At 60.7% G+C, this 55,309-nt stretch carries 57 protein-coding genes and 1 pseudogene (2 of these 58 only partly in view); 27 read left to right on the forward strand and 31 right to left on the reverse strand.

Annotation, left to right across the window (positions count from 1 at the left end; all coding sequences use genetic code 11):
* The 5 genes from QCBJ_RS06055 to QCBJ_RS06075 form a co-directional block, all read left to right on the forward strand.
* Positions 1–493, forward strand: partial view of a GntP family permease gene (locus tag QCBJ_RS06055; protein WP_046034062.1) — the end only. 899 nt of this gene lie to the left of the window's left edge; 493 of the gene's 1,392 nt are visible here — the last part of the coding sequence; the start codon falls outside the window, past its left edge; its stop codon occupies positions 491–493.
* Between the two features lie 7 nt (positions 494–500).
* A complete protein-coding gene (locus QCBJ_RS06060) occupies positions 501–1,274 on the forward strand; it encodes a 3-hydroxybutyrate dehydrogenase (protein ID WP_046034061.1) in 774 nt (257 codons plus the stop codon).
* 100 nt (positions 1,275–1,374) lie between these two features.
* A complete protein-coding gene (locus QCBJ_RS06065; RefSeq protein WP_102060310.1) occupies positions 1,375–3,333 on the forward strand; it encodes an acetoacetate--CoA ligase in 1,959 nt (652 codons plus the stop codon).
* Positions 3,334–3,468: 135 nt separating this feature from the next.
* Positions 3,469–5,964, forward strand: coding sequence for a PAS domain-containing sensor histidine kinase (locus QCBJ_RS06070; protein WP_012723825.1), 2,496 nt, complete (start codon positions 3,469–3,471; stop codon positions 5,962–5,964).
* 43 nt (positions 5,965–6,007) lie between these two features.
* Positions 6,008–6,283, forward strand: coding sequence for a peptidylprolyl isomerase (locus tag QCBJ_RS06075; protein WP_003174397.1), 276 nt, complete (start codon positions 6,008–6,010; stop codon positions 6,281–6,283).
* A 120-nt stretch (positions 6,284–6,403) separates the two neighbouring features.
* Here QCBJ_RS06075 and QCBJ_RS06080 read toward each other — a convergent pair whose 3' ends face one another.
* The 8 genes from QCBJ_RS06080 to QCBJ_RS06115 form a co-directional block, all read right to left on the reverse strand.
* Complete coding sequence (locus QCBJ_RS06080; RefSeq protein WP_102060311.1) at positions 6,404–7,312, reverse strand: sugar kinase; 909 nt, start codon at positions 7,310–7,312, stop codon at positions 6,404–6,406.
* A 117-nt stretch (positions 7,313–7,429) separates the two neighbouring features.
* A complete protein-coding gene (locus tag QCBJ_RS06085; protein ID WP_093545283.1) occupies positions 7,430–8,638 on the reverse strand; it encodes an amino acid deaminase in 1,209 nt (402 codons plus the stop codon).
* Positions 8,639–8,646: 8 nt separating this feature from the next.
* Entirely contained in the window at positions 8,647–9,411 is a 765-nt protein-coding gene (locus tag QCBJ_RS06090; protein ID WP_012723822.1) for an IclR family transcriptional regulator, read from the reverse strand.
* A 168-nt stretch (positions 9,412–9,579) separates the two neighbouring features.
* Positions 9,580–9,969 carry a RidA family protein gene (locus tag QCBJ_RS06095; protein ID WP_012723821.1) on the reverse strand — a complete coding sequence of 130 codons (390 nt, stop codon included), beginning with the start codon at positions 9,967–9,969 and terminating at the stop codon, positions 9,580–9,582.
* Positions 9,970–9,985: 16 nt separating this feature from the next.
* Positions 9,986–10,768 carry an amino acid ABC transporter ATP-binding protein gene (locus tag QCBJ_RS06100; protein WP_012723820.1) on the reverse strand — a complete coding sequence of 261 codons (783 nt, stop codon included), beginning with the start codon at positions 10,766–10,768 and terminating at the stop codon, positions 9,986–9,988.
* A complete protein-coding gene (locus QCBJ_RS06105; protein ID WP_012723819.1) occupies positions 10,765–11,427 on the reverse strand; it encodes an amino acid ABC transporter permease in 663 nt (220 codons plus the stop codon). Before QCBJ_RS06105 ends, QCBJ_RS06100 begins: the two co-directional genes overlap by 4 nt.
* An 11-nt stretch (positions 11,428–11,438) precedes the next feature.
* Positions 11,439–12,101: an amino acid ABC transporter permease gene (locus QCBJ_RS06110; protein WP_012723818.1), complete on the reverse strand. Its 663-nt coding sequence runs from the start codon at positions 12,099–12,101 to the stop codon at positions 11,439–11,441.
* A gap of 51 nt (positions 12,102–12,152) precedes the next feature.
* Positions 12,153–13,001, reverse strand: a complete 849-nt coding sequence (locus QCBJ_RS06115) for a transporter substrate-binding domain-containing protein (RefSeq protein WP_071493089.1) — start codon at positions 12,999–13,001, stop codon at positions 12,153–12,155.
* A 333-nt stretch (positions 13,002–13,334) separates the two neighbouring features.
* Here QCBJ_RS06115 and QCBJ_RS06120 point away from each other — a divergent pair, with 333 nt between their 5' ends.
* Together QCBJ_RS06120 and QCBJ_RS06125 are read left to right on the forward strand one after the other, a co-directional pair.
* Entirely contained in the window at positions 13,335–13,583 is a 249-nt protein-coding gene (locus QCBJ_RS06120; RefSeq protein WP_012723816.1) for a hypothetical protein, read from the forward strand.
* Positions 13,584–13,656: 73 nt separating this feature from the next.
* Positions 13,657–13,947: pseudogene (locus QCBJ_RS06125) on the forward strand (thioredoxin family protein); the annotation flags it as partial.
* Between the two features lie 22 nt (positions 13,948–13,969).
* Here QCBJ_RS06125 and QCBJ_RS06130 read toward each other — a convergent pair.
* The 3 genes from QCBJ_RS06130 to rpiB all read right to left on the reverse strand — a co-directional run bounded on the left by QCBJ_RS06130 (position 13,970) and on the right by rpiB (position 17,418).
* Positions 13,970–15,538 carry a TerC family protein gene (locus tag QCBJ_RS06130; protein ID WP_102060312.1) on the reverse strand — a complete coding sequence of 523 codons (1,569 nt, stop codon included), beginning with the start codon at positions 15,536–15,538 and terminating at the stop codon, positions 13,970–13,972.
* A gap of 374 nt (positions 15,539–15,912) precedes the next feature.
* Positions 15,913–16,893 carry a sugar-binding transcriptional regulator gene (locus QCBJ_RS06135; RefSeq protein WP_064053880.1) on the reverse strand — a complete coding sequence of 327 codons (981 nt, stop codon included), beginning with the start codon at positions 16,891–16,893 and terminating at the stop codon, positions 15,913–15,915.
* A gap of 63 nt (positions 16,894–16,956) precedes the next feature.
* The gene (gene rpiB, locus QCBJ_RS06140; protein WP_064053881.1) at positions 16,957–17,418 is read right to left on the reverse strand and encodes a ribose 5-phosphate isomerase B; all 462 of its coding nucleotides are present in this window, start codon (positions 17,416–17,418) and stop codon (positions 16,957–16,959) included.
* Between the two features lie 283 nt (positions 17,419–17,701).
* Here rpiB and QCBJ_RS06145 point away from each other — a divergent pair, with 283 nt between their 5' ends.
* From QCBJ_RS06145 to dhaL, 7 genes are all read left to right on the forward strand, one after another.
* Positions 17,702–19,189 carry a sugar ABC transporter ATP-binding protein gene (locus QCBJ_RS06145; RefSeq protein WP_102060313.1) on the forward strand — a complete coding sequence of 496 codons (1,488 nt, stop codon included), beginning with the start codon at positions 17,702–17,704 and terminating at the stop codon, positions 19,187–19,189.
* Positions 19,186–20,175: an ABC transporter permease gene (locus QCBJ_RS06150; RefSeq protein ID WP_102060314.1), complete on the forward strand. Its 990-nt coding sequence runs from the start codon at positions 19,186–19,188 to the stop codon at positions 20,173–20,175. Before QCBJ_RS06145 ends, QCBJ_RS06150 begins: the two co-directional genes overlap by 4 nt.
* A gap of 34 nt (positions 20,176–20,209) precedes the next feature.
* Positions 20,210–21,217, forward strand: coding sequence for a substrate-binding domain-containing protein (locus tag QCBJ_RS06155; protein ID WP_102060315.1), 1,008 nt, complete (start codon positions 20,210–20,212; stop codon positions 21,215–21,217).
* A gap of 145 nt (positions 21,218–21,362) precedes the next feature.
* Positions 21,363–22,118, forward strand: coding sequence for an SDR family oxidoreductase (locus QCBJ_RS06160; protein WP_102060316.1), 756 nt, complete (start codon positions 21,363–21,365; stop codon positions 22,116–22,118).
* Between the two features lie 26 nt (positions 22,119–22,144).
* Complete coding sequence (locus tag QCBJ_RS06165) at positions 22,145–23,260, forward strand: alcohol dehydrogenase catalytic domain-containing protein (protein ID WP_102060317.1); 1,116 nt, start codon at positions 22,145–22,147, stop codon at positions 23,258–23,260.
* Between the two features lie 61 nt (positions 23,261–23,321).
* Entirely contained in the window at positions 23,322–24,323 is a 1,002-nt protein-coding gene (locus tag QCBJ_RS06170) for a dihydroxyacetone kinase subunit DhaK (protein ID WP_102060318.1), read from the forward strand.
* 3 nt (positions 24,324–24,326) lie between these two features.
* Positions 24,327–24,971 (forward strand): dihydroxyacetone kinase subunit DhaL, encoded by a 645-nt coding sequence (gene dhaL, locus QCBJ_RS06175; RefSeq protein ID WP_102060319.1) that lies wholly within the window; start codon positions 24,327–24,329, stop codon positions 24,969–24,971.
* A gap of 210 nt (positions 24,972–25,181) precedes the next feature.
* On the opposite strand, the gene sohB is transcribed toward dhaL, so the two are convergent.
* Positions 25,182–26,207: a protease SohB gene (gene sohB, locus QCBJ_RS06185; protein ID WP_012723814.1), complete on the reverse strand. Its 1,026-nt coding sequence runs from the start codon at positions 26,205–26,207 to the stop codon at positions 25,182–25,184.
* Between the two features lie 195 nt (positions 26,208–26,402).
* Here sohB and QCBJ_RS06190 point away from each other — a divergent pair, with 195 nt between their 5' ends.
* Both QCBJ_RS06190 and QCBJ_RS06195 read left to right on the forward strand, forming a co-directional pair.
* A complete protein-coding gene (locus QCBJ_RS06190; RefSeq protein ID WP_012723813.1) occupies positions 26,403–27,113 on the forward strand; it encodes a histidine phosphatase family protein in 711 nt (236 codons plus the stop codon).
* A gap of 56 nt (positions 27,114–27,169) precedes the next feature.
* Entirely contained in the window at positions 27,170–27,484 is a 315-nt protein-coding gene (locus tag QCBJ_RS06195) for an SCP2 sterol-binding domain-containing protein (protein ID WP_093545272.1), read from the forward strand.
* A 57-nt stretch (positions 27,485–27,541) separates the two neighbouring features.
* On the opposite strand, the gene QCBJ_RS06200 is transcribed toward QCBJ_RS06195, so the two are convergent.
* From QCBJ_RS06200 to QCBJ_RS06215, 4 genes are read right to left on the reverse strand one after another with little or no spacing between them, the layout of a single operon-like run.
* Positions 27,542–28,030, reverse strand: coding sequence for a periplasmic heavy metal sensor (locus QCBJ_RS06200; protein ID WP_046034055.1), 489 nt, complete (start codon positions 28,028–28,030; stop codon positions 27,542–27,544).
* Positions 28,027–28,458, reverse strand: a complete 432-nt coding sequence (locus tag QCBJ_RS06205; protein ID WP_102060320.1) for a hypothetical protein — start codon at positions 28,456–28,458, stop codon at positions 28,027–28,029. Before QCBJ_RS06205 ends, QCBJ_RS06200 begins: the two co-directional genes overlap by 4 nt.
* Positions 28,455–29,033 carry an RNA polymerase sigma factor gene (locus QCBJ_RS06210; protein ID WP_012723809.1) on the reverse strand — a complete coding sequence of 193 codons (579 nt, stop codon included), beginning with the start codon at positions 29,031–29,033 and terminating at the stop codon, positions 28,455–28,457. Before QCBJ_RS06210 ends, QCBJ_RS06205 begins: the two co-directional genes overlap by 4 nt.
* A 20-nt stretch (positions 29,034–29,053) precedes the next feature.
* Positions 29,054–29,365, reverse strand: coding sequence for a YXWGXW repeat-containing protein (locus QCBJ_RS06215; RefSeq protein WP_102060321.1), 312 nt, complete (start codon positions 29,363–29,365; stop codon positions 29,054–29,056).
* 211 nt (positions 29,366–29,576) lie between these two features.
* On the opposite strand from QCBJ_RS06215, the gene QCBJ_RS30170 reads away from it, so the two are divergent.
* A complete protein-coding gene (locus QCBJ_RS30170) occupies positions 29,577–29,717 on the forward strand; it encodes a hypothetical protein (RefSeq protein WP_163825752.1) in 141 nt (46 codons plus the stop codon).
* On the opposite strand, the gene QCBJ_RS06220 is transcribed toward QCBJ_RS30170, so the two are convergent.
* Entirely contained in the window at positions 29,714–29,851 is a 138-nt protein-coding gene (locus QCBJ_RS06220) for a hypothetical protein (RefSeq protein ID WP_279615285.1), read from the reverse strand. The two genes, QCBJ_RS30170 and QCBJ_RS06220, sit on opposite strands and share 4 nt — an antisense overlap.
* Before the next feature lie 103 nt (positions 29,852–29,954).
* Between QCBJ_RS06220 and QCBJ_RS06225 the strand changes: the two genes are divergently transcribed.
* Positions 29,955–30,899 (forward strand): diguanylate cyclase, encoded by a 945-nt coding sequence (locus QCBJ_RS06225; RefSeq protein ID WP_043205241.1) that lies wholly within the window; start codon positions 29,955–29,957, stop codon positions 30,897–30,899.
* A gap of 266 nt (positions 30,900–31,165) precedes the next feature.
* Here QCBJ_RS06225 and QCBJ_RS06230 read toward each other — a convergent pair whose 3' ends face one another.
* The 5 genes from QCBJ_RS06230 to QCBJ_RS06250 form a co-directional block, all read right to left on the reverse strand.
* A complete protein-coding gene (locus QCBJ_RS06230; RefSeq protein WP_102060323.1) occupies positions 31,166–31,426 on the reverse strand; it encodes a hypothetical protein in 261 nt (86 codons plus the stop codon).
* A 4-nt stretch (positions 31,427–31,430) separates the two neighbouring features.
* Positions 31,431–31,877 carry a GNAT family N-acetyltransferase gene (locus tag QCBJ_RS06235; RefSeq protein WP_102060324.1) on the reverse strand — a complete coding sequence of 149 codons (447 nt, stop codon included), beginning with the start codon at positions 31,875–31,877 and terminating at the stop codon, positions 31,431–31,433.
* Positions 31,878–31,954: 77 nt separating this feature from the next.
* Positions 31,955–32,863 carry an AraC family transcriptional regulator gene (locus tag QCBJ_RS06240; protein WP_012723803.1) on the reverse strand — a complete coding sequence of 303 codons (909 nt, stop codon included), beginning with the start codon at positions 32,861–32,863 and terminating at the stop codon, positions 31,955–31,957.
* Between the two features lie 36 nt (positions 32,864–32,899).
* Complete coding sequence (locus QCBJ_RS06245) at positions 32,900–33,595, reverse strand: fumarylacetoacetate hydrolase family protein (protein WP_102060325.1); 696 nt, start codon at positions 33,593–33,595, stop codon at positions 32,900–32,902.
* 66 nt (positions 33,596–33,661) lie between these two features.
* Positions 33,662–34,714, reverse strand: coding sequence for an AbrB family transcriptional regulator (locus QCBJ_RS06250; RefSeq protein WP_102060326.1), 1,053 nt, complete (start codon positions 34,712–34,714; stop codon positions 33,662–33,664).
* A gap of 109 nt (positions 34,715–34,823) precedes the next feature.
* Between QCBJ_RS06250 and QCBJ_RS06255 the strand changes: the two genes are divergently transcribed.
* Complete coding sequence (locus QCBJ_RS06255) at positions 34,824–35,723, forward strand: LysR family transcriptional regulator (protein ID WP_102060327.1); 900 nt, start codon at positions 34,824–34,826, stop codon at positions 35,721–35,723.
* A 4-nt stretch (positions 35,724–35,727) separates the two neighbouring features.
* Here QCBJ_RS06255 and QCBJ_RS06260 read toward each other — a convergent pair whose 3' ends face one another.
* Positions 35,728–36,057, reverse strand: coding sequence for a hypothetical protein (locus QCBJ_RS06260; RefSeq protein WP_043206222.1), 330 nt, complete (start codon positions 36,055–36,057; stop codon positions 35,728–35,730).
* 91 nt (positions 36,058–36,148) lie between these two features.
* The gene (locus QCBJ_RS06265; RefSeq protein WP_102060328.1) at positions 36,149–38,650 is read right to left on the reverse strand and encodes a TonB-dependent siderophore receptor; all 2,502 of its coding nucleotides are present in this window, start codon (positions 38,648–38,650) and stop codon (positions 36,149–36,151) included.
* Positions 38,651–38,903: 253 nt separating this feature from the next.
* Here QCBJ_RS06265 and QCBJ_RS06270 point away from each other — a divergent pair, with 253 nt between their 5' ends.
* The 3 genes from QCBJ_RS06270 to QCBJ_RS06280 are packed head-to-tail and all read left to right on the forward strand — an operon-like array spanning position 38,904 to position 44,566.
* The gene (locus QCBJ_RS06270; protein WP_102060329.1) at positions 38,904–43,649 is read left to right on the forward strand and encodes an RHS repeat-associated core domain-containing protein; all 4,746 of its coding nucleotides are present in this window, start codon (positions 38,904–38,906) and stop codon (positions 43,647–43,649) included.
* A gap of 6 nt (positions 43,650–43,655) precedes the next feature.
* The gene (locus QCBJ_RS06275) at positions 43,656–44,015 is read left to right on the forward strand and encodes a hypothetical protein (RefSeq protein ID WP_102060330.1); all 360 of its coding nucleotides are present in this window, start codon (positions 43,656–43,658) and stop codon (positions 44,013–44,015) included.
* Positions 44,016–44,062: 47 nt separating this feature from the next.
* On the forward strand, positions 44,063–44,566 hold the full coding sequence (locus QCBJ_RS06280) for a hypothetical protein (protein ID WP_256581461.1): 504 nt from the start codon (positions 44,063–44,065) through the stop codon (positions 44,564–44,566).
* Here the strand turns inward: QCBJ_RS06280 and QCBJ_RS06285 are convergent.
* Entirely contained in the window at positions 44,509–44,946 is a 438-nt protein-coding gene (locus QCBJ_RS06285; protein ID WP_078048046.1) for a DUF3995 domain-containing protein, read from the reverse strand. The two genes, QCBJ_RS06280 and QCBJ_RS06285, sit on opposite strands and share 58 nt — an antisense overlap.
* Before the next feature lie 93 nt (positions 44,947–45,039).
* Between QCBJ_RS06285 and QCBJ_RS06290 the strand changes: the two genes are divergently transcribed.
* Both QCBJ_RS06290 and QCBJ_RS06295 read left to right on the forward strand, forming a co-directional pair.
* Positions 45,040–45,429, forward strand: coding sequence for a DUF2946 domain-containing protein (locus tag QCBJ_RS06290; RefSeq protein WP_102060331.1), 390 nt, complete (start codon positions 45,040–45,042; stop codon positions 45,427–45,429).
* A gap of 95 nt (positions 45,430–45,524) precedes the next feature.
* Positions 45,525–47,651, forward strand: a complete 2,127-nt coding sequence (locus QCBJ_RS06295) for a TonB-dependent siderophore receptor (protein ID WP_102060332.1) — start codon at positions 45,525–45,527, stop codon at positions 47,649–47,651.
* Positions 47,652–47,788: 137 nt separating this feature from the next.
* Here QCBJ_RS06295 and QCBJ_RS06300 read toward each other — a convergent pair whose 3' ends face one another.
* Together QCBJ_RS06300 and QCBJ_RS06305 are read right to left on the reverse strand one after the other, a co-directional pair.
* Complete coding sequence (locus QCBJ_RS06300; protein ID WP_093546928.1) at positions 47,789–48,805, reverse strand: ABC transporter substrate-binding protein; 1,017 nt, start codon at positions 48,803–48,805, stop codon at positions 47,789–47,791.
* Between the two features lie 133 nt (positions 48,806–48,938).
* Positions 48,939–49,388 carry a hypothetical protein gene (locus QCBJ_RS06305; protein WP_046034041.1) on the reverse strand — a complete coding sequence of 150 codons (450 nt, stop codon included), beginning with the start codon at positions 49,386–49,388 and terminating at the stop codon, positions 48,939–48,941.
* A gap of 417 nt (positions 49,389–49,805) precedes the next feature.
* On the opposite strand from QCBJ_RS06305, the gene QCBJ_RS06310 reads away from it, so the two are divergent.
* From QCBJ_RS06310 to QCBJ_RS06320, 3 genes are all read left to right on the forward strand, one after another.
* Positions 49,806–50,081: a hypothetical protein gene (locus QCBJ_RS06310; protein WP_012723790.1), complete on the forward strand. Its 276-nt coding sequence runs from the start codon at positions 49,806–49,808 to the stop codon at positions 50,079–50,081.
* 110 nt (positions 50,082–50,191) lie between these two features.
* Complete coding sequence (locus tag QCBJ_RS06315; protein ID WP_093546923.1) at positions 50,192–50,422, forward strand: hypothetical protein; 231 nt, start codon at positions 50,192–50,194, stop codon at positions 50,420–50,422.
* A 67-nt stretch (positions 50,423–50,489) separates the two neighbouring features.
* On the forward strand, positions 50,490–50,726 hold the full coding sequence (locus QCBJ_RS06320) for a DUF2789 domain-containing protein (RefSeq protein ID WP_043205235.1): 237 nt from the start codon (positions 50,490–50,492) through the stop codon (positions 50,724–50,726).
* 221 nt (positions 50,727–50,947) lie between these two features.
* On the opposite strand, the gene QCBJ_RS06325 is transcribed toward QCBJ_RS06320, so the two are convergent.
* The 4 genes from QCBJ_RS06325 to QCBJ_RS06340 all read right to left on the reverse strand — a co-directional run.
* Complete coding sequence (locus QCBJ_RS06325) at positions 50,948–52,624, reverse strand: methyl-accepting chemotaxis protein (RefSeq protein WP_370636188.1); 1,677 nt, start codon at positions 52,622–52,624, stop codon at positions 50,948–50,950.
* Between the two features lie 97 nt (positions 52,625–52,721).
* Positions 52,722–53,126: a TraR/DksA C4-type zinc finger protein gene (locus tag QCBJ_RS06330; RefSeq protein WP_003191666.1), complete on the reverse strand. Its 405-nt coding sequence runs from the start codon at positions 53,124–53,126 to the stop codon at positions 52,722–52,724.
* 420 nt (positions 53,127–53,546) lie between these two features.
* A complete protein-coding gene (locus QCBJ_RS06335; RefSeq protein ID WP_016975559.1) occupies positions 53,547–54,569 on the reverse strand; it encodes an ABC transporter permease in 1,023 nt (340 codons plus the stop codon).
* Between the two features lie 27 nt (positions 54,570–54,596).
* Positions 54,597–55,309: the end of a sugar ABC transporter ATP-binding protein gene (locus tag QCBJ_RS06340; RefSeq protein WP_102060333.1), read on the reverse strand. The gene runs 841 nt beyond the window's last position; only the last 713 of its 1,554 coding nucleotides appear in the window; the start codon falls outside the window, past its right edge; its stop codon occupies positions 54,597–54,599.

Raw genomic sequence — 55,309 nt, forward strand, 5'->3', positions numbered from 1 at the left:
GTCGGCGATCAAAAGCAAACTCGCCGAAGGCAGTAAAAGCGCGGTCAGCGGTGCGCTGCTGGCGGCGATGAACACCGCGTCGGAATACGGCTTTGGTGCGGTGATCGCCTCGCTGCCGGGCTTTCTGGTGCTGGCGGACTGGCTCAAGGGCATCCCCAACCCGCTGGTCAACGAGGCGATCACCGTGACCCTGCTGGCCGGTATCACCGGCTCTGCTTCCGGCGGTATGAGCATCGCCCTGGCGGCCATGTCCGAGAGCTTTATTTCGGCGGCCCATGCGGCCAATATCCCCCTTGAAGTGCTGCACCGCGTCGCGGCCATGGCCAGCGGCGGCATGGACACCCTGCCCCACAACGGCGCGGTGATCACGCTGCTGGCGGTCACCGGCCTGACCCACCGCGAAGCCTACAAGGACATTTTCGGCATCACGATCATCAAGACCCTCGCGGTGTTCGTGGTGATCGGTACTTTCTATGCCACCGGCATTGTGTGAGGTTTTCATGACGACATTGAACGGCAAGACCGCCCTGGTCACCGGTTCCACCAGCGGCATCGGCCTGGGCATCGCCCTGAGCCTGGCCAAGGCCGGCGCCAACCTGATCCTCAACGGCTTCGGCGATGCCAGTGCGGTCATCGCCCAGGTGCAGGCCTTCGGCGGCAAGGTCGGCCACCACCCGGCCGACGTCAGCGACCCGGCGCAGATCGCCGACATGATCGCTTACGCCGAGCGTGAGTTCGGCGGCGTGGACATCCTCGTCAACAACGCCGGCATCCAGCACGTGGCGGCGGTCGAAGACTTCCCCGCCGAGCGCTGGGATTCGATCATCGCGATCAACCTGTCGTCGGTGTTCCACAGCACGCGTTTGAGCCTGCCGGGGATGAAAGCCAAGGGCTGGGGGCGTATCGTCAACATCGCTTCGGTGCATGGCCAGGTCGGTTCGGTGGGCAAGGCAGCGTACGTGGCGGCCAAGCATGGCGTGATTGGCTTGACCAAAGTGGTCGGGCTGGAAACGGCCACCAGCAACGTCACCTGCAACGCGATTTGCCCGGGCTGGGTATTGACGCCGCTGGTGCAGAAACAGATCGATGATCGCGCCGCCAACGGCGTGGACCCGCAGCAGGCCCAGCATGATTTGCTCGCGGAGAAGCAGCCGTCGCTGGAGTTTGTAACGCCGCCGCAGTTGGGTGAACTGGTGCTCTTCCTGTGCAGCGAGGCCGGCAGTCAAGTGCGCGGCGCGGCGTGGAATATCGATGGAGGCTGGCTGGCCCAGTAACACCAGACACTGGAGTTCAAAATGTGGGAGGGGGCAAGCCCCCTCCCACATTTGAACTGTATTGTGTGGAAGACCTCGATAAGAACAAGAGACCTTGCTGATGTCCGACATTCTCTGGCAACCCTCCCCCGAACGCATCGCCAACACGCGGATGGACCAGTTCCGGCGCTTTATCAATGACCGCTACAGCGTGCAGCTCAGCGACTACCCGGCCCTGCACCAGTGGAGCATCGACCAGCGCCCGGACTTCTGGCGGGCGATCGTGGCGTTCTTCGACGTGCAGTTTCGCAGCCCGCCCAGCGCAGTGCTGATCGAAGACGCCGAGATGCCCAGCGCCCAGTGGTTTCCCGGCGCGACCCTGAACTTTGCCGAGCACCTGTTGCGCCGGCGCGATGATCACCCGGCCGTGGTGGCCATCAGCGAAGACGGCCAACGCGAGCAATTGACCTACGCCGAACTCGCCGCCCATGTCGCTGGCCTGCAAAAAAGCTTGCGGGCTGCCGGTGTCACTCAGGGCGACCGCGTCGCCGCGTGCATGCCCAACACCTGGCAAACCCTGGTGGGCATGCTTGCCACCACCAGCCTCGGGGCGATCTGGTCGTGTTCATCGCCGGACTTCGGCACCCAGGGTGTGATTGACCGATTCGGCCAGATCGAACCCAAGGTGCTAATCACCTGCGCGGGCTACCGCTATGCCGGTAAAGACATCGACCAGACCGCCAAGCTCAATGAAATCCTCGCGCGCCTGCCGTCCCTGGAGCAGTTGATCATTGTGCCGTACGCACGGCCCCAGGCACGGGTCGAGGACTATCAGACCCATGCCCGCGTCACGCGGTGGTCGGACTTCTACCGGCCTGGCGGCGAACCTGAGTTCGTCGCGGTGCCGTTCGATCATCCGCTTTATATTCTCTATTCCAGCGGCACCACCGGCGTGCCCAAGTGCATCATCCACGGCACCGGCGGCGTGCTGCTCACGCACCTCAAGGAACACGGCCTGCATGCGGACCTGTCCCGCGATGACTGCCTGTTCTACTACACCACCTGCGGCTGGATGATGTGGAACTGGCTGGTGTCGGTACTGGCCATCGGCGCCACGGCGGTGCTGTATGACGGCTCGCCGTTTCATCCGGGACCGGAGCGCCTGATTGACCTGATCGACGCGGAAAAGATCAGCGTGTTCGGCACCAGCCCCAAGTTTCTCGCCACGCTGGAAAAGGCCGGGTTGCAACCGCGCCTGAGCCATGACCTGGGCAGCCTCAAAGGGCTGATTTCGACCGGCTCGCCGCTGTCGCCGCAGAGCTACGACTACGTGTACCGCGAGATCAAGGGCGAGCTGTGCCTGTCATCCATGTCCGGTGGCACCGATATCGTTTCCTGCTTTGTGATCGGCAACCCAGTGTTGCCGGTGCGGCGCGGCGAAATGCAGTGCAAGAGCCTGGCAATGGCGATTGAAGTGTGGGACGACCAGGGCCAGCCGCTGGTCGGCGAAAAAGGCGAACTGGTGTGCACCCGGCACTTTCCGGCCATGCCCATCGGCTTGTGGAACGACCCGGAGCGCCAGAAGCTGCGCGCCTCGTATTTCAGCCAGTTCCCCGGTGTCTGGGCCCAGGGCGACTATGCCGAGCAACGCCCCAACGGCAGCCTGTTGATTCACGGGCGTTCCGACGCGGTGCTCAACCCCGGTGGCGTGCGCATCGGCACGGCAGAGATTTATCGCCAGGTGGAAAAAGTCCCGCAGGTGCAGGAGAGCCTGGCCATTGGCCAACGCTGGCAGGATGACGTACGGGTGGTGCTGTTCGTGCGCCTCAATGACGGTGTCGAGCTGGATGAAGCCCTTGAGCAGCAGATCCGCCAAGTGATCCGCGCCAACACCACACCCCGCCACGTACCGGCGAAGATCCTCGCTGTCACCGATATCCCCCGCACCATCAGCGGCAAGATCGTTGAACTGGCGGTGCGCAATGTGGTGCACGGCGAACCGGTGAAGAACACCGACGCCCTGGCCAACCCGCAAGCCCTGGAACAGTTTCGCGACCGGCCCGAACTGACTGAAAGGTGAAAGGTTTCAGCGCTGACGCACTCATTTGAAGACAATCCCCGAATGCATGCTATTTTTCGGGGGTAGTCACCCATTCCCGACTCACGGGATAATGGGTGTTGTCATCTTTCAAAGCGTTACGCTCAGGGTTTTTACATGAAGGCAACCTCCACCGGCAGCGAAGCCGCCGCAATGATTGCGCGGCTGGACTGGGCGCAAAGCCCCCTCGGTGAGGCCAATGAGTGGCCGCAAAGCCTGCGCACGGCCGTGGATATCGTCGTCCACTCGCCGATGCCGATGCTCCTGCTGTGGGGCGACCAACTGACGCAACTCTACAACGACGCCTTCGCCCAGTTGGCCGGCAACAAGCACCCCGACGCCATGGGCCAACCGGCGCACCAGACCTGGCCGGAGCTGGAAAGCTTTACCGCGCCGATCTACGATGCCGTGCTCAGTGGCCAGGTGCGTACCTTCAGCGAGCAGCGCTTCGTACTGCAACGCCATAATCGCGACACTGAGATCTGGCTGGACCTGACTTACAGCCCGATCCGCGACGAAAGCGGGTGTGTCGCCGGCATCCTGGTCACCGCCATCGAAACCAACGAACGCCGCAAGGCCCAGCACAACACCGAACAACGCTTGCAGCTTGCACTGGCGGCGACCGACGCGGTGGGCACCTGGGACTGGGATATCGGCGAGGACCACTTTATCGCCGACGCCCACTTCGCCTACCTGCACGGCGTCGACCCCAGCGAGGCTGGCAGGCTGCCGATCAGCGACTACCTGCAAGGCGTGCACCCCGAAGACCGGGGCATGGTGGCGCGCAGCATCAAGCATTGCATCACCTTCGGCACCGAGTACGCCGAAGAGTACCGCCTGTTGCAAGCCGACGGCCAGGTGCGCTGGGTGTTCGCCCGCGGACGTTGCTACAAGGATCACCAAGGCCGCCCGGCGCGCTTCCTCGGCGCCGCGCTGGACCTCACCGAGCGCAAACACACCGAGCAGGCGCTGCGCCAAAGCCAGACCGAGCTGCAACTGATCATCAACGCCATGCCGGTGCTGATCGGCTATGTCGACCATGAACAGCGTTTTCGCCTGAACAACAGTGCGTACCTGGAGTGGTACGGCATGACGCCCCAGGAGCTGTACGGCAAGACCATCCGCGAAGTGCTCGGTGACGAGGTGTATGCCGGGCGCGCGGACAAGATCGCCGCCGCGCTGAAGGGCAAGCCCTGCAGCTTCATGACCATCACACCGCACTGCGACGGGCGGCCACGCCATGCCTTGATGAAGTACCTGCCGCGCTTCAGCACTGACGGCTCGGTGAATGGTTTCTACATCTTTGTGATCGATGAGACCGAACGCAAACTCACCGAAGAAGCCCTGCGCCACCTTAACGAAAACCTTGAGGAACGGGTCGCCCAGCGCACCCAGGCACTGGCCGAGGCCAACCAACGCCTGCAAAACGAAATGTTCGAGCGCGAACGCGCCGAAGATGCCCTGCGCCATGCGCAGAAGATGGAAGCGGTGGGCCAGCTCACCGGCGGTATCGCCCACGACTTCAACAACATGCTCACCGGTATCATCGGCAGCCTGGACCTGATGCAGCGCTATATCGCCGCCGGGCGCAGCGATGACATCGGGCGCTTTACCGATGCCGCCGTGTCCTCGGCCCATCGTGCCGCCGCCCTGACCCACCGGTTACTGGCCTTCTCGCGGCGCCAGTCGTTGGACCTTCAACCGCTGAACCCGAACCAGTTGGTGGCCTCCCTGGAAGATTTATTCCGGCGGACCAAAGGTGCGCATATCACACTCAACGTGCAACTGGGCCACGACATCTGGCCGGTGAACACCGATGCCAGCCAACTGGAAAACGCCCTGCTCAACCTGGTGATCAACGCCCGTGACGCCATGCCCGATGGCGGCGAGATACTCATCGAAACCGCCAACAGCTACCTGGACGGCACCGACATCACCACCCTGGAACCGGTCAAGGCCGGCGACTACGTGATGCTCGGTGTGTGTGACAACGGTACCGGCATGGCGCCGAAAATCCTCGCCAAGGCGTTCGACCCCTTCTTCACCACCAAACCCATCGGCCAGGGCACCGGCCTGGGGCTGTCGATGATTTACGGGTTTGCCCAGCAGTCCGGTGGCCACGTGACGATTCAGAGTGAACCGGGCCAGGGCACCTGCGTGCGCCTGTACCTGCCGCGCCTGCACGGCACGTCGCTGGAAAGCAACCTGCCGCCTCACTCGGGCGAGGCGCCATTGGCGCTGGCGGGTGAGGCGGTCGTGGTGGTCGAGGACGACCCGGCGGTGCGCATGCTGGTGGTCAATGTACTCGATGAGCTGGGCTACACCGCACACCAGGCCGCCGATGCGCGTACCGCATTGCCGCTGTTGGAATCGGACTTGCGCGTGGACTTGCTGGTCACCGACGTCGGCCTGCCCGGCATGAACGGCCGACAACTGGCCGAGATCGCCCGCCAGCACCGGCCGGGCCTGCGCGTGCTGTTCATGACCGGTTACGCCGAGAAAGCCGCCGAGCGCCAGGGGTTCCTCGAGGACGGCATGGACATGGTCGCCAAGCCGTTTTCCATCGACCTGCTGGCGACCAAAATCCGCAGCATGATCAGCGTCGACCCATGAGTTCAGGCATAATCGCGCGCCGTCGCACACCTGGTAGAGATCAATGAAAGCCCAAGCCCGTCATATCCTGGTGAAAACCAGCGAAGAAGCCGAACAACTCAAGCAGCGTATCGCCAAGGGCGAGGCGTTTGATGTGCTGGCCAAGAAGTACTCCACCTGCCCGTCCGGCAAACGCGGCGGTGATTTGGGCGAAGTGCGGCCAGGGCAGATGGTGGGGGCGATTGATGCGGTGATCTTCAAGAAGCCGGTGAAGGTGGTTCACGGGCCGATCAAGAGCAAGTTTGGGTATCACTTGGTGCAGGTGTTTTACCGGGATTGAGGGGTTGGCGGCGGACCGCTATCGGGGGCAAGCCCCCTCCCACAAGTGACTGCATTCCTCCAGATGAAATGCGGTCAACTGTGGGAGGGGGCTTGCCCCCGATCCGCCGCAGGCGGCCATTCACCCCCTGGGAATCAGCGCCCCCGGCACCTGGATAACCCGGCTGGCCAACCGATGCCCGGCCAAAGCCGCCACCTCCGGAGTGCCGCCCTTAAACCGACTGGCCAGGTACGCCGCACTGAACGAATCCCCCGCCGCCGTCGTATCCACCACCTGTTCGACCTTGATCGCCGGCACCGCAAACCGCTCGCCTTTGCACCGGATCAGGCACGCATCCGCGCCACGTTTGAGCACCACTTCTTCAATCGCCGGGTACGCCGCGAACACTTGCTCACTGTCGGCGTAGCCAAACAACGCCCGCTCGTCATCCTCGGTCAGCAAGGCGATATCCACTTCTGCCAACACTGTGCGATACGCCGCGCGCGCCGCCTCGACACTGGCCCACAACCGCGGCCGGTAGTTGTTGTCGAACACCACCTTGCCGCCGCGCCGACGGGTTTCTATAAGGGTCTGCAGTAAACGCCCACGGCCAATTTCCCCCAGCACTGCCAGGGTGATGCCGCTGAAATACACCACGGCATAGTCCGGCAAGGCGGCCAGGATCGGTTCGGCGGCGGGCGTGGTGAAGCAGTCGCGTACGGCGGCTTCGTTGCGCCAGTAGAGGAATTTGCGCTCGCCGTTGGCGTCGGTCTGGATGCAGTACAAGCCTGGCAAACGTCCGGCCAGGCGCTGCACCATGCCCAGGCCGAGGCCTTCCTCCGTCCATTGCCGGCACATGGCATCGCTGAAACTGTCGTCGCCCAGGGCGGTGACGTAGTCGACGCTGCCGGTGTCGCCCAGTTCGCGACGCAGGTACACCGCGGTGTTCAGGGTGTCGCCGCCGAAGCTCTGGTGCAAGCTGCCGTCGGCGCGGTGTTGCAGTTCGATCATGCATTCGCCGATCAGGGCGATTCGGAGTTGGGTGTTCATAGTGATTGTCTCGGGCGTGGCTGATGGCCTCATCGGGGGCAAGCCCCCTCCCACCGTTTGATGTGTGAACCTATTCAATGGTGGGAGGGGGCATACCCGCGATAGGAACGGCGCGGTCTAGAAGCAGGTATGCAGAGACTCGATGACCTGCAACTGCTCATCCACCAGGCAGCCGACCTGCCACTTGTCAAAGGTCAGGCACGGGTGCGAAGTGCCGAACGAAATGATGTCGCCAATACGCAGTTCAACCCCAGGCGCTACGGTCATGAACGCGTGCTGGTCCATCACCGCCGTGACCTTGCACGCCCCCACGTCATCGCCTTGCGCCGGGAGAATCCCGGCCTTGTAGCGCTTGAGCGGCACCGGCAGGCCGGCATCGTAGGCAACGTCGCGCTTGCCCAGGGCGATCACCGCAAAGCCCGGCTCGGGCATCGATTGCACGTGGGCCCAGACCTCCAGGGCCGGGCGCAAGCCTTCGCTGAGGTCGCTGCGGCGGTCGAGCACGCAGCATTGCGCGTCTTTGTAGATGCCGTGGTCATGGGCCACGTAGCTGCCGGGGCGCAGCACGCTGAGGAAGCGACCCGCAGCGTTTTGCTCTTCGAACGACTCGGCGATCAGGTCATACCAGGCCGAACCCGAGGCCGTGATGATCGGCTTGGGCAAGTCGAAAGCGCCATTGTTCTGCAGGTCCACCGCCAGGCGCACCAGGCTGGCCGCGAAGTCGCGGATGCCGCTGATGGCGTGCTCGCCGTGGATCACACCTTCATAACCTTCGATACCGGTGAGGGCCAGGGACGGCTGCGCCTTGATCGACTTGGCCAAGTCGCGCACCTCCTGCTCGCTGCGGCACCCGCAACGGCCACCGACCACGCCGTATTCGATCATCACGTTCAGGCGCAAGCCACGGGCGGCAAAGAACAGGCCCAGGTCGGCAACGTTATCGGGGTGATCGACCATGCAGTGGAAGTCGAAATCCGGGTCGGCCAGCAGGTCGGCGATCAGCGCCATGTTCGGCGCGCCCACCAGTTGGTTGGCCATCAGCACACGGCGTACACCGCCGGCGTAGGCCGCGCGGGTCTGCACCGCGTTGGCCAGGGTGATGCCCCAGGCGCCTTGGGCGAGCTGGCGCTGGAACAGCGCCGGCATCATGCTGGTCTTGCCGTGGGGCGCGAGTTCCGCGCCGCTCTTGCTGACAAAGTCCTGCATCCAGCGGATGTTGTGTTCCAGGGCGTCGCGGTGCAGCACCAGGGCCGGCAGGCTGACATCGCGGACCAGGTGGGCACCGACGGCGGCGGCGCCTTTTTCAACAGCGTTGAGGGCAGACATGGAAACTCCTATTCGTTGATGCGCCGGGCCAGGTTGTTGGCGCTTTCGATCAACACCCGGCGATAGTCGTTGTAGTTTTTGCTGGCATCGGCGCGTGGGGCGACGATGCACAGGGTCGCAATGCTGATGCCTTGCGCGTCCCGCACTGGGGCGGCAAAGCAATGGGTAAAGGTGTCGGCCACGCTGTCGAAGGAAAAGAACCCATCGAGGGTGGCCTGGCGGATTTGTGCCAGGAAAGTCTCCAGCGGCAGGCGCTGGCCGTCCGGCAGGATGAAGTCATCGTGGTCGATCAGGTCGACGATCTGCTGGTCACTCAAGTGCCCCAGCAACAGGCGCCCGGACGCCGTCCACGGGATCGGTGCGTTTTCACCGATGTCCGAGGAAATGCGAAAATGCCGCTCGCCCTCGCGCATCAGCGCCACTGTGTATTTGCGCCCGTTGAGCAGGCACATCTGCGCGGTTTCGTGGGTCTGGCTGACGATCTCCTGCAAGGCATGGTCGGCCTCGCGGGTCAGGTCGAAATGACGCAAGTGCGCCTGGCCGAGAAAGTACAACTGACGGCCGAGGTAGACGTGGCCGTCCTTGCCCACCGTTTCCAGGATGCGTCGCTCCAGCAGGGATGCGACCAATTCGTAGACGGTGGACTTGGGGCTGCCGATGCCGCTGGCAATATCATTCGGGCGCAGGGGCTGGCCGATTTCCTTGAGAAAATCGAGGATATCGAATGCACGGTCCAGGCCTTTGGCGCGGCGTTTGATGGTGTCTTCGGTCATGGCAATTTCGGTCCGGTCGAAGTTGTTGGGTACGACACAATTCTACTGTGGGAGGGGGCTTGCCCCCGATGAGGGAGTGTCAGCACATGCATGTGTGACTGACTCACCGCCATCGGGGGCAAGCCCCCTCCCACATTGGATTTGCGGTGGGCTTGAGAGTGGGGGCATTTAGCCTTTTTTCTTGTAGGCCACGCAATCGATCTCCACCTTGCAATCAACCATCATGTTGGCCTGCACACAGGCGCGCGCCGGGGCGTGTTCCGGGGTGAAGTATTCGCCGAACACCTTGTTGAAACTCCAGAAGTCCCGTGGGTCTTCCAGCCACACACCAACGCGCACCACGTCTTTGAGCTCGTAGCCGGCTTCTTCAAGGATCGCCACCACGTTGCGCAGGGTCTGGCGGGTTTGCTCGATGATCCCGCCGGTGATGATTTCGCCGTCCACCGCAGGCACTTGGCCCGAGACGTACAACCAACCGTCCGCTTCCACGGCGCGGGCGAAGGGACGGGGCTGGCCGCCGCCGGCAGTACTGCCGGCACCGTAACGAGTGATGCTCATAAAACTATGCTCCTGATTAAAAACGAATGTTCTTGAGAAATTCCGCCAGGCGCGGCGATTGCGGGCGTTCGAAAATATCCTTCGAGGTGCCCTGCTCTTCAATGCGGCCCTGGTTCATGAAAACGATCTTGTCCGAGACTTCATAGGCAAAGCGCATCTCGTGGGTGACCAGCAACATGGTCATGCCCTCCTCCGCCAGGCCCTTGATCACGCTGAGCACTTCGCCCACCAGTTCCGGGTCGAGGGCCGAGGTGACTTCGTCAAACAGCATCAGGCTGGGGTTCATGGCAATCGCGCGGGCAATCGCCACGCGCTGTTGCTGGCCGCCGGACAGCTGGCCGGGAAAGTGGTTGCGGCGCTCCAAAAGTCCTACACGGTCCAGCCATTTTTCTGCCAATACCACTGCCTCGTCCTTAGGCATTTTCTTAACTTTCAATAAGCCCAAGGTGACGTTCTGTAACGCGGTCAAGTGCGGGAACAGGTTGAACTGCTGGAACGCCATGCCGGTCATCGCCCGGTGCTGGGCAATCACGCGCTCGGGGTGACGCACGCGCTTGCCGGCGATTTCGCTGTAGCCGATGGACTCCCCATCCAGGGTGATCTGCCCGCCCTGGAATTCTTCCAGCAGGTTGACGCAGCGCAACAGCGTGGTCTTGCCCGAGCCGCTGGACCCGATCAAGGTCACCACATTGCCGCGCTGCATGGACAGGTCGACGCCCTTGAGCACTTCGACCTCACCGTATTGTTTACGCAGGCCGCGGATGTTCAGCAGCGGTGGGTTGGTGTGAGGTTGGTTCATGGCAAGGCCACCCGCTTTTCAATGTAGCGCCCGAATAATTCGATGGCGTAGTTGATGACAAAGAACAGAAACCCGGCGAACAGGTAGAACTCCAGGGTCATGAAAGTGCGCGCGATCACTTGCTGGGTGCTCAACAGCAACTCGGCCACGCCGATCACCGAGAGCAAGGTCGAGGCCTTGACGATTTCCGTGGAAGAATTGACCCAGGTCGGCAGGATCTGGCGCAGCGCCTGGGGCAACAGCACGTAACCCAGGGACTGGTAGAACGTCAGGCCGATCGCCTTGCCCGCTTCCAGTTGCCCACGGGGAATGGCTTGCAGCGCACCGCGCACGATTTCCGACACGTGGGAGCCGCAGAACAGCGTCAGCCCGACCGCACCGGCCTGGAACGCGCTGATCTGCCAACCGAGCGCCGGCAGCATGTAGAAACACGCCAATACCAGCACAAACACCGGCGTGCCACGGATCAGGTCGACGTACAGGCGGAACGGCGCACGCATCCAGAATTTGCCGTAGGTGAGGACCAATCCGGCGACGATGCCGATCAGGGTGCCAAAGATAATCGCCAACGCTGACACATAAACGCTGGCTTGGAAGCCCGCCCAGAGGGTATCCCGGGCGATCCACAACTCATGCAACCAGCTGGGGGATTCGTACATGGAAACTTTCCTTAACGACGGATCGCCAGACGCTGTTCCAGGTAACGGAGCAGCATGGCAATCAGGTAACAGGCGGCCACGTAGAGCGCGGTCGTGACCAGCCAGGTTTCAATCACCCGGTAGCTTTCGACGTTGATCTTGCGGGCGTAATAGGTCAGCTCGGGCACCGCGATGGCGGCGGCGAGCGAGGTGTCCTTGAACAGCGAAATGAAGTTGTTCGACAGCGCGGGCAGCACGTTGCGCAGCATCACCGGCACGGTGATGTAGGCACGGATACGCCACTCACCCAAACCGATGGCCAGCCCGGCTTCACGCAAGCCCTTGGGAATGTTCAACAGCCCGGCGCGGAATACTTCGGTCAGGTAGGCACCGGCGTACAGCGACAAGGTGATGATGAACGACGGGATCTTGTCCAGGCGGATACCCAGGCTGGGCAAGGCGAAGTAGATCAACAGGATCAGCACGAGGATCGGCGTATTGCGGATCACCGTCACGTACACCGAGGCGAGCACGCGCAGCGCCTTGTGCCTGGACAGCATGGCAAACGCCATCATCAGGCCGATCACGCAGCCAATCGCAATCGACAGCAGCGCCAGCTCAAGGCCCAGGCCGAGCCCCGCCAGCAAGCTGGGGAAGTCGCGCCACACGGCGGCAAAGTTCAACTGATAGTTCATGGTCGGCAGTACCTGATTGGGGCGCCTTCAGCGACGCCCCAGGTTTTCGATTTACTTGAACTCAACCGGGAAACCGATCGCCGGCTCCGGCAGGTCCACACCGAACCATTGCTTGAACGAGGCCTTGTAGGTCGGGAACTCCACGCCGGTCATGGCTTCATGCAGCGCGGTGTTGACGAAGTTCAGCCAGTCCTGGTCGCCACGCTTGACGGCGCACGCGTAGGTCTGTGGGCTCCAGGCGTAGGCCGGGCTGCGGTAGCGGCCTGGGTTCTGCACCATCAGGTACTTGACCGAGGACTGGTCGGTGGCGGCGGCATCGGCGCGACCGGAGTTCACGGCCTGGTACATCAGGTCGACGCTGTCGTACTGGTCGACCTTGGCCTTGGGCAGCGCCTGGTGCACCAGCTCTTCGGCGTAGACGTTTTGCAGCACGGCCACGGTGACGCTGTCGCCGGCGGCCTGCAGGTCTTCGATCTCTTTGTACTTGCTGTTGTTCGGCAGCAGCAGGCCCACGCCTTCGCGGTAGTACGGCAGGGTGAAGGCCACCTGCTGCGCACGGCTGGCGGTGACGGTGATGAACTGGCAACTCATGTCGACCTTGTCGGTCAGCAGGTTGGGAATCCGCGCGTCGGAGGACTGCACCACGAACTCGACCTTGCTCGGGTCGTTGAACAAGCCCTTGGCCACAATGCGGCCGATGTCGATATCAAACCCCTGCAACTTGCCATCCGCTCCCTGGAAGTGCCACGGCGCATTGGTACTGCCTGTACCCACGATCAGGTGCCCACGCTTGAGCACATCATCGAGCTTGCTGTCCGCCGCCTGCACTACGCTGGCGAGGGAAGCCGATGCGGCGAAGAGAAAAACACACGCTTTAAACACGGAAGGTCGGTGATGCATGACAAGCACTCCAGGAGTTGTGTATTCCGCTATACCGGAACTTAGTATGTAACAACGGAATAGACAGCAGAAAGTGTGCCACACGCGGTAACAGAAAAATATGACGTCTTTAAATTCGTTATAAATCAGTCAGATGACTATTCATAAGCGGCAAGGCGTTACGCCAGCATCTGGAATCACATTGCTACCCAAGGCCCCACATGCCGGTGACAGGCCTCAATCGAGTGCGCCACAACCACCTTGCCGCGCACCGTTGCAGTGCGCAGGCAGCCTGGAAAAATCCCCACACTGGACTAGCCTTGGCACATCTCTGCCGACAAGGACCCCGCCCTGATGAAGCTCCGTCTCACCCTGGTTTTGCTCGCTTTCCTGACGGCCGGCAGCGCCTCGGCCAGCAACGACCGTCGCGAATGCAAAGAAGAACTGCGCAAGCTCAATGACGCCTTGAGCACCAACTACACCAGTCAGAACCACCATGGCTACCGCCAGGCGAAGGCCTCACGGGACAATCTGGAATACAAGAAATGTGCAAGCCAGGCACGCAAGGCGCGCGAACGCGTGGAGCGTAACGGCGACCTGTGAAGGTTGACAGTAGACGGGGGTGATATCCCAGCTTAGCGTTGGCCCAAACACCGCAGCCGACAGGGAGATCACCATGGGAATTGCCACAGACGTCATTGCCAGCAACGAGGAATATCAGTCAGTGCTGGCTGCGCACCCGACCGTTTTCATGTTGTTTGTTTCGCAGACGTGTCCGGGCTGCGCAATCGCTGCGGAGCTTTTCGAACCCATCGCCAAAAAATACAACCCGGCAGTGAAAAGCCTGGTGCTTGATACCGCCAAAACCCCCAGGCTCGAACAGGTGATTAGCACGCCCACACTGGTGGTGCACGCCAATGGCAAAATCAAGGAAACACTCAACGGGTTTGGCCCCAGGGAAACCCAGGAGCAAACACTCAACGAGCTATTCAGCCGCTATGCGCAGCAGCAGGCACCAGACGCACCTGCGTCACCCGGCGCTCCTCAACGGCCGCGACCGTCAGGCGCCAGCCCTCGTGCTCCAGGCTATCGCCCACCACTGGCAGGCGATCCAACAGGCTCATGACCAGCCCGGCCAGCGTCTGGTAATCCTCGGTCGCAACAGCCTTGAAGCCGGTGCGCTGACGCACCAAGTTAAGGTTCAAGGCGCCATTGGCACGGAAGCCATCGCCTTCCTCAACGATATCCGGCCCCTCGATCTCACTGGCATCCGGCAACTCACCGGCGATGGACTCGAGAATGTCGGTCATGCTCAGCACGCCCATGAAGTCACCGAATTCGTTGATCACGAACGCAATATGGGTCGACTCCTGGCGCATCTGCTCCAGCGCGTTGAGGATCGAAAAGCTCTCAAGCAGGTTGATCGCGCGGCGCGCCAGGTGCTCCAGGTTCGGCTCGTTGCCGGACAGGTATTCCTTGAGCAGTTCCTTCTTGTGCACAAAGCCAAGTGGCTCATCGACAGCCCCGTTGCGGATCAACGGCAGCCGCGAGTAGGACGAATGCATCAGTTTCAGGCGAATACTGTCGGGATCGTCCGCCAGATCGATGCAGTCAACCTTGGCCCGCGGCGTCATCAAGGTGCGAATCGGCCGTTCGGCCAGTTGCAGCACGCCGCTGATCATCACACGCTCGCGTCGATCAAACAGCGGGCCTTGGCTCGCGTCCGACTCGCCCAGCAGATCGGCAACCTCTTCATCCACCTCCTCCACCGCCAGGCTGCGGCCGCCGAGCAAACGCATCACCGCGTGGGCGGTGCGCTCACGCACCGGCAACACACCTTGCGCGGACTTCTTGCGGCGTGAACGGGCGATCTGGTTGAACACTTCGATCAGGATCGAGAAACCAATGGCCGCGTACAGGTAGCCTTTCGGAATATGGAAGCCCAGGCCTTCGGCGGTCAGGGCGAAACCGATCATCATCAAGAAGCCCAGGCACAGCATGATCACGGTGGGGTGTGCGTTGACGAAGCGGGTCAACGGCTTGCTCGCCACGATCATCAGGCCGATGGACACGATCACCGCGATCATCATCACCGCCAGCTCGTCCACCATGCCCACGGCCGTGATCACCGCGTCGAGGGAGAACACCGCGTCGAGCACCACGATCTGCGCCACGATCGGCCAGAACATCGCGTAGGCCACATGGCCTGTGCGCTGGGCCACGTGGCCTTCGAGGCGCTCATGCAATTCCATGGTGGCCTTGAACAGCAGGAACACACCACCAAACAGCATGATCAGGTCACGCCCGGAGAAGCTCTTGTCGAACACCTCGAACAGCGGCTGGGTCAGGGTCACCAACCAGGAAATACTCGCCAGCAGGCCCAAACGCATCAGCAACGCCAGGGACAAACCGATCAGACGCGCACGGTCGCGCTGCTCCGGTGGCAGTTTGTCCGCCAGGATCGCGATAAACACCAGGTTGTCGATGCCGAGCACCAGTTCCAGCACAATCAAGGTCAACAGGCCGAGCCAGGCCGTTGGATCCGCTAACCATTCCATTTATAGAGTCTCTTCAGTCAATGTTCAGAATGCCGGGCACGGCAAAGTGCGGTCAGTGGACCGGTACAAGGCTAGCAGTCGGAATACGGGGTGTTCGAAAGGCAGCAGCGACAGCGGATGTCTTGGGGAAAGACGACTGGGAGGCTCCGAGAGGGTGTTCATGCAAGTCCTGAAATAACAAAAGGACTTGAATCCTACATTCGAAACACAAATTTCCTAAAACGCAAAACTATTACAAAACCTGTACTTCAAGCACACCCAAAGCCCATGTGGGAGGGGGCTTGCCCCCGATAGCGGTATTTCAGTTACACCTAGGCTGGCTGATACACCGCATTCGCGAGCAAGCCGGCTCCCACATTTTAATCTGCGCCCTGTCAGGTTTTGCGCGTCGCGTCGTCAAGCGCCAAAATCGTATGGGCATTCGTCACCGTCGTGGCGAGCGTGTTGATCACCCCCGACCGCAACGCCCCCAGCGTCGCCGCCGCCTTGGTGTTCTCGCTGGCAATCGCCACCACATCCGGGATCCGAAACAACTCCTGTACCGTCAGGCCGATCACCCGCCCCTGAATGGCGTTGACCGCGGGCTGCCCGTGGATGTCGATAAAGTCGTACCCCATCATGTCACCCACGGTGCCGGACAACCGCGCCTGGGCGATTTCCTGGGGCGAGAACCAGCCCATGCGCACCATGTTGCTGTTTTCGCTCATGTCACCAATGCCAATCAACGCGATATCCGCCCGCCGCGCCCGGTCGAGAGTCGAACGCACCGTATCGTTATTGATCAACACGCCACGCAGTTCCGGGTTGGCCACCAGGGCCGGGGCGTACAGGCTTTCACTTTCACCGCCAAACCGCAGGGCCAGGCGCCGACAGATATGGTCGGGGTTCATGTATTCGCCAGCCTTGAGCGAACCGCCGATCGCGCAAACAAACGTGCAGTTGCGCGTCACCGGCAGGAACACGTTATCGGCCACCGCACCCACGTTGCGCCCCATGCCGACGGCGACGATCATGCCATCGCTCAATGTTTTGTTCAGGTAGTTGGCCACCAGGCTGGCGACGGCCGAACGCTGGGTATCGGGGTCGCTATGATCGACCGCGATCAACGCGCGATCCAGCTTGAAGCGCGTGACCAACGCCTGCTCCAGCTCGTTGTTCATGGCCGGATGCTGCAGCACGCGCACCTCGACAATACCCTCATCGCGCGCACGTTTGAGCAGGCGACTGACCTTTGCCCGCGACAGGTCGAAGCGCTTGGCAATGGCTTCCTGAGTGACGTTCTCGAGGTAATAGAGCATCGCCACTTCGGTCATCTGATCGATATCGCTGGCAATGCGCTGGGTACTGTCACTCATGGGGACGGGCTTCCGTTTCGGCGTCAAAGGCGCATTCTCCCGACTCTGGCCCCGTTTAGTCCACTACTGATGCCCATCGCGCTCGATCGCATTGATCCGGTCCACCTTGGCCCCGGAACGCGCGGCTTCGAACTCCGACTCCAGGAACGACTTGACGATGCTCTTGGCCAGCTCGGCGCCGATCACCCGCGCACCGATGGACAGGATCTGCGCATCGTTGCTCTTGCGTGCGCGCTCCGCCGAGTACGTGTCATGGGCCTGGGCCGCCCGGATGCCCAGCACCTTGTTAGCGGAAATGGCCATGCCGATCCCGGTGCCGCACACCAGCACGCCCAGTCGCTGCTGCCCGGCATTGATCGCCGTGGCCACGGCCAGGGCGATGTCCGGGTAAAGCACGGGCGCGGTGGAATGGGTGCCGAAGTCGGTCACTGGGTAGCCCAACGCCTCGATATGACGCTTCAACAGCTCTTTGAGCTCAAAACCCGCTTCATCGCATCCGATAGCCACCGGGAAAGGTGTGTTCATGGCGTCTGGCTCCGCTGCCGTGATCGTACTTACGACTGATCAAATGATCATTCAGTGAAATTCCGCTCAGACATTTCTCGGTCATACGCCCCTCTCTGTCAAGCTTGATTTAACTGACTCGTCAGTCAAACGCCTCTGTAAAGGCGTTATTGCCGACAAAGATGAGAATCGGCGCTTTTACATTAAAGAGATTGACTGATCAGAATTTCATTTGATACACATATGTGCACAGCGAAACATGACTCTGCGACCTAATAAGAATTCACAGCACGAGGACACGCCGATGGCCACGCCATTACTGCTCCAGGCTGAACACGTCGCCAAGGCTTACGCCGGGGTTCCTGCCCTGCGTGACGGCCGCCTCTCGTTGCGGGCCGGTAGCGTCCACGCCCTGTGCGGCGGCAACGGCGCAGGCAAATCGACATTCCTGAGTATCCTGATGGGCATCACCCCGCGTGATGCCGGGAGCATCCTGCTCAACGGCACAGCGGTGCAGTTCAACCGCCCGAGTGAAGCCTTGGCGGCGGGGATCGCGATGATCACCCAAGAGCTGGAATCCATCCCCTACATGACCGTCGCCGAAAATATCTGGCTGGGACGCGAACCACGTCGCGCCGGCTGCATTGTCGACACCAAGACCCTGAACCGCCGCACCCGCGAGTTGCTCGAAAGCCTGGAGTTCGAGGTCGACGCCACCCGCCCCATGCACCGCCTGAGCGTGGCGCAGATCCAACTGGTGGAAATCGCCAAGGCCTTCAGCCATGACTGCCAGGTGATGATCATGGACGAGCCCACTTCAGCCATCGGCGAGCGCGAAGCGGAAACCCTGTTCAAGGCCATCCGCCGCCTCACCGCCCGGGGCGCCGGTATCGTGTATGTGTCGCACCGCCTCAGCGAACTGGCGCAGATCGCCGATGACTACAGCATCTTTCGCGACGGCGCCTTTGTCGAAAGCGGGCGCATGGCCGATATCGACCGCAACCATCTGGTGCGCGGCATCGTCGGCCAAGAACTGACCCGCATCGACCACAAGGTCGGCCGCGAATGTGCCGCCGACACCTGCCTGCAGGTCGACAACCTGAGCCGCGCCGGCGAGTTCCACGACATCAGCCTGCAACTGCGCCAGGGTGAAATCCTCGGCATCTATGGCTTGATGGGCTCAGGGCGCAGCGAATTCCTCAACTGCATCTATGGCCTCACGGTGGCTGACTCCGGCAGCGTCACGCTGCAGGGCAAACCCATGCCGATCGGGCTGCCCAAGGCGACCATCAATGCCGGTATGTCGCTGGTCACCGAAGACCGGAAGGACAGCGGCCTGGTGCTGACCGACAGCATTCTTTCCAACATTGCGTTGTCAGCCTACAAGCGTCTGTCGAGTTGGTCGCTGATCAATGCGCGCAAGGAAACCCAACTGGCCCAGGACATGGTCAAGCGCCTGCAGATCAAGACCACTTCCCTGGCGTTGCCGGTGGCCTCCATGAGCGGCGGCAACCAGCAGAAAGTGGTGCTCGCCAAGTGCCTGTCCACCGAGCCGGTGTGCCTGCTGTGTGACGAACCCACCCGCGGTATCGATGAAGGCGCCAAGCAGGAGATCTACCACCTGCTCGACCAGTTCGTGCGTGCCGGTGGCGCCGCCATCGTGGTGTCGTCGGAAGCTCCGGAGTTGCTGCACCTGAGCGATCGCATCGCCGTATTCAAAGGCGGCCGGCTGGTGACCATCAGCACCGACACCGCCCTTTCCCAGGAAGCCTTGTTGAGTCTTGCCTCATGAATGCCAAAACACTGTCTACACCTGCCGCTGCCCCCATTGCTGCCGCGCCACGCAATCGCCTGCGCCTGTCTCTCGACCGTTTCGGCCTGCCGCTGGTGTTTATCCTGCTGTGCGTGGTGATGGCGTTCTCCAGCGAATACTTCATGACCTGGCGCAACTGGATGGACATCCTGCGCCAGACCTCCATCAACGGCATCCTCGCGGTGGGCATGACCTACGTGATCCTCACCAAGGGCATCGACTTGTCGGTGGGTTCGATCCTGGCCTTTGCCGGGTTGTGCAGCGCCATGGTCGCGACCCAGGGTTACGGCCTGCTGGCGGCGGTCAGCGCGGGGATGTTTGCCGGCGCGATGCTCGGCGTGGTCAATGGCTTCATGGTCGCCAACCTGTCGATCCCGCCGTTCGTGGCGACCCTGGGCATGCTCAGCATTGCGCGGGGCATGACCTTCATCCTCAACGACGGCAGCCCGATCACCGACCTGCCCGACGCGTACCTGGCCCTGGGCATCGGCAAGATCGGCCCGATCGGTGTGCCGATCATCATCTTTGCCGTGGTCGCGCTGATCTTCTGGATGGTGCTGCGCTACACCACCTACGGCCGCTATGTGTACGCGGTGGGCGGCAATGAAAAGAGCGCACGCACCTCAGGCATCGGCGTGCGCAAGGTGATGTTTTCGGTGTACGTGGTCTCGGGCCTGCTCGCCGGACTGGCCGGCGTGGTGCTGTCGGCACGCACTACCTCCGCCCTGCCCCAGGCCGGGGTTTCCTACGAACTGGACGCGATTGCCGCCGTGGTGATCGGCGGCACCAGCCTGTCGGGCGGTACCGGCAGCATTGTCGGCACGCTGTTTGGCGCACTGTTGATCGGCGTGATCAACAACGGGCTGAACCTGCTCGGCGTGTCCTCGTATTACCAGCAGGTCGCCAAGGGCCTGATCATCGTGTTCGCAGTACTGATCGACGTGTGGCGCAAGAAAAAACGCTAGAGAACGACCGATAACAATAACTGGAGTTCTATTTATGAAACTTGGTACCACCTTGGCCGCCGCGGCGGCCCTCTCCCTGCTCGCCAGCAGTATCGCAATGGCCGCCGATGGCAAGACCTATAAAATCGGCGCAGCCGTCTACGGCCTCAAAGGCCAGTTCATGCAGAACTGGGTCCGCGAGCTCAAGGAACACCCGGCGGTCAAGGACGGCACCGTGCAGCTGACCGTGTTCGACGGCAACTACGACGCCCTGACCCAGAATAACCAGATCGAAAACATGGTGACCCAGCACTACGACGCGATCCTGTTCGTGCCCATCGACACCAAGGCCGGTGTCGGCACGGTCAAGGCGGCTATGAGCAACGACGTGGTGGTCATTGCCTCCAATACCAAAGTTGCCGATGCCGCTGTGCCCTATGTGGGCAATGACGACGTGGAAGGCGGACGCCTCCAGGCTCAGGCCATGGTCGACAAGCTCAACGGCAAGGGCAACGTGGTGATCATCCAGGGGCCGATCGGCCAGTCGGCGCAGATCGACCGGGAAAAAGGCGAACTGGAAGTGCTGGGCAAACACCCAGGCATCAAGATCATCGAGAAAAAGACCGCCAACTGGGACCGCGCCCAGGCCCTGGCGCTGACCGAAGACTGGCTGAACGCTCACCCCAAAGGCATCAACGGCGTGATCGCGCAGAACGATGACATGGCCCTGGGCGCCGTGCAGGCCTTGAAGTCTCACGGGCTGACCTCCAAGGACGTGCCTGTCACCTCGATCGACGGCATGCCGGATGCAATCCAAGCGGCGAAGAAAGACGAGGTCACCACCTTCCTCCAGGACGCCCAGGCCCAATCCCAGGGCGCGCTGGACGTGGCGCTGCGGGCGCTGGCCGGCAAGGACTACACGCCGAAGTCGGTGATCTGGGAGCGCTATGCCAAGGACGTGAAATGGGGCGATGGCACCGCCAAGACCTACATCCTGCCGTGGGTGCCGATCACTAACGCCAACGCCGACGCCCTCTACAAACAAGTCAGCGGCGGTAAATAGATATTGACTTGAAATACGGTCAAGTGTGGGAGCCGGCTTGCCTGCGATGCATCAATCAGGTGTGACTGACACACCGAGGTGTCCGCATCGCAGGCACGCCCGCTTCCACATTGGATCTCCACCGTTTTCGAAAATGGAGTCATTCATGTCTGGATTCTGGAACCAAGCTTTCGACCTCAGCGGCCGTTGCGCGGTGATCACCGGCGGCGCCGCCGGGATCGGCCTGGCGTGCGCCACCCTGCTGGTGGATCGCGGCGCGCGCGTGGCCTTGCTGGACCGCGACCCAGCAGTCGTCGAAGTTGCCGCCAGCCTCGGCGCCGGAAACCTGGGAATCGCCGTCGACCTGAGCCAGATCACCCAGGTGCAACACACCATCGACACCGTGTTCGAACACTTCCAACGCCTGGATTACCTGATCAACAGCGCCGGCGTAGCGCTGTTGGACAAGGCCCTCGACGTCGACGAAAACGCCTGGGATACCACCTTGGACATCAATCTCAAGGCCAGTTTTTTCGTGGCCCAGGCCTGCGCCCGGCACATGCTCGCCAGTGGCAGCGGGCGGATCGTCAACCTTGCGTCCCAGGCCGCCGTGATCGGCCTGGACCGGCACGTCGCCTATTGCGCGAGCAAGGCGGCCATCGTCGGCATGACCAAGGTACTGGCCATGGAATGGGCGCCGCAGATCAACGTCAACGCCATCTCCCCGACCATCGTCGAAACGGCCCTGGGCAAAAAGGCCTGGGCCGGTGAAGTGGGTGAAAAGGCCAAATTGCAGATCCCGGCGGGCCGCTTTGCGCAACCGGAAGAAATCGCCGGGCTGGCGCTGTACCTGCTCAGCGATGCGGCGCAGATGATCACAGGCGCCAATATGGTGATCGACGGCGGCTACAGCATTCAGTAATTCATTTTTTGTCGTGAGGTTTTGTCATGTCCACCGTCACCGAACGCACACCTGAACAACTGTCCCCGGTCATCCCGAAAACCATGCAGGCCGTGGTCTGCCATGGCCCCGAAGATTACCGCCTGGAAACCGTCGACGTGCCCACGCCCGGTCCCGATGAAATCCTCACCAAAGTCGAGTTGTGCGGCATCTGCATGGGCGATATCAAGACCTATCGCGGCGCCCCTTCGTTCTGGGGTGACGCCGAGCAGCCGCGCTATGTGAAACCGCCGATGATTCCCGGCCATGAATTCGTCTGCCGCGTGGTCGCCCTCGGCCCCGGCGCAGAGAAACGCGGCGTGAAGGTCGGTGACCGGGTGATCTCCGAGCAGATCGTGCCGTGCTGGGGCTGTCGCTTCTGCAACCACGGCCAATACTGGATGTGCCAGAAGCATGACCTGTATGGCTTCCAGAACAATGTGCAGGGCGCCATGGCCCAGTACATGATCTTCACCAAGGAAGGCATCATCCATCAGGTGCCGGACTCGATCGCCCCGGACGAAGCGATCCTGATCGAACCGCTGGCGTGCTCGCTGCACGCTGCGGAACGCGCCAACGTGGACTTCGACGACGTGGTGGTGGTCGCCGGCGCCGGCACTCTGGGCCTCGGGATCATCGGCGCGGTGCGCATGCGCAACCCGAAAAAACTCATCGTGCTGGACATGAAGCCCGAACGCGCCGCCCTCGCCCTGCGCATGGGCGCCGACGAAGTGTGGAACCCGGCCGAGGTGGATGTGCTGGCGAAAATCCGCGAGATCACCGAGGGCTACGGCTGCGACATTTACATTGAGGCCACCGGGCACCACAAGGCGGTGAACCAGGGCCTGGCGATGCTGCGCAAGCTGGGGCGTTTCGTCGAGTTCAGCGTGTTCAATGACGAGGCGACGGTGGACTGGTCGATCATTGGCGACCGCAAGGAACTGGACGTGCTGGGCTCACACCTGGGGCCGTACATGTACCCACGTGCCATCGACTTCATCGGCAACCGCAAGATCGACATGCGCGACGTGGTGACCCATAAATTCGCCTTGGCGGACTTCAAGGAAGCCTTTGCGGTGATGGAGCGCGGCGACAAGTCGCTGAAGGTAGTCCTCGAACCTTAAGAACACACGCAGCTGACCATTGTTGCCCTTTAGAACAAGAACAGGAACAGGAACCCGCGTTATGAATCGAGTCATCAACGATCCGGACCACGTGGTCGAGGACATGCTGCGCGGTATTCTGGTCGCGCACCCCGAGTTGCGCCAATACGAGACCAACCCACGGGTCATCACCCAAGCCACGCCGCCTGCGCCCGGCCGTGTGGGCATTGTGACCGGCGGCGGTTCGGGCCATGAACCGGCCTTCCTCGGCTACGTCGGCCCAGGCCTGGTGGATGCCGTGGCCGTCGGCGAGATCTTTTCCTCACCCACCGCCAAGAGCTTCTTCGACGCCTTCCGCGCCGCCGACCAGGGCGCAGGCGTGGCCTGCCTCTACGGCAACTACGCCGGCGACAATATGAACGTGAAACTGGCGGTGAAAATGGCCGCCAGCAAAGACATGCGCATCCGCACGGTGGTCGCCAACGATGACGTCGCGTCCGCGCCCAAGGCCGAGAGTGCCAAGCGTCGTGGCGTGGCCGGGGAAATCTTCATGTGGAAGCTCGGCGGCGCCGCGGCCGCCCAGCACTACAACCTCGACGACGTGATTCGGGTCGCGCAAAAGACCGTCGACCACTGCCGCTCGATTGGTATCGGCCTGACGCCCTGCACCATCGCGGCGGTGGGCAAGCCGAACTTCCAGATCCCCGATGGCCAGATGGAGCTTGGCATCGGCCATCATGGCGAACCGGGCATTGAGGTGATCCCGATTGAGCCCGCCGCCGCCATGGCCGAACGCATGCTGGCGCCGATCCTGGCCGACCGCGACTTCAGCCAGGACGACAGCGTGGTGGTGCTGGTCTCGGGCCTCGGTGCCACGCCGATCATGGAGCTGTATATCTTCTATGCCGAGGTCGAAACACAGCTCAAGGCCAAAGGCTTGAAGATTCACCGCTGCTATGTCGGCAACTACTTTACGTCCCTGGAAATGATGGGCGTGACCCTGACCCTGCTCGGCCTCGACGCGGAGCTTACAACCCTGATCGACCAACCCTGCCGCTCCATCGGCATGACCCAGGCGGAGTGAACCATGAGCCAGCATTTTTCCACCCGTGACGGCAGCGCCATCGTCGCCGACCTGGTCAGCGTGATCGTGGCCAACCGTGAGTACCTCAGCGAGGTCGACGGCGCCATTGGCGATGGCGACCACGGCATCAACATGGCCAAGGGTTTCGCCCATTGCGGGCGCACGATCGAAGGCCGTCAGCTGACCTTGGCCGAAGCACTGGATGAGTTGACCCTCAGCTTGATGGAAGGTATCGGCGGCTCCATGGGCCCGCTCTATGGCAGCCTGTTTATCGGCATGGCCGATGAAGTGCGCGGCAGCGACAACATCGACGCCGCGACGTTTGCGCACTTGCTGCGCGGGGGCTTGACCTCGCTGCAGGACATTACCGAAGCGGGCGTCGGCGACAAGTGTCTGATGGACACCCTGATCCCGGCGGTGGAGGCGTTTGAGCAGGCACGGGCATCCGGCGCCTCCTTCAGTGATGCTCTGGAATCAATGAAACGCGCTGCGTCCCAGGGACGAGATTCAACGAAAGATCTGGTGGCGAAGATTGGTCGAGCCAGTCGGCTCGGCGAGCGGTCGCTGGGGGTGCTGGATGCGGGGGCGGTGTCGTGCTGCCTGATCCTGACGCGGTTGGCCGACTCGATACAGCCCAGGTTGGCGTAGCCGACTTCTTTTGAGCGTACAGAGCAACCTGTAGTGAGCGGGCTTGCCCCGCGCTGGGCTGCGAAGCGGCCCTAAACCCTACTACCGCGGTTTGTCTGAAAGCGCGCGGTGACTGGATGGGGGCTGCTTCGCAGCCCAGCGCGGGGCAAGCCCGCTCACTACAGTGGTAGCTATCGTTAGAAAGAGATCATCTGCATTCTGGCAATCGGATTACCAGAACCGTTGCTGGGTCAGCCGGCTCCACCACGTCAGCAATACCCGGTCTACCGAGCCACTGGCCGCCAGGCCTACGCGCTCCTGCAAGCTCTTGCGCTCGGCATAGTGCAGGTGGAAAACCTCGGCGGTCTTGGCCTTGGTGGCCAGGTATTCGTCGCTGGTTTGCAGCTCGTCGACCAGTTGCTTGTCGAGGGCTGCAACACCCAACCACACTTCCCCGGTCGCTACGTCATCGATGGCCAACTGCGGGCGGTAACGCGAGACGAAGTTCTTGAACAGCTGGTGAGTGATGTCCAGGTCTTCCTGGAACTTCTCGCGGCCTTTCTCGGTGTTTTCGCCAAACACCGTGAGGGTGCGTTTGTACTCGCCGGCCGTCAGGACTTCAAAGTCGATATCGTGCTTCTTCAGCAGGCGGTTGACGTTGGGCAACTGCGCCACCACGCCAATCGAGCCGAGGATGGCAAACGGGGCGCTGATGATCTTCTCGCCGATGCACGCCATCATGTAGCCGCCGCTGGCCGCGACCTTGTCGATGCACACGGTCAAGGGCACACCGGCCTGACGGATACGCGCCAGTTGCGACGAGGCCAAGCCATAGCTGTGGACCATGCCGCCGCCGCTTTCCAGGCGCAGCACCACTTCGTCCTTGGGCGTGGCCAGGCTCAGTAAGGCGGTAATTTCATGACGCAGGCTCTCGGTGGCCGAGGCCTTGATATCGCCGTCGAAATCCAGCACAAACACCCGAGGCTTGGCGTCGGCTTTGTGCTTGCCCTTCTTCTTTTCGGCTTTGCCTTCGGACTTGCGCAGGGCCTTGAGCTGGTCCTTGTCGAGCAGGCTCGACTCCAGGCGCTCACGCAGGCCCTTGTAGAAATCATTGAGTTTGCTGACCTGCAATTGGCCGGCGGACTTGCGACGGCCCTTGCTGCGCAGCGCGGCAAAGCTGATCAATACCACCAGAATAGCGACCACCAGGGTGACGGTCTTCGCCAGAAAGCTCGCGTATTCGGCCAAAAAATCCATAGTTCTCCTTACAAGTGCGGTGCGCCGGGCGCGGATTGCCCCAGCATACCGACGGCATCGCGTTCGGGCCAGTGATCAAACAGCCAGCAACCCAGCGCTCTAACGCGCTTTTAAAACAAGCGTATGTTTTTTCATTGACAGCTCGCAGGCATCCTCATAACCTCGCCTGACTTTCAACGTACCGGGAAAACGGACGTGGGCAGCATCTATCTGATTCGACATGGCCAGGCCTCCTTCGGTGCAGACGACTACGACGTCCTGTCGCCCGTCGGCGTGGAGCAGGCGCAAGTGCTCGGTCGCCACCTGGCGGACATGGGCCTGGTCTTCGACCGCTGCGTGGCCGGCGACCTGCGCCGCCAGCAGCACACCGCCACCGCCGCCTTCGATCAGTACCACGCCCTCGGCCTGCCGGTGCCGGCCCTGGAAACCGATAGCGCGTTCAACGAATTCGATGCAGAAGCGATCATCCGCGCCCTGCTGCCCGACCTGCTCAGCACCGAACCCGAGGCCCTGGAGATCCTGCGCAATGCCGCGCAGAACCGCAGCGAATTCCAGCGCATCTTCGCCCTGATCATTGACCGCTGGCTGGCCGGCACCTATGACCCACCTGGGTTGGAGAGCTGGTTGGGCTTTGTGGAGCGCGTCCAAGGTGGCCTGCAACGCATTCTGGAAGCGGCGGACAACTCGCAGAAGATCGCAGTGTTCACCTCCGGTGGCACCATCACCGCCCTGCTCCACCTGATTACCCGAATGCCCGCGGCCCAGGCCTTCGAACTGAACTGGCAAATTGTTAACACCTCGCTCAACCAGCTGAAATTCCGTGGTCGCGAGGTGGCACTGGCTTCCTTCAACAGTCATACCCACTTGCAACTGTTGAAGGCGCCGCAGCTCATCACGTTCCGATGAACTGCGGCCAACCGTGACCCCAAGGTCACTGGACTCCACCCTAAAGGATCGAAACCATGACTGACGTAGCCAAAGCTGTAGAAGCAATGAAAGCCAAATTCAACCCAAGCGCTGCCGAAGGCTTGGACCTGGTGTTCGGTTTCCGTATCGACGACACCAAGAACTTTTCTCTGGTCGTCAAAGACAAGACCTGTGAACTGCACGAAGGCGAGAACCCGGACGCCCAAGTGACCCTGGTCATGGACAGCGCAACCCTGGAAGGCATCGTCGACGGCTCCACCGACGGCATGCAGGCCTTCATGGGCGGCAAGCTGCGCACCGAAGGCGACATGATGCTGGCGATGAAGCTGAGCGAGCTGTTCCCTTCCTGATTCACGGGCCACCCTGAATCCTGATCCCGCCCTTACAGGCGGGATTTTTTTTGCCCGTCATCTCGAATTCAACACCGGCTTATTGAGCTTTTCTCCAGGTTTACCCTGCCCGCGCAAGTACAACGCCTCCACCAGTTTCTGCCGTTCATCCTGGGGCAAGGTGCTGGCGAACTGCGCCAAGGTCGTGTCCACCAACGCACGAAGTGCCATATCCGCTTCGCGGGCCTTGGCCAATTCGGTGACCAGCACGTCTCGGTCCAGCGTCGGCGCTTCCAGTTGCTTGATCACCCCCAGGCGCGCCGCACGCCCGGCCATGATCAACGGCTGGCTGTCAGCACTGTTGTGGCGCAACAGTTGGCGCAACTCCCTGCGCCGCTCCGGCGGCAACTTGATCATGGCCTGACGCAAGCCATGCTGGTTGACCACCATGTCGGCAGGCTTGGCGCCGGCCATCCAGTGGTACAGGCCACCGCCCACCCCGCCGATCAAAAACACATTGAGCAAGACCGAAACAAGCAACCACGGTTTCAGGGATTGGGCGGTCATTGCTCGGTTTCCTCGGCGTTGACGGTAAAGATGACTTGCGCATCACCCTGATCGAAGACGCTGGGCAGCACCTCGGAGGACAGCATCGGCAGCGGCACGCTCATGGACGCCACCAGCATGCCGGTGACGACCCCGGCGATGCCCACGCCCACCAGGCCCGCAGGTGACAGCCAAGCCGCATAGCGCGACCAGAACGACACACGGCGCGGCGCTGACTGACGGATCTGCCGGGCCAGGGCCGGGTCAGCCAATACCGCTTGATGGCTGTCCAGTTGGGCGTCCAGCCAGCCCGCCTGTTCCAGGGCTTCGCGGGCGCTGGGATTCGCGCTGTCGAGCAGCGCCTGGGCCGCGTCTTGCTCGGCCGCAGGCCAACGCTGTAAGTCGGCCCCATAGGCGTCGGCCAGATAAGCAAATCGTTCGGGTGTCATGATGTTCCCCTTCCTGGGCGGGCAAGCCCGGGTGTGTCGGCAAGTTGACTGCGCAACTGGCGTCGGGCCCGCGACAGCAGGCTCTCCAGTGCCTCGACGCTGATATTCATCAGGGCCGCGGCGTCGATGTTCGACAGCTCCTGGTAGTACTGCAACACAATGGCTTCGCGCTGACGCTCGGGCAATGCGGCCAGGGCAGCGGCCATGCGGGCGTTGCGCTCAGTGGTCTCCAGCTGTTCATCCAGCGGCGGCGCGCTGTCTGCAAGCGCCAGCGTGTCCGCCTCGGCCAGCGGGCGCTCCTTGCGCCGACGCAAACGGTCATGGCACAGGTTGAGCGCCACCCGGTGCAACCAGGTGTCGAAGCGCGCTTCGCCACTGCGCCAACTGGCCGCATGACGCCAGATGCGCAGGAAGCTTTCCTGGGCCACGTCCCTGGCTTCGTCGGCATCCCCCAGGATCCGGCCGGCAAGCGCCAGCAGACGCGGCAGTTTGCGCGTCACCATTTCGTTGACGGCCGCAGGTTCGTTGTTCCCGATACGCGCCAGCAGTTCAACGTCCGGATCAGTGTCTTTCAATCGGGCAGTTCTCTAAGACTTCAGCGGATCCAATGCCCTTCACGCCAGTACCAGTTGGGGCCATGCGCTTCCCAATGGCCCGGTTCCCAACGCGCATTGCGCATGACCGGCTGCCAGTGCCCCGGCACCCAAGCGTAACCGCGCCCTTCCCAGCGCCAGTGCCCACGGTCCCAGGCGTAACCCGGACGCTCCACGGGGATCACTTCCACGCGTGCCGGCGGCGGCGCCTGGCGGATGATGATGTCGGTCTGGGCAAACACCGGGGTGCTGATACACGCGGCGAGGGCCAGCGGAGCAAGCAAGGCAAAACGCAATTTGGCCAGGGGTCTCATGGCAACTCCTTCATGCAACGCGCGAAAGTGCAGGTCGCTGATGGGTTGAACGGCGGGTACGAAATAATCCGTCGCACAACGCGCGGATTATTGACGGGCAGTATTGCCCAGAGGATGGCGGGGCTTGATGAAATGTTTGAAAGCTTCGCGACGGATTTATGCAGGTGGCAGCGTTGAAGGATTAACGCTGATCAACCCGAGAGGAAACACCATGTACCGCCGACTTTCCATGCTGGTTGCCGCATTGCTGATCGTCAGCCTCAGCGGCTGTGTGATCGTGCCGGAACACCGCCATTGCTGCTGGCGTTATTACGGCGCGCTCGACACGCCGTCCCACACCGTCAACGGCTAGCTGACCGCCGCAAACCCACGGCGCCCGGCCTTGATCTCGGTGCGCAACTCGCCAATCAGGTTTGAGATGGAACGGATGCTGTCCAAACCCTTGGGGGACACGCCCGTCAGCAACAGCTCGACCCGACCGGACACCGGTTCAAAGATACCTCCCGTCTGCTGCGTCGGTGAGCACTTGACTCCACGCGCCGATCAAAAGACGCTCTTGGCTTTTGGCCATCATTGTGAGCAGCCCACCATGAGCATCGACCCTCCGAGCCAGCCCGACAGCGATGTGTACAAGACCTTGCTGGAGTCGACCAAGGCCATCCCCTGGCGCATCGATTGGCAGACGATGACCTTCAGCTACATCGGCCCGCAGATCGAGACATTACTCGGCTGGACCCCGCAAAGCTGGGTCAGCGTGGACGATTGGGTCGAGCGCATGCACCCGGACGACCGCGAATACGTGGTGAATTTCTGCGTATCGCAATCTCGCGCCGGGGTGGACCATGAGGCGGATTACCGGGCGCTGACCGTGAACGGCGACTACGTGTGGATTCGTGACGTGGTGCATGTGGTGCGTAAGGACGGTGAGGTCGAGGCGCTGATCGGTTTTATGTTCGATATCAGTGAGCGCAAGAAAACCGAAGAGCACTTGGTGCGCCTGCAAAAACAACTCGAGGAATATTCCTACCAGGATGGCCTGACCGGCATCGCCAACCGGCGCATGTTCGATACCGTGCTGGAACGGGAATGGGCCAGCGCCCAACGCAGCCAGCTACCCCTGTCGTTGATCATTCTGGATATCGATTTTTTCAAGCAGTACAACGACCACTACGGCCACATCAAGGGCGATGAGTGCTTGCGCCACGTCGCGCACACCCTGTCCAAGGCAGCCAACCGGCCACGGGATTTCATTGCGCGTATCGGCGGCGAAGAATTTGTGTGGCTGCTGCCGGAAACCGATGCCGCGTCGGCCAGGCAAGTCGCGCAACGCTGCCTGCATCTGATCCGCCAGCAGCAGATCGAGCATGGTTTTTCGGCGGTCTCGAACCTGCTGACCTTGAGCCTCGGCGTCGGCACTCGCCTGGTAAAACCTGAGAGTCCGATGCTGGTGTTTGTCGAAGAGGTCGACAAGTTGCTGTACCAGGCCAAACGTAACGGGCGGATGCGTGCGGAGTTCAGCAACGCGGAAGTTTGACGTCGAGGCCAAATTTCAGGCAAAAAAAATCCCAAGTAGCTGATGGAAACTTGGGATTTAAAAATGCATAAACCGTGGGAGGTGAACGCCCGGCTATAGTACCGACTGTAAAAAGCCGTAACAAGATTATTTTATTCCTTTCGTCGGATTAAAAGCGCCGTAAGTCGTTCAATAACCACACCTTTTTTAAGGTACCCAGGCATATAAGTGCCACTTTTTGGTGCAACTAGCGCCTATATTTCCACTTATAAAAAAGGGTTATTGGATTAACGCGGTGTGGCACTTTTCGGTGTGTGCCCGATCAACTGCTCGCATGTGTCTCGGGTTTCAAGAGTATTAGACAACACCAAACGCGCCACACTTTCCACCTGCCTGCACAGTGCCAGGCGCTCATTGGCGGCTTCCCGTTCGCGGTCCACGTCGGCGTTGAGCCGGACGAAATAGATACCCAGCAACACCGCGACGCAGAGTACTGCGACGATGAAGTAGCGAAAGCTATTGGAGGACGGCAGCTCGGGTGCGTTCATGAGCTTACGGCGCCCTGCTCTTCTCGTAACGTACGTCGTCGCCCTCGACCTGCCCCGTCACCGCCCAGCCGAGGCGCCGATAAAACCCGTTGGCACGGACGTGGTCGCGCCCGTCGGTAATCAAAAACAGCGTGGCATGGTGTTCAAACAACGCGGCTTCGGCCACCGCCATGAGTTGACGTCCCAGGCCCAGGTTCTCGTGGGTCGGCAACACGAACAGCGCAAATACCTCGCCCGTGGCCAGGTCGACCATGCTGAAGGCGGCCGGCTGGCCATTCACTTCAGCGATCCATGCGCAGGGCGCGGCGCGGATGCTATCGGCCAGCCCCTGCGGGGTAATGCCCAAACCGGCCATCTGCGCGACGCTCAAGTGGTTTTGCACCACTGAAGTACGAATAGTGAACAGCGTATCGACATCGTCCTGTGTCGCCGCCCGGATCGTTGCTTGCATACTGGCCTCCCTGATGAAGGTCGCAATTGTATGCAAATACAAACACAGCGATTGTCGTGGATTTGTAAACCTGTGGCCTACACCGCATCCCCCTGCTGTTGGCGACGAAACTGCCCCGGCGCCAACCCATGGGCCTTACGGAAACAACGGGAAAAATACGCCTCATCGGTAAACCCGCAACGGTGCGCGATGGGGCCAATCAGTTGCGCACTGTTGAGCAACAACGTGCGCGCCAACTGCATGCGCCGGTCGAGCACCAGGTGCGAGAAAGGTTTACCGGTTTCCTTGCGCAACAGGTGGGTGAGGTAGTTGGGTGACAGGAACGCAGCGGCGGCCGTGTCGGTCAGGTTGAGGGTCGGCTCATGCAGGTGCTCGCGAATGTACCCCTGCACACGCGCCAATGCATCCTTGCGCCCACGTCGCGTGGCATTGTTGGCGGCCAGGGCTTGCAAGGGCTCGGCGTACTGCTCACACACCAGGCCGACCAGTTGAAACAGGTAGCCCTTGAGGCGCTCGCGCGCGCCGAAGGTACGGTGAGCGTCGAGCTCGCGCATGTGCGTGAGCCAGGTTTGCACATGAGTGAAGGCCGCATCATCGAGGATGAAGTCCAGCTGTTCCTGGAAGCGAAACGGCGACAACTCGGGGGCCTGGCCGATGGGGATGTCTTCCAGGTCCAGGGGATCGCAAGTCAGTTGCGGCAGGAAAAACGCCTGGCTGAAGTTGATCAGCATGAACTCGCCGTCCTCGGGATGGGGAATCACATGCAACCGGTGAGGCAGGATAAACGCCAGCGCCTTGCGCGGAAACGGCCGCACCGCGCCGCCGATGTGCTGCACGGTGTCGCCGCCCAGGTTGATCTGGATCTGGAAATACTCATGGCGATGAGGATGGGTGAGCGCCGCCCTCGCGCGTTTGTCGCGGATGTAAAAGTCGGGGCGGTCGCTGCGCTGTTCCATGCCGTAAGTGGTGACGCGGGTGCCTGGCATAAGGGTCTCTCGGGTGGCCTGGGCCCCACTTTAGCCTCAACGTTGGCGGAGGGTGAAACGTAACTCGCCGATGCCGTCGATGCCGGCGGTGACCACATCGCCTGGCTGCAACGCGCCAACGCCGGCGGGCGTGCCGGTGAAGATCAGGTCGCCGGCCTTGAGCGCGACAGCGTGGGAGGCATGGCTGATCACTTCACTGACAGACCAGATCTGGTCAGCCAGATCGCCCACCTGGCGTTGTTCGCCATTGACCTGGAGCCAGATTCTGCCGCTGGACGGGTGCCCTACCGCACTCACCGGTTGCAGTGCGGTGCTTGGCGCGGACTCATCAAACGCCTTGGCCCATTCCCACGGACGCGAGAGCTTTTTCGCCTGAGCTTGCAGGTCGCGACGGGTCAGGTCGATGCCGACACCGTACCCCCAGATGTGGGAAAACGCCTGTTCCGGGCTGATGTTCACGCCATCTTTGCCGATGGCCACCACCAGTTCCACTTCGTGGTGCAGGTCGGCGGTCAGCGGCGGATAAGCGATCACGCCTTCGGCCGGCACCACGGCGTCCGCCGGTTTCATGAAGAAGAATGGCGGCTCACGGTCCGGGTCATGCCCCATCTCACGCGCGTGCTCGCTGTAGTTGCGGCCCACACAGAACACCCGGCGCAGCGGGAAGCGCGCCGCACTGCCCTGTACCGCGAGGGATGGGGTTGGGGTGGGTGTCAATACGTAGTCAGTCATCGCCTGTTCCTCTTCATTTACCTGACCCCAGTATGGCGAGGAGCGCCAAGGCGAAGTTGGACAGGCTTACGCAGATTTTGCACTGACCGGTGCTTGCACCTGCTTCTCCGGGTTCAGCAGGCGATAGAGTGGCAAGCACGCCGCCTGGATCAGCAGCATGCGGATCACCTGCATCGCCGTCACCAGCGTCACGGCCAGGCCCAGGGCCTCGGCGGTGAGGCTCATTTCCGGTGCGCTGCCGGGCATCATGCCCAGGGCCAGCGACAACCACGGCATGCCCAACCCGGCGCCGAGCGCCCAGGCAGCCAACGCTGTGGTGATCACCGAAGCGGTCAATAACAGCAGCACCTTGGCCAGCAGACCCGGCGCACGACGGAAGAAACTGCGGTCAAACACGACGCCCAATGCACAGCCGATCAGCAACTGCCCGCTGCCGCTGAGCCAGCCCGGCATGCTCATCGACAAGTTATTGCAGCCCACCCCCACCGCGCAGATCAGGAACGGCCCGAACGTCCACGGGTTGGGCAGCTTGCATTGCTTGAAACCCAGGGCCGCCAGCCAGCCCATCGCCAGGATGAAGATCAGCCATGGCCAGATCACCGGCAATGGCGCAGGCGCAGCCACCGCGGGCAGGCCGAAGGTGGCAACGGCAGGAACCGTCAGCAGGATCAACAGCAACCGGATGCTGTGGGCGGCCGCGATGAATGCAGTATCCGCCTGCCGTTGGCGACCCAGGTGCACCATCTCGCTGGAATTGGCGGGCATCAAGGCGAAGAACGCCGTGCTGAAGGGCACGCCCCAGCGATGCAGGATCAGCACCGAACAGAACGCCAGCAACAGCGTCAGCAACACGGCCGTGACGATCAGCCCAAGGTGGGCCGCCACCTGCTGCATCACCGGCAACGCGAAATGACAGCCGATGGCGACCGCCACGATGAGTTGCCCGACGTGGCGCCCATGGGGAATCTCCGGCACCCGGCCACCGGCGCAGCGAGTCAGCATCACGGCCACCAGCGAGCCAATCACCCACGGCAATGGCCACCCCGCCCAACTGGCAAGGCTACCGCCCAGGGCGCCGACGATCAGGGTGACAAGCCAATAGGCGCGAAAGTTGGGCATCGTGTGGCACTCGGCATGGAGAAGAATGCCGACAGGTTATAGACTTGCCCTCATCACAGAAAATATCCATTTGTGAAGCCACTCATCACACTTTGTTATGCGAGCCCGTATGAACCTGAAAGCGTTGGAGTACTGCGTCGAAATCGCCCGTCAAGGCAGCTTCACCAAGGCGGCCCAGGCGTTGCACGTGGCACAACCGGCGCTGAGCATGGCGGTGAGTCGCCTGGAAGAGGAGCTGGGCGTAGCCCTGTTCAACCGTGCCACGCGGCAGATCAGCGTGACGGCCGAGGGGCAATTGTTCCTGGCGCGTGCCGAGGCGTGCCTTGAAGGGTTGGCCGGTGCCCGGCGTGAATTGCAGGACCTGACCCAGTTGCACAGCGGCGAGATCCGCGTCGGCGTGCCGCCGATGTATGGCATCCGTCATATTCCCGAATTGCTGATGCAATTTCGCGCCCGCTACCCCGGCATCGCCATGCATGTGGTGGAAGGCAGCGCCGATGACATCAGCAATCGCCTGGCCACGCGGGACATCGATGTGGCGCTACTGGAGTCGCGGCGGGTCGATCCGGATTGGGAGTCGGTGTTGCTCGGCAGTGACGAAATGGTGTTGTGCATGCATGCGCAGCACCCACTGGCGGCAGCGTCGTCCATCCCGGCCGCGCGCTTGCAGGACGAGCCGATGCTGGTGTTCGACAACACCTTCCTGCAGCGCCATCTGCTGGACGCCTTTTGCAGCGCGGCTCGGGTTCGGTTCAGCATTGCCCTGGAGAGTAATTTCGTGCCGCTGGTGATTACCGCCACCCGCAGCGGAATGGGCATATCCACCCTGCTGCGTTCAGTGCAGGAGCAGGAACCCGGGCTCGCGGGTGTTTCTTTCGAGCCCGCGCAGTTCATGCACTTCAACCTGTGCTGGCGCGCCAACGAGTACCTGTCCCAGGCCAATCAGCGATTTATTGAAACGGCAAAGGCGTATTTCCAGGACGATGAGCGCTCACCGTTGTCGGGCTAAGTGGTCACTTACGCGCGACTTTATAGCGCACGCAATCCTGGTAGAAGCCCTGGCGAATCGCCTCAGGCTTGAGCCGCGAGCGGCTGTCGTAGGTTTGTTCGGTGATGCCCATGGCCATCATGCGCATCCACGATTTATTGAATTTCATGGATTGGATCTTCTGCCGCGCCGCATACAGCGACACCCCGGACAACTTGAGCTCCTGGGCCCTGGCGGCGGTGCCGGCGCCCCAACTGCACATGTACTTGTCACCTTCGCGCAGCTCCCGTGCCTGCACGGCAGCCGCGCCGCCGGCCAGGGAGCAGGCGATCAGCATGATTCCAACAGTGCGCATTTGCATCCCCACCTAACCACCTGAAAATAAAAGCGATTCTGGCGAGGATTTTGTTACAAGGGGGCCATTAAAGTGCCTTATTTGCCCCTCATCACCATTGGTAAGTCGCACTTGCCTGCACGGTGCGCTGCGAGCCATACCAGCACCACGAGTAGGAATAGCAGGACGCGACATACTCTTTATTCGCCAGGTTGGTGGCGTTGAGGGCCAAACGCAGGTTGTCCTTGAGGTGGGTAATGTTCGGGATGTCGTAGTGCACCGCTGCGTCAAACAGGGTATAGCCCGGCACTTTGAGGGTGTTGGCGGTATCGCCCCAAGACGAACCGACATACCGCGCGCCTGCGCCAACGCCGAAGCCTTTGAGCTGGCCGTCGTGGAAGGTGTAGTCGGCCCACGCGGAGGCGGTGTGGCGCGGCACGCCGTACGTGGTGGTGCCTTCGGCAGCGATGGCCGGGCCTACGCCGATGTCGCTGATAGGCGCATAACGTACGGTGTTGTTGGACTTACTGAGGCGGTTGTCCAGGTAAGCATAGGCGGCGGTGATGTCCAGGTTATCGTTGAGGCTGGCCTTGCCTTCCAGTTCAAAGCCACGCGATTGCACTTCGCCGTCCTGGCTCTGGCAACGCCCGGTGCCACACAGGTGAGTGGGGTCCGGGTCGGTGGTCAGCACGTTGGTCTGGCGCAGGTCGAAAATAGCTGCAGTGATAAAGCTGTTGCTGCCCGGCGGCTGGTACTTGATGCCGATTTCATACTGCTTGCCTTCGGTCGGCTTGAACACCGAACCGCCGTAACCGGTACCCGATTGCGGGTTGAACGACTCCGCGTAGCTGGCATACGGCGCCAGGCCGTTATCGAAGAGGTAAACCAGGCCGATACGGCCGGTGAACGCCTTGCTGTCCAGCGACGACTTGCTCTTGGCACCGCTGCTGAGGGTCTGCGTGCTGTTATCGGTGCTGGCCCAGTCATACCGACCGCCCAGCAGCAACACCCATTTGTCCCACTTCATCTGCTCTTGCAGATACGCACCGGTCTGTTCGCTGCGCGAGGTGCCATCGGTGGTGTAAGCCGGCACCGGGACCGCCGCGCCATACACCGGATTGAAAATATCCAGGGTCGGGCCTGCGGTGTAGACGCCTGACCCGGACAGGGTGTCGGTGCTGGTGTTCTGGTAGTCGAGCCCCATCAACAAGGTGTGCTGCAGCGGGCCGGTGTCGAATTTGGCCTGCAACTGGTTGTCGAGAGTGTAGGCATCCATGTTGACATCGCTGGCGATGGTCGAACGGCGAATGGTGCGGTAATCCGTCTGCAGGTAGTTGCTGTAGAGGCTGCGATACTGGCCTTCGCTGCGCAGGTAGCGCGCATTCTGGCGTACCGTCCACACGTCATCGAAGTGATGCTCGAACGCCCAGCCAATGGAGTAGTACTCGCGGTCGCTTTTCTCGAAGTTCTTTTCGCCATCGTAGAAATCCACATCGATGCTGCGCCCGGTCGGGCTATGCAGCACCGAGCCCCAGGCCGGCACCGAACCGTAGGAGGCGCCTTTGGGGTCCTTCTGGAAATGCCCGAGCAGGGTCAGCGAGGTGGCGTCGTCCGGGCGCCAGGTGAAGGCGCTGGACAATGACTGACGGCGCGTCTCGGTGTGCTCTACCTGGCCATCCGCATCGTCGAAAAGCCCGGCGACACGGTAGGAATACACACCCTGATCGTCCAGCGGACCACTCAAGTCGAAGGTGGTGCGCTTCTTGTTAAAGGTGCCGTATTCCACACCCACTTCGTGAAACGGCGTGTCCAGCGGGCGTTTGCTGACCATGTTGATCACCCCGCTCGGCGTGCCCTGCCCGTACAACACCGACGCCGGGCCGCGCAGCACTTCCACACGCTCCAGGTCAAAGGCGTCTTTCTGCGGCAAGGCGTCACGGCTCGATGGCATGCGCAGGCCATCCAGGTAGGTGGCCGGGGAGAAACCGCGGATGGTCAACTGGTCGAGACGCGACGCGGTGGCGCCACGGGTTTCCGGGATGACGGCGGCGCTGTAGCGCAGGATCTGGTTGAGGCTCTCGGCGTTTTGCGCACGCATCTGGTCTTTGGTGACGATGGAAATCGACTGCGGGGTTTCGATCAGCGCGGTATCGGTCTTGGTGCCCGACACGCTGCGCGTGGCCACATAGCCGGACACCGGCCCGGTCGGGCTTTCGCTCTGGTAGGCACCGCTGATGGTGGTGGCCTGCAGCTCCATGGCGCCGCCGCTCTCCGGGATGGCTTCCAGACGGTAGCGATCAGCGGAGATCTTCAACGCTTGCAAACCGCTGCCGGTGAGCAACTGGTTCAGCGCCACATCGGTGTCGTATGGACCGCTCAATCCCTTGCTGCGTTTGCCCCGGGTCAAGCTTGCATCGAATGCCAGTACCAACCCCGCCTGCTCGGCCAGGCTATTGAGCGCCTGGCTCAAGTCACCGGCAGGAATCGAGAAACTGCGCACGGTGTTACTGCTCTCTTCGGCGAAGGAGGACTGGACGGTGAGCAACGGCACGGCGACAAAAGCCATCGCCACTGACAGGGCCAGTGGATGCAAGGGACGAGCGAGACGCGACATGGGAAATCCTGCGTAAGGGAGGTTCTATTAACCATGACGGCCATGTCGGGAAATCGGGCAAGGATGAGAGCGATTTTTATTTGAGACGTGCGAATGCAATCAGGTTTATCGCTTTTTTGTGTAGCCGTTTAGCTGGGTTTCTCGCGGATTTTCCCGCTGTGTAGTAGGCCTTTTCTGAATTTCTCAACCGTTCATCCAGCCGCTTTTTGCTGCGGCATGCTCCGACGCCTTGCCCTGTGTCGAGACGTCACGGATGACCCACGCTTCCCACATTGCCCTGATCGAACATGAACTGGACGGCTTTCATCAAAGCCTGGTGATTTATCGCCAGCAGATGGGCGCGTGGTATTCGCGTGCGCTGGACGCCGTGAGCCATGGGCTGGACATGCCGTCGTTGTTGGGGATGGACCGGGTGTTGCGGCTGGGGGATGCGCAGCAATCGGTGAGCCTTTCCGATGCTGACTTTTCGACCGTGACCCGCTGCCCGGTGGGCGGCGAGCTGAAGATCGAGAGCTTGTTCGAGTCGGTGTATGACGTGCCGATTGGCAATATCCCGGTCGAGGTCATCGGGCTGGATGATGGCAGCTCCACCGTGATCATGCTGGATGAACAGGGTAAGGGCTCGCACCACTGCGCGGCGGGCGAGCGCTATCAGGTGCGGGTGCAAGGCGGGGTGTCCGAGGAACAGGTCGACGCGCTGTTTGCCTCTTACGCCGGGCTGACCGGGGATCTGGAGCGGTGGCTTCGGGAGCAGTGGTCTGGCTTCAAACCGCACTGGGAACGCTCAACCGCCAGTGCAATTGGCAGCGGCCTGTTGGCGGGCAGTTGGGCGGCGATTCGTGATGTGTGGGACAGCATCAAGCTGGTGCAGGCGATTCTTGAAGACCCGCTGAAGTACGTCGAGCAGTTGGGCACCGAAGCGACCAAGTTGGCGCAGATCGCCACCGATGCGCCCAAGGTCATGGAACAGGCCATGTTGCTGGCCAGTGACGAGGCAGCGCTGTACCTGATGTTGCGCACGGCGATGATCTGGTTGGATGCATTGCCACCCAGTGAAATAGCGAACGTGGCGGCTGGGTTTGTGGTGTCGCTGCTGATCGACTTGGTGATTGGCGTGGTGTTGACCATCGCCTTGCCGGCGGCGGGTGTGGCGTATTTGAGTCTGCGGTTGGTCAAGTATGGGGCGCAGATTCTTGATGCAGCGGTGAGCTTTGTTAAGGGTCTTTTGGCGATTCTGACGAAGTTCATGCAGGCCGTGGATCGCTATAAGGCAGTCGCGGTTCGCGGGGTGGTCGGCGCGCTCAAGCAAGGCACGATGCAGATGCGCTGGAAGGCGCGGCAGAACGCGGTGCTGAAGCAGAAAGAGCATGTGGATGATATGCCGGCTGCTGCTCGCAATCCCAACGGGGATGCGGCTGCCTCTTCCGACAAAACAGCCACTAACGGTTGCCCGGTGTCGATGGTCACCGGCGAGGAACTGCTGACGCTGACCGATGGGGCGTTGGACGGAATTTTGCCGTTTGAGTGGACGCGCTTGTACCGCACCAGTGCGGTGGAAATGGATTGTGGGTTGGGGTTTGGCTGGAGTCACTCGCTGGCGCATCGGTTGAGTGTTTCCGGTGATTCGGTGGTGTGGACGGATCATGAAAATAGGTCGACCACCCTGCCCTTGCCTACGGTTTCTCGGCCTGCGATTACCAATAGTTTGGCGGAAGCGGCGATCTACTTGGGGTCGTTGCCTGATGAACTGGTGCTGGCGCAGGCGTCACGGTTCTACCACTTTCGCGACGGTGTGCTGACGGCGATCAGCGATGCGTATGACAACCGGTTGCGCATTTCCCGCAATTATCTGGGGCAGATTGAGCGGCTGGATAACGGTGTCGGGCGTTCGTTGTTTTTGCGTTATGCGTCGGGGCGGATCGTGGCGGTGGATTATCAGATCCAGCGGGCCACGGGTCTTGAGCCTTTTGTCTGGGTGACGGAACAGAACGTTGTTTCCTACGCGTATGACGGTGCTGGGCAACTGGTTTCTGCGACTAACGCTGTCGGTGAAAGCGAGGTTTATCGGTACGACGAACAGCACGTCATTCTTGAGCGTGGTTTGGCCGGTGGGGCGAGTTTTTTTTGGGAGTGGGAACGGGCTGGTAAGGCGGCGCGGTGTGTGCGGCATTGGGCCAGTTTTTCGCAGATGGACACGCGGTATGCCTGGGATGACAACGGGCAGGTCACGGTGTTTAACGCCGATGGCAGCCAGGAAGTCTACGTGCATGACCAGCGGGCGCGGCTGGTGCAGCGGGTGGATCCGGACGGTGCCGAGCACTTTAAATCTTACGATGAAAAAGGCCGGTTGACGGTTGAGCAGGACCCGCTGGGAGCGGTGACGGCGTATCAGTACGACGAAGCCGGACGCTTGGTGGCGTTGTTTCCGGGGGAGGATGAGCCGACGACCTACGAGCATGACAACGGGTTCGTGCGGGTTGTAAGGCGTGGTGAAGCGGTTTGGAAGTATGAGCGGAATGATCAGGGCGATGTCATTCGCAGGACCGATCCTGACGGAAATTCGACTGCCTACAGCTACAACAAATACGGGCAACTGACGCAGGTTTGGTATCCGGACCACAGCTGTCAGAAGTTGGTTTGGAATGAGCGTGGGCAGTTGCTTGAAGAGCAGTTGCCGAATGGTGGGTTCAAGCGTTATCGCTATGACGACCTTGGCCGGCAGGTGGCCCGGGAGGATGAACATGGGGCGCTGACCCAGTATCTGTGGGATGCAGCAGGTCGCCTGGTAAAACTGACCAATCCCGGCTGTGATACGCGCCAATACAGCTACAACCCCTACGGAAAAATCACTTCCGAACGCGATGAACTGGGGAACGTCACCCGCTACGAATACGCCGACGGCCTGCACCTGATCAGCCGCCGCATCAATGCCGATGGCAGCCAGGTCAACTACCGCTACGACAACGTACGCTTGTTACTGACTGAAATCGAAAACGAGGTTGGCGAAACCTACAAGCTTGATTACCACGCCAACGGCCTGATCCAACAGGAGATCGGCTTTGACGGTCAGCGCACCGCTTACGTTTACGACCTCAACGGCAACCTTCAGGAAAAGACCGAACACGGCGATGACGGCAGTCAGCTGATTACCCGCTACGAGCGAGACCATGCCGGTCGACTCGTAAGAAAAATCCTGCCTGATGACAGCAAGGTTGATTACGCCTACGACCGCCAGGGCAACCTCCTAAGCGTCGAAGACGGCCACTGGGCCCTGGCCTACGAATACGACGTCCAAAACCGCCTCACCGCCGAACACCAAGGCTGGGGCACCCTGCGCTACGGCTACGACACCTGCGGCCAACTAACAAACCTGCGCCTGCCGGACAACAACCGCCTCACCTTCAACCACGACAAAGGCGGCCACCTGGCCACCGTCGAACTGAACGGCGAGATCCTCACTTCGCATCTCTACAAAGCCGGCCAGGAACACCAACGCCAACAAGGCCAACTGATCAGCCACTACCACTATGACGACCAGCAACGCTTGCACGCCAACGCCGTCACCCAGCAGGAATACACCCTCTACCAACGCCACTACGACTACGACAAATCCGGCAACCTCACCCGCCTGCTCGACACCCGCAAAGGCGAGCACCACTACCACTACGACCCACTAAGCCGCCTCACCCGCGCCGACCACTCCCAAGGCGAGCCAGAACGCTTCGGCCACGACCCCGCCGGCAACCTGCTCATGCAAGACCGTCCCGGCCCCGACATCGTCGCCGGCAACCGCCTGATGATCCAAGGCGACCACCATTACGACTACGACGCCTTCGGCAACCTCATCCGCGAACGCCGCGGCAAAGGCCACGCACTCGTCACCGAGTACCGCTACGACTGCCAGCATCGGCTGATCGGCATCACCCAACCTAGCGGCCAGACCGCCAGCTACCGCTACGACCCGTTTGGGCGGCGTATCAGCAAAACCGCCAACGACGTAACCACCGAGTTCTTCTGGCAAGGCGACAAACTGATCGCAGAGCACCACGCGGACCGTCACCGCAGCTACCTCTACGAACCGGACAGCTTTCGCCCGCTGGCGCTCCTGGAAGGCTTCGGCCCAAAAGAAACCAAGGTCTACCACTACCAACTTGACCACCTCGGCACCCCGCAGGAACTCACCGACACCGGCGGAGAAATTGTCTGGTCCGCGCACTACCGCGCGTACGGTGAAATCAGCCGTCTCGACATCGGAAAAGTCGACAACCCGCTGCGCTTCCAGGGCCAATACTTCGATCAAGAAAGCGGGCTGCACTACAACCGCCATCGCTACTACCATCCGGATATTGGTCGGTACCTGACGCCGGATCCGGTGAGGCTGGCGGGTGGGATCAATGCGTACCAGTACGTGCCCAATCCTACGGGGTGGGTTGATCCGTTAGGCTTAAGCTCATGTCCTGGCGGAGATGGTTGCAAGCCAAGCGCTACTGCTAAAAACTCTGCGCCAAGTCTTAATAATGGGGAGCCAGCTTTACCGCAACTGACGCGTGCTGAGCGCCAGGCAAGAGTTGATGAACTTGCTGAGGCTAACGCCTATAGACGCTTAGACGAGCTTGAGAAAGCAACTCCAGGAGCACATTTCCTAGAAAAGCACGGGGCACAAACAACACTCGAATCTCAGCTCGAACGATTGAATACCGCAAGGAATCCGACGACGGGAATTATTGAGCGCTACACATCAGGTCCAAAAACAGGGGAACCTAAATACCCCCCCGCTGCAACTCATTACCTCAGTCACAGGGATCAGTTAAACTCAATATACCGAGCTCAGCTCATTTTTAGAAGAAACGGACTCGCAGCATCATTACGACCAATGGATATGGGCAAGGTTGTTGGCGAAGGATATTCAAAAGATGGAATGGAATACAGCAAACAGCGTAAAGCAAGAGTGATACTGAACAATCAAGGCAAGCCAAAAACCGCATATACGGAGAAATGACTAAAAATGAAAAACAAACCTGACATGTCGATAATCCGCGGACTCTTGTTCACTTATGACATTGAAAATACGGATGACTTAGAGAGAGAGAGGCTTATCGCCTCAAAAAACATAAATAAAGAGCGAGAACTTATAGAGCTTTTTGACGAATTGACTAAGCCGGACTTTCTAGATTACACGAGGAGTGAGCAGGAGTGGTTCATCGCTTCTATCACACACTTTTTAGCCGCAAACGACAGTTTTGATGCAGTTTTTAAAAGCATGGCCACCTACTTCAGCGCACCTGTCATTGATCAGAAAAAATTCATGCAAGTACTATTGACTTGCTTAATACAATACCACAACACAACAAATTCGAAAAATTGAAAAATTAGCCCTCTTATAAACAGGCATACCCTAGTGCAGGCAGATATATGCAGTTGCAGACATTAGAAACCCTAATATCGGAATATCTGACCAAAGTGAATGATGCAACGCAATTACTCGAACGACGCTTCGGAACTAAAAACATTCTGCGGTTATGGCGTTCCAAGAAAATCCCCCAGCGAGGCTCTGTCACCGATGACGTGACCTACGAATTGCACGGTATTGGTTGCTGCGTTTACCTATCTGACCTATACATCGATTTTGATTACGGGCCTGATGATAGGGTCGACGGCTTTGACGTTTGGCGATTGTATATTTACGCATGTGAGCTACCGCGCAAATACAAAAAATATACAGACAAAAATTACCTAACACATGAATTCGACGAGTACCTGAAACTTGGAAAAGCCAAGAAAATCCCCGGTTCCATGTCCAACTTGTACTACATTCAACCTTTAATATTGAATGCACATCCTGACGAGCAATCAGGCCCTCACCCCCACGCCACCACCAACAACCCCACCCCCAACACCAAACACAATGGCGAATAAAAATACGTATCCAACCTCGCAAACCGCGACCCACCCACCTTCTTGAAAAACCCCACCAACTCCGAATCCCCAATCGCCCTTGCAAACATCACCACGGCAATCGCGCTGATCCCCCACTGCAGCGCACCATGGGACACCGCCGAGAAGTACAGCCCAGCCCGCAGGCACACCAACAGCGCAATCGCCACCAGCCCCATCGCCACGAGGAACGTCCCCAGCGCCGAGGGCTTGAACGCTGGCTTTGGGCCGCTGGCGAATTCGCCGGGCAGTTGGGGGATGGCGGCGAGGCTGCCGAGTTTGCCGCCGGCGGCCCAGTAGAGGTGGACCATGCTGATGCAGGTAAAAACGCCGACAATCCATCGTGCGACAACAAAGCTCATGGCTGGCTCTCCCTGAAAAGGTGCGAAACAGAATAGTCGCCCTGAGATTTTCTGCAGGCATTTCGTCGGCGGCTGATGGTAAAGTGCCGCCCCATGAAACTTGCCCGTGCCGATCGCTCGCTCATTGCCTGGATGCTTTACTGCTGCGTCCTGTTCAATGTGTTCGCCTGCAGCATCGGTCATGGGCAGATGGTCGGGATGCAGCTCAATGGCATCGGCGGTCAGTTTTGTACGGTGGACCCGCGCACCCAGGCGCCCACGCCGTCCAATGCCCCTGAAGAGAATTTGCCTACACTGTCCAAGGCGTTTGGTTGTCCGCTGTGTTCCACCGGCGGCATGGGCCCGGCGCTGAGTTCCAGCCTGAATGTGGCGGTGCTGCCACAGCCTCATGCCCCCCCGCCTGCCATCGTCCTGGCTGCTGACATCCCTGCCCGCTTCACCTGGCCCACGGCCCACCCGCGCGCGCCGCCTGCCTTCGCCTGAGTCCTTCGCTTTCTGATCTGCACTGAGCGCCGTTTCCGCAAGGAAATACGGATGGCTGTGCGTTGCTTTCAAGCCAAGTTTTTCAGGATTCAACCATGAAACATCTACCCCTGTTGGCGGGCCTGTTCGGCTGCCTGCCTGTCTGCGCCTGGGCCCTTGAGTTGGCCCCGACGACCATCGATGGCGAACAAGCCGTCGAGCCCGGTTTGGCTTTGGACCAATCCAGCGGCATGGCGTCGCGGTTGGGCTTGAGCGTGCGGGAAACCCCGGCGTCAGTGGCCATCGCCACTCGCAATGACATCGAGCGCCACGGCGCCAAGACTTTCCGCGATGCGGCCAATACCTTGCCCGGCGTTAACGCCAGCGCTCCACCGGGGTTTGGCGGGTTTGTCTCCTACCGTGGCTTTACCAGCAGCCAGATCACCCAGATGTTCAACGGCGTCAACGTCGCCACCGGCCTGGCACGCCCGGTGGATGCGTGGATCTATGACCGGGTGGAGCTGGTGGGCGGCCCCTCCTCGCTGATCAACGGCGCAGGCTCAGTGGGCGGTTCGCTCAACTACGTGACCAAGCTGGCCACCCGTGAGGAACAGGCTGCCGAAGGGCAACTCACTTACGGCAGTTATGACACCGCCGGCATGGCCTTCGGTGTCAATCATGCCCTGACCGACCCCGGCGCCGAGGTGCAGCACTACGCTCGCCTGGATGTAAGCCGCAACACCAACCACAGCTACATCGACCGCGACCAGCGCGACGCCTGGAGCCTGGCGTTTTCCCTGCTCAGTGATCTCACCCCGAACCTGTCCCACACCCTGGCGCTGGAATACCAGGACGAGCATGAAGACAGCCCCTACTGGGGCACGCCGGTGCTCAACCCCAAGGTCGGCGAACTGAAGATCGACAAGCGCAACCGCTTCAACAACTACAACGTCGCCGACGGCCGCTACGAACAGCGCACGCTCTGGGTGCGTTCGATCATCGACTACCGCCTCAACGACAGCACAACGCTGAAAAACACCCTCTACCATTTGGACAGCCAGCGCGATTACCGCAACCTGGAAACCTACCAGTACAACGCCGACAACAGCGCGGTAAACCGCTCGACGGCCTATCAGGTGCGCCATCAGGGCGAACAAAACGGCAACCAGTTCGAGTGGCGCCACGAGGACCACATTTTCGGACTCTCGGCCACCTGGTCCGGCGGTTTCGAGTACAAGGTCAACAGCACTACCAACACCCCACTGAATGTGCCAGGCGACAGCGTGGTAGACCCAAACAACTTCGATCCCGGCCACTTCTATGACATCCCGCGAACCCGAGAGAACGTCGGCAAGGACAAGACCAACGAAGTCACCACCCAGGCATTATTCGTAGAGAACCGTCTGGGCCTCACCGATAAACTGTCGCTGCTGACCGGCTTGCGGTATGACGCCATCGACCTGGACGTCACCAACCACCGGGCGATAACCGCCACCAACCCCCGCCACTTCAAGCGCCGCTGGGAACCGGTGACCGGCCGCGTGGGCCTGACCTATCAGTTCATCCCCTCGGCCAATGTGTATGTGCAATACAGCACCGCCGCCGAGCAACCGACGACCACCACGCAAGTGTTTGAGGTCTCGACGGGCAAACAGTGGGAAGTGGGCAGTAAGTTCGACTACCTGGACGGTCGCGGCTCGGCCACCGTGGCGGCCTACAAGATCGAGCGCAAGGACTTTGCCGTGACCGATCCGCTGGATCCCACCAACAGCATCCCGGTCGGCGCGCAGTCTTCCAGGGGCATCGAGTTGGCGAGTTCACTGCGCATCACGCCCAGGCTGCTGGCGGAAGGCAACTTCGCCTGGGTTGACGCCGAATACGATGACTTCAATGAGAAAATCGCCAGCGGCGCGGTGGTCTCACGCAAAGGCAACACGCCCACCAACGTGCCCAAGCGCGTGGGCAACCTGTGGCTGACGTATGATTTTGCCGAGGACTGGCAAGGTGGCGTGGATGCGCGGTATGTGGCCGAGGTGTTTGCGGACAATGCCAACACCCAGACGGTTCCAGCCTACACGCTGTTCGGAACGTTCCTGCGCTATAAGGTGGACTCGCACACCTCGGTGACGGGCCGGGTGCGCAACGTGACCAATGAGGTGTATGCCGAGTTTGCGCATGTGTCGCCGGCGTATTACTTGGGCTCGCCACGAACCTTTGAGTTGGCGGTACAGACCCGGTTCTAATCTTGGAATGCAACTGAATGTGGAAGGAAGCTTGCTCCCGATAGCGGTGAATCAGTCAACCATGCCGTGACTAAGACGCTGCATCGGGAGCAAGCCCCCTCCCACACTTGATCCGCATTGAACTGAAAGATCCGTGGTTATTTCAGGCTGGCTTCAACCTTCTGCGCCACATCCTCGGTCAACCATGCCTTCCACACCTCGGGATGTTCCTTGAGAAACGCCTGGGCCACCTCACGTGGCGCGGTGTGATTTTCGCTCATGGTCGCCAAGGCTTTATTCAGCGGTTCAATCGGAAACTCGACCTTTTCAAAGAACTCGGCAATCTGCGGATGTTCCTTCTGGAACGGCGTAGAAACGCCGATACTCAACTTCGACGCCAACGACCGCGTCGGCTTCGGATCAGGGTTATCTGCATCCGTCAGGGTCTTCCACGCCTCGGCATCAAACGGCGGTTCTTCCAGCTGGATCAGCTTGTAGCGTCCCATCAGCGGCGTCGGCGACCAGTAGTAGAACAGCACCGGCTTGCCACGCCGGATCGACGAGGCAATCTCGGCATCCAGTGCCGCGCCCGAACCGCTGCGGAAGTTCACGTAGCTGTCATCCAGGCCGTAGGCCTTGAGCTTCTGTTTGTTGACCACTTCCGAGGTCCAGCCGATCGGGCTGTTGAGAAAGCGCCCCTTGCCTGGGGATTCGGGGTCCTTGAACACGTCCTTGTAATGCGCCAGGTCCGTCACGCTTTTGAGGCCCGGCGCCAGGGGCTTGATGCCTTTGGCAGGGTCACCCTTGACCACATATTCCGGCACCCACCAGCCTTCGGTTGCGCCTTTGACGGTATCGCCCAGGCCTACCACCTTGCCTTCGGCCTCAGCCTTGACCCACACCGGGCTGCGGCCGGCCCATTCTTCGCCGATCACCTGGATGTCGTTCTTCGCCAGGGCGGTTTCCAGGGTGATGGTGGTGCCCGGCAAGGTGTCGGTGGGCAGGTCGTAGCCCTTCTCGACAATCACCCGCAACACTTCAGTGATCAGACTGCCGCTTTCCCAGTTCAAGTCGGCAAAATGGATCGGTGCCTGGGCCGCTGAAACCGGCAACGTCGTCACTGACAGTGCCAGGGTCGTCAGGGATGCTGCCAACAGTGTTCTCAATCCTTTCATGCCTTCGCACCTCGCGATATCGCAGCCAATGGCGGACGGCTTTGCTGCGTATGCGCGAAGCCTCTGAACAATTAAGTCAACTCAACTGTAGTAGAGGTTCCGGGAGATAACGGGTGTTCGCTGTTTTTACTGATTATTCACTGGCCTTGAACGTCACCAGTTCACCCTTGCGCCATTTGGCGGCCTTGCCGGTCACGGCCTTCAGGGTTTTGGTCAGGCCTTCCTGCAGTTGCTCGGTGGCGGCAAATACCAGCATCACGCTGTGGCCTTCCTTGAACACAATGCCCTGGCCTTCGGCTGAAGACACAAAGGCGTATTCGCCCAAGCCATAGACGGTCAACTTGATGTCGCGGAACTTCAACTCGAACTTGCCGCCTTCACGACTCGGCAACACCGCCGCGCGGAAATGGTCTCCGACTTTGAGTTCCAAGCGGGGCTTGTCATCCACCACCATCGCCGCTTCGGTATCGATTTCGGCGATGTAGATGCCTTCCGGCGTCTGCTCGGTGATGTAAACGAAACGGGATTGAAACTGTTTAACCAACTTTGCGCGCAAATCACCCAGCACGAATAACGCGTGCATATCCAGATTACTGACTGCCAAGGAAACGCCCCCACATCGAAAAGAGCGCTGTCCGCCAGAGCGGGCAGCACAAAAAAACGGCCATCACGGCACGACCACATCACTCATTCTTTGAAAAAAACTGAAGTTAATCCCGCCATCGCGCCGTAAGACGAGTGCGCACGTATGCGATAGACCTTGTGCGAGGTCATCAGGCACCACAGGAGATCACAGGTTTCACGGCACGAGAATACGCGCCGACCAACTTCAGAGAATAACCTGATTAAAAATGCAGTTTTCCGACACGCAAACACAAATAAACACACTGTCGTGGAACCGTGCGCGGGCCGGCGACAACAATACTAAAACAGCAGCAAGGATCAAAACCACTCAAAACGCTGCAATAACGTCATCCGGCTAGATCGAAAGGAGCAGGCCATGCAACGATCACCCTACAGCGCTATGTCTTCGCACACCCGTTCATCCTGTCAGGACAGCGCTCAATACTACCGTTTGAACGGCTTTGGTGGGTACTCGGATTCGGTTCTCTACCAAGTCGTACCTGCCGGCAGAAACTTTTTCCACATCCGTGAAGTGCTCAGCGGTCGAATCAAAGGCTTTCGCAGCGATCATGTCAAGGCCTGTGAGCTGGCCAAGAAACTTGAAGCCCTGTTGCAGGCCTCCCACAGCGCAATCGTTTCGTCCGCCGGGTAACTTAACTGCGCCGCCGACCCGCAACAACTGCCATACTGGCCCGTCCACTGAAGTTTGTGCCCCGCGGGCCAGGTTTCTCCAGTGCAGTTATCTCCAAGGGAAGGCTCTACGTGACGGAATTTGATATCGGCGAATTTTTCATCCATGGCGACGCAAGGGAGGTAGACGGTGAATTTCAAGCAGTGATTGTCATGCGGGCCAAGCCACCGCTGACCACTGTCACCACACACCAGGTCGAAAAAGACCGCTGGTTCAAAACCGCCGACGCCGCCGCCATCGCCGCAAAGGACGCCGCCAAGGCGTTAAAGACCGCTGTGGATGCCGGGGCCCTGAATTCCTGACATCCGATAGAACTCTACCGCGCCACAACCCTCCCATGCATAACGACCACCCTGCATGGAGAACGAAATGGACGCGCCAATCCCCACCCTTGAAACCCTGTTTGAACAATTGGGCCTGGATTCAACTCCGGAGGCCATCGATGCGTTTATCGTCGCGCACCCTTTGCCTGACGACGTGAAGTTGATCGATGCGCCTTTCTGGTCCGCACAACAGGCAAGTTTTCTCAAGGAAGAGCTGCGCGAAGACGCCGAATGGGCGATCGCGGTGGACGAACTCAACCAACGCCTGCATCAACCGCACTGACGGTAGATATCTACACAACGTTCAAAGGCTGAAAAATCTCCCTGTAGTGAGCGGGCTTGCCCCGCGCTGGGTGGCGAAGCCGCCCCAAACCAAGCGACCTAGTTCTATCTGGAACTCGGCGATGTCTTTATTGGGGCGGCTTCGCCACCCAGCGCGGGACAAGCCCGCTCACTACAATATGTGTCGATACCTATGCCCATTCCGGAAAAGCCTAATTTACGTCAGCGCCTCACAGCCTCGGGTTTATAGCCCAGGCGCAGGCCGCCCCAGTGCCGACCCTTGACCATGATCGGCACCGACAGATCGTGCATCAACTCCCCGGTGTCGCGGGTATAGGTTTGCAGCAGAACTGCCTGTTGGTGGCTGCCACAGCGGATCCCGGTGCGGTCTTCGAACTTGCGCTTGGTGCGGTTCTGCACCGCATCCACTTGCATGTCGCCGGTCAGCGCCTGGGAAAACGCTTTGTTGTGCGTCGGCACATAGCCCTGCGGCGTGCAGGCGATGGCGAACACCAACCCTTCATGCCGTGGCAACAGCGCCTCCTGGATCGCCGGCAGCACCTGGTCGGTGTAGCCGTCAAACCGGGTGTGGTACTTGCTCGGGCTGGTGTTGGCAATCGGCGTGTAGCTGCGGTCGAACAGGTCATCCAGGCTGATGCGGTTCTGTTGCACATCGGCTTCGAATTGCGCGGCAATTCGGCTCGCACCCTCGCGGGCCAGGTCGTAGATACGCTGGTGGTAGTCATCCAGCCCGACTGCCGCCAGGCGCTCGCTGATGGTTTCGGCCTGACCCTCCATCTGCACGGCGGCATCGGCCAGTTGACGGGTTTGCTGGTCACTGACGGCCAGGTCGCTGCGCATCTGTTCCACGGCATGGAACAGGCTGTCGAGCTGGGTGCGATTGGTGTCGGTGCCCTGGGCGATTTCATTCACCTGGCCTTCCACACCCGCCGCCAGCGTTGCGATACTTTGCAACTGCTCGCCAGCGTGCTCCACCTGCTCGACGCCAGTGTGCAGGTCCGCCGAAAGCTGGCGAATCTGCTCTACCACCTGGGCGGTACGTTGCTGGATATCCGCCACCATCACGCCCACTTCATCGGTGGCCGTGGCCGTGCGGCCGGCCAGCCCGCGCACTTCATCCGCGACCACCGCGAAGCCACGACCGTGTTCACCGGCCCGCGCCGCTTCAATGGCCGCATTGAGCGCCAGCAAGTTGGTCTGGCTGGCGATGGACTGGATCACCAGGGTCACCCGCTGGATTTCTTCACTGCGCTGGCTCAAGGCTTCGATCAGTTCACGGCTCGCGTTGGCGCGCTGGCTGAGTTGGTGCATGCGGGTAATTGATTGGGCCAGCACTTCGCGGCCCTCGGTGCTGCGCTGATGGGCTTGGCTCGCGGCTTCCAGAGCCTCACGACTGAGTTGGGAGGTGATCTTTTCGGTGCCAATCATCACTTCGGCACTGCTGACAATCTGCTTGGCGGCGCTCAACTGCGACTGCAACCGGGCGGCCAGTTGCTTGACCGAATAGGCCACGCCGGCAGCGGACAATGCGTTATGGCTGGTGGTGTGGGACAGGTCGCGAGTCAGCTCGCCAATGGCATCGACGGCCTCGGCAGACGCAATAACCGGCGTGCGGCGTTTCAGCTGAGGCAGCCAGATCACCAGCAAGGCCAGTGGCAGGCAGAGGTACAGCGGCAGGCTGGCAAACGCCAGGCCCAGCAGTAGCAACACAAGGGCGGCGCTCTGCATCAGCTGCGTGAACCAGCCGGGCAAGCCGCGCACCACCGGTTGCGGTGGCACTGCTGCGCCCATCAGAGACCCGTCTCCAGCCATCTTCGCCACCCCACTGCTTGTCGTTATTGTCACTGCATTAAACGCCACTATCGGGCCATTATCCATGGGCCTTTAGTGGGGTAGCTTGCAGCAGATCAATAGAGGGGGTGTAACGGGGTCTTTCCCTGGGGGAACGGCGTGGCGATCCCCCAGCTTCACCGCATCAGGCTTGGCGCTGATGCTTGTCGATCTGCTCGTGGCGCTCTTGCGCTTCGATGCAGTATTTGGTGGTTGGGCTGATCAGCAGGCGCTTGAGGCCAATAGGCTCGCCGCTGTCATCGCACCAGCCAAAAGAATCTTCCTTGATGCGTTCCAGTGCACGCTCAAGTTGCGGCAGCATGCGCTGGTCGCGGTCGATGGCATTGACCAACCAAGTGCGCTCTTCTTCCACGGAAGCGGCGTCAGCCGGGTCAGCGGGGGTGTCCAGGCTTTCAATGGCGATGCGGTTCTGTTCGATGCGCTCGTGGTGTTCCACTTTCATGTCTTGCAGCAACTTCTCGAAAAAAGCGTGCTGTTCGGCATTCATGTAGTCATCCGCCGGCATGGCCAGCAACTTTTCCTTTGTCATTGATTTCTCTATAAAAAATACGTGCATTAAGGCGAATAAGGGAGCGTTCCGGTCGACCTCTGCAGGTCTCGGAAAGGCGCCGTCCATTTCAAGCGCCACCCGGCACTCAATTTACGAGGGGCGGCAGTCTAAGGCCGACTTGAGGGCGCAGCAACTGAAATGACAGGCAATTTTTCCGAGATAACCCCAAAAGGCACCAGGACGGGCTTGGCGAATGGTTATCGGAGTGCGTTTATAGCAAGAAATTCAGTGTTGTGGAGCTATATAGAAGACAAACGGTTAGAACGGCCTGATAAAGATCAAGTGTGGGCGTCGGGCTTGCCCGCGATGCAGGCGACTCGGTCGGTCAGGGCTACCGAGTGGATGCAATCGCAGGCAAGCCAGCGCCCACATTTGATGTGTGTTGGCCGTAAGACGATCTCAGCGTTTGAGCTTGCGCTTGTTGCGATACTGGTCAATCACCACTGCGACCACAATGATCAGGCCCTTGATGATGTCCTGGATATACGCGTCCACCCCGACAAAGGTAAACCCGCTGGCCATCACCCCGAGGATCAGCGCGCCGATCACAGTACCGGTAATGCGCCCTACCCCGCCCGCCAGGCTGGTGCCGCCGATCACCGCCGCGGCAATCGCATCCAGCTCATAGGACATGCCCATGCCGGCCTGACCCGTCGCCGCGCGAGCAGACGCCACGACCCCCGCCAAACCTGCGAGCAAGCCGGCGATGCTGTAGACGATGATCAGATGACGCTTGACGTTGATCCCCGACGTCCGCGCCGCCTGCATGTTGCCGCCGATGGCGTAGGTGTACTTGCCGTACTTGGTGTAGCGCAAGGCGATGTGGAAGATCACCGCCACCACCAGGAAGATGATCACCGGCATCGCGCCATGGCCGATGGCCGTGTACGAGTCCGACAGCATACTCACCGGCTGGCCTTCGGTGTAATAACGCGCCAGGCCGCGCGCCGAGACCATCATGCCCAAGGTGGCGATAAACGGTGGGATACCGGTAACGGCGATGATGCTTCCATTGATCGCACCCGCCAACAGCCCCACACCCAGCCCCATGGCCACCGGGATCCACACCGGCAAGTCGGTCAGGCTCGGGAATACCGCCCGGGAAAAATCGGACGTTTGCGCCAAACTGGCGGCGATCATCGCCGACAATGCCAGCACCGAGCCGGAGGACAGGTCGATACCGGTGGTGATGATCACCTGGGTCACGCCGATGGCCAGCAGCCCAATGATCGACACCTGCAGGATCATCAGCACCAGGCGCTGGGAGTTCATCAGGAAGCTCTGGTCACGCACGATCCAGCCGAACAATTCAAACACCAGGCCGATACCGATCAGCACCAGGAAGATGCTCAGCTCGGTGGGCATGCGTCGACGACTCTTGGTTGGCACCGTCGCCGGTTTGTTATCCGTTATTGCGTTCATAGCCAATCACCTTTTTTATTCTGTACGTCAGTGGACTGCCGTCATCCCGGAGGCCAACTGCATGACTTTTTCCTGGGTCGCTTCGCTGCGATCCAAGGTGCCCATCAATTCGCCTTCGTGCATCACCATGACCCGGTCGCTCATGCCCAGCACTTCGGGCAGCTCGGAGGAAATCATGATCACCGCCATGCCTTCGCTGGCCAGGAACGAGATCAAACGATAGATCTCGGCCTTGGCGCCCACGTCGATGCCCCGCGTGGGTTCATCGAGGATCAGCAGGCGCGGGTTGGTCATCAGCCAGCGCGCCAGCAACGCCTTCTGCTGGTTGCCGCCGGACAAGGTGTCGATGCACTGTTCAAGGGACGGGGTTTTCACCCGCAGCTTCTTGCACATGTCTTCGCACAGCGCACGCAGGGCTTTCTGCTGGATAAAGCCGTTACCCGAGTAATGCGGCAGCACGGCCATCTCCATGTTTTCCAGTACCGACAGGCACGGGAACAGGCCGCTGAGCTTGCGGTCCTCGGTCAGCAGCGCAAAGCCCTTCTCGATGGCCATGTGCGGGTCGCTGATACGCACCGCCTTCCCGTCCAGTTCAATCTTCCCGCCGTCGCTTGGGGTGATGCCGAAAATGGTTTCCGCCACGTTGGTGCGGCCTGAGCCCATCAACCCGGCGATGCCGAGGATCTCGCCGGCATGCAGGTCAAAGGAGACGTCCTTGAACACACCGTCCAGGCGCAGGT

Source organism: Pseudomonas sp. QC2, assembly GCF_002859085.1.
GTDB lineage: Bacteria > Pseudomonadota > Gammaproteobacteria > Pseudomonadales > Pseudomonadaceae > Aquipseudomonas > Aquipseudomonas petroselini.

Excerpts from the sequence above, each read along its gene's own strand:
- QCBJ_RS06295 (WP_102060332.1), top strand. The coding sequence starts at position 45,525 with ATGAAACATCTACCCCTGTTGGCGGGCCTGTTCGGCTGCCTGCCTGTC.
- QCBJ_RS06335 (WP_016975559.1), bottom strand. The coding sequence starts at position 54,569 with ATGAACGCAATAACGGATAACAAACCGGCGACGGTGCCAACCAAGAGT.
- QCBJ_RS06275 (WP_102060330.1), top strand. The coding sequence starts at position 43,656 with ATGAAAAACAAACCTGACATGTCGATAATCCGCGGACTCTTGTTCACT.
- QCBJ_RS06065 (WP_102060310.1), top strand. The coding sequence starts at position 1,375 with ATGTCCGACATTCTCTGGCAACCCTCCCCCGAACGCATCGCCAACACG.
- QCBJ_RS06265 (WP_102060328.1), bottom strand. The coding sequence starts at position 38,650 with ATGTCGCGTCTCGCTCGTCCCTTGCATCCACTGGCCCTGTCAGTGGCG.
- QCBJ_RS30170 (WP_163825752.1), top strand. The coding sequence starts at position 29,577 with ATGTACCGCCGACTTTCCATGCTGGTTGCCGCATTGCTGATCGTCAGC.
- QCBJ_RS06110 (WP_012723818.1), bottom strand. The coding sequence starts at position 12,101 with ATGAACTATCAGTTGAACTTTGCCGCCGTGTGGCGCGACTTCCCCAGC.
- QCBJ_RS06155 (WP_102060315.1), top strand. The coding sequence starts at position 20,210 with ATGAAACTTGGTACCACCTTGGCCGCCGCGGCGGCCCTCTCCCTGCTC.
- QCBJ_RS06305 (WP_046034041.1), bottom strand. The coding sequence starts at position 49,388 with ATGCACGCGTTATTCGTGCTGGGTGATTTGCGCGCAAAGTTGGTTAAA.
- QCBJ_RS06160 (WP_102060316.1), top strand. The coding sequence starts at position 21,363 with ATGTCTGGATTCTGGAACCAAGCTTTCGACCTCAGCGGCCGTTGCGCG.
- QCBJ_RS06300 (WP_093546928.1), bottom strand. The coding sequence starts at position 48,805 with ATGAAAGGATTGAGAACACTGTTGGCAGCATCCCTGACGACCCTGGCA.
- QCBJ_RS06070 (WP_012723825.1), top strand. The coding sequence starts at position 3,469 with ATGAAGGCAACCTCCACCGGCAGCGAAGCCGCCGCAATGATTGCGCGG.
- rpiB (WP_064053881.1), bottom strand. The coding sequence starts at position 17,418 with ATGAACACACCTTTCCCGGTGGCTATCGGATGCGATGAAGCGGGTTTT.
- QCBJ_RS06090 (WP_012723822.1), bottom strand. The coding sequence starts at position 9,411 with ATGACCGAAGACACCATCAAACGCCGCGCCAAAGGCCTGGACCGTGCA.
- QCBJ_RS06095 (WP_012723821.1), bottom strand. The coding sequence starts at position 9,969 with ATGAGCATCACTCGTTACGGTGCCGGCAGTACTGCCGGCGGCGGCCAG.
- QCBJ_RS06135 (WP_064053880.1), bottom strand. The coding sequence starts at position 16,893 with ATGAGTGACAGTACCCAGCGCATTGCCAGCGATATCGATCAGATGACC.
- QCBJ_RS06060 (WP_046034061.1), top strand. The coding sequence starts at position 501 with ATGACGACATTGAACGGCAAGACCGCCCTGGTCACCGGTTCCACCAGC.
- QCBJ_RS06255 (WP_102060327.1), top strand. The coding sequence starts at position 34,824 with ATGAACCTGAAAGCGTTGGAGTACTGCGTCGAAATCGCCCGTCAAGGC.
- QCBJ_RS06235 (WP_102060324.1), bottom strand. The coding sequence starts at position 31,877 with ATGCAAGCAACGATCCGGGCGGCGACACAGGACGATGTCGATACGCTG.
- QCBJ_RS06230 (WP_102060323.1), bottom strand. The coding sequence starts at position 31,426 with ATGAACGCACCCGAGCTGCCGTCCTCCAATAGCTTTCGCTACTTCATC.
- QCBJ_RS06330 (WP_003191666.1), bottom strand. The coding sequence starts at position 53,126 with ATGACAAAGGAAAAGTTGCTGGCCATGCCGGCGGATGACTACATGAAT.
- QCBJ_RS06225 (WP_043205241.1), top strand. The coding sequence starts at position 29,955 with ATGAGCATCGACCCTCCGAGCCAGCCCGACAGCGATGTGTACAAGACC.
- QCBJ_RS06205 (WP_102060320.1), bottom strand. The coding sequence starts at position 28,458 with ATGACACCCGAACGATTTGCTTATCTGGCCGACGCCTATGGGGCCGAC.
- QCBJ_RS06130 (WP_102060312.1), bottom strand. The coding sequence starts at position 15,538 with ATGGAATGGTTAGCGGATCCAACGGCCTGGCTCGGCCTGTTGACCTTG.
- QCBJ_RS06105 (WP_012723819.1), bottom strand. The coding sequence starts at position 11,427 with ATGTACGAATCCCCCAGCTGGTTGCATGAGTTGTGGATCGCCCGGGAT.
- QCBJ_RS06310 (WP_012723790.1), top strand. The coding sequence starts at position 49,806 with ATGCAACGATCACCCTACAGCGCTATGTCTTCGCACACCCGTTCATCC.
- QCBJ_RS06285 (WP_078048046.1), bottom strand. The coding sequence starts at position 44,946 with ATGAGCTTTGTTGTCGCACGATGGATTGTCGGCGTTTTTACCTGCATC.
- QCBJ_RS06215 (WP_102060321.1), bottom strand. The coding sequence starts at position 29,365 with ATGAGACCCCTGGCCAAATTGCGTTTTGCCTTGCTTGCTCCGCTGGCC.
- QCBJ_RS06170 (WP_102060318.1), top strand. The coding sequence starts at position 23,322 with ATGAATCGAGTCATCAACGATCCGGACCACGTGGTCGAGGACATGCTG.
- QCBJ_RS06320 (WP_043205235.1), top strand. The coding sequence starts at position 50,490 with ATGGACGCGCCAATCCCCACCCTTGAAACCCTGTTTGAACAATTGGGC.
- QCBJ_RS06165 (WP_102060317.1), top strand. The coding sequence starts at position 22,145 with ATGTCCACCGTCACCGAACGCACACCTGAACAACTGTCCCCGGTCATC.
- QCBJ_RS06240 (WP_012723803.1), bottom strand. The coding sequence starts at position 32,863 with ATGCCAGGCACCCGCGTCACCACTTACGGCATGGAACAGCGCAGCGAC.
- QCBJ_RS06085 (WP_093545283.1), bottom strand. The coding sequence starts at position 8,638 with ATGTCTGCCCTCAACGCTGTTGAAAAAGGCGCCGCCGCCGTCGGTGCC.
- QCBJ_RS06325 (WP_370636188.1), bottom strand. The coding sequence starts at position 52,624 with ATGGATAATGGCCCGATAGTGGCGTTTAATGCAGTGACAATAACGACA.
- QCBJ_RS06195 (WP_093545272.1), top strand. The coding sequence starts at position 27,170 with ATGACTGACGTAGCCAAAGCTGTAGAAGCAATGAAAGCCAAATTCAAC.
- QCBJ_RS06250 (WP_102060326.1), bottom strand. The coding sequence starts at position 34,714 with ATGCCCAACTTTCGCGCCTATTGGCTTGTCACCCTGATCGTCGGCGCC.
- QCBJ_RS06145 (WP_102060313.1), top strand. The coding sequence starts at position 17,702 with ATGGCCACGCCATTACTGCTCCAGGCTGAACACGTCGCCAAGGCTTAC.
- QCBJ_RS06200 (WP_046034055.1), bottom strand. The coding sequence starts at position 28,030 with ATGACCGCCCAATCCCTGAAACCGTGGTTGCTTGTTTCGGTCTTGCTC.
- QCBJ_RS06120 (WP_012723816.1), top strand. The coding sequence starts at position 13,335 with ATGAAGCTCCGTCTCACCCTGGTTTTGCTCGCTTTCCTGACGGCCGGC.
- QCBJ_RS06075 (WP_003174397.1), top strand. The coding sequence starts at position 6,008 with ATGAAAGCCCAAGCCCGTCATATCCTGGTGAAAACCAGCGAAGAAGCC.
- QCBJ_RS06080 (WP_102060311.1), bottom strand. The coding sequence starts at position 7,312 with ATGAACACCCAACTCCGAATCGCCCTGATCGGCGAATGCATGATCGAA.
- QCBJ_RS06100 (WP_012723820.1), bottom strand. The coding sequence starts at position 10,768 with ATGAACCAACCTCACACCAACCCACCGCTGCTGAACATCCGCGGCCTG.
- dhaL (WP_102060319.1), top strand. The coding sequence starts at position 24,327 with ATGAGCCAGCATTTTTCCACCCGTGACGGCAGCGCCATCGTCGCCGAC.
- QCBJ_RS06280 (WP_256581461.1), top strand. The coding sequence starts at position 44,063 with ATGCAGTTGCAGACATTAGAAACCCTAATATCGGAATATCTGACCAAA.
- sohB (WP_012723814.1), bottom strand. The coding sequence starts at position 26,207 with ATGGATTTTTTGGCCGAATACGCGAGCTTTCTGGCGAAGACCGTCACC.
- QCBJ_RS06115 (WP_071493089.1), bottom strand. The coding sequence starts at position 13,001 with ATGCATCACCGACCTTCCGTGTTTAAAGCGTGTGTTTTTCTCTTCGCC.
- QCBJ_RS06270 (WP_102060329.1), top strand. The coding sequence starts at position 38,904 with ATGACCCACGCTTCCCACATTGCCCTGATCGAACATGAACTGGACGGC.
- QCBJ_RS06290 (WP_102060331.1), top strand. The coding sequence starts at position 45,040 with ATGAAACTTGCCCGTGCCGATCGCTCGCTCATTGCCTGGATGCTTTAC.
- QCBJ_RS06260 (WP_043206222.1), bottom strand. The coding sequence starts at position 36,057 with ATGCGCACTGTTGGAATCATGCTGATCGCCTGCTCCCTGGCCGGCGGC.
- QCBJ_RS06150 (WP_102060314.1), top strand. The coding sequence starts at position 19,186 with ATGAATGCCAAAACACTGTCTACACCTGCCGCTGCCCCCATTGCTGCC.
- QCBJ_RS06245 (WP_102060325.1), bottom strand. The coding sequence starts at position 33,595 with ATGACTGACTACGTATTGACACCCACCCCAACCCCATCCCTCGCGGTA.